This is a genomic window from Pseudomonas profundi, from assembly GCF_008638305.1.
Lineage (GTDB): Bacteria > Pseudomonadota > Gammaproteobacteria > Pseudomonadales > Pseudomonadaceae > Halopseudomonas > Halopseudomonas profundi.
Window position 1 is genome coordinate 171,724 of sequence record NZ_VTPZ01000006.1, and the last position, 57,671, is coordinate 229,394.

The following is a 57,671-nucleotide window of genomic DNA, read 5'->3' on the forward strand; positions in this document are numbered from 1 at the left end:
CCGAACAAGTTTCTGGCAAAGATCGCCAGCGACTGGAACAAGCCTGACGGGCTGAAGGTGATTTTGCCGGACGAGATAGACTCATTTATCCAGACATTGCCGGTGGAACGTCTGCATGGCGTGGGGAAAGTTACCGCCGCGCGTCTGCGCAAGCTCGGCATCGACTTGTGCGGCGAGCTGTTGCCCTGGCGCAAGCAGGATCTGGTCAAGGAGTTTGGCAGTTTCGGGGAGCGACTCTGGCAACTGGCGCGGGGTATTGATGACCGTCCCGTGATCGTTGAGAGCACGCGCCAGTCGGTCAGCGTCGAAAATACCTATGATCAGGATTTACCGGACCTGAACGCCTGCTTCGAAGCGCTTGGGCCCTTGCTGGAAAAGCTTGCCCAGCGTGTCGGGCGTTTGCAGGACGGCTACCGGGCGAGCAAGCCCTTCGTCAAACTCAAGTTCAATGACTTCACCCAGACGACATTGGAGCAGGCTGGCGCGCCCATCACCCCGGAAGGCTACCGGGACCTGACCGCGCAGGCGTATGCGCGTGGCCTCAAGCCGGTGCGCCTGATAGGTGTTGGCGTGCGCCTGGATAATGCGAGCACTCTGTTAGGCGAGCAGCTGAGCCTGTTTTAAGGGGCCTTGCGTGCGCACGACGGACACAGGTGGTTCTCGCCACGCGGCTTCCAGCCCAGTTCGCCGATACGTTCGACGGCCTTGGCGGTTCGTTGATCGAGTCCATCCTTGTCGTTGATCAGAAACTCAAAGGCCTGATCCTTACCGCACTCGTCGCAGGTCACCGACCAGCCCAGCACGGATTTGCCGCGCAGGTCCGGACCTCTTGCCGTTGCTGTCCATTGGCCGGGTGGGCTGAGCAGATAGCGCACCTTGTCGGCAATCAGCGGCAGCGGCAGATCGCGGCTACCCTTGACGGTGCAAATCAGTTTATCGCCACTTTGTATGCCGCCACCCTGTCCGGTGACCTGATACAGCCCGCTGGCAAGTGTGCGGCACTCGATCAGCGTGTGGGAGGGGTTAAGCGCGGTGCGCCGGAAGTCATGTTCAGCCATGGGAGTCCTGTCGTTATCTAGGCGACGATGATAACACCGGTGCAGGGTGGCATATCACCGAGCTCACTGATAGTCGGTGTCGCTTGCCGGGGCGTATATGCTGAAACGCTTCCTACAACGCATACAAGAGGACTCGCCATGAAAGTAATGGAACTGTTTGATCTGACCGGTAAGGTTGCCTTGATAACCGGTGGCACCAAGGGGCTCGGCCTGCAGATGGCAGAAGCACTGGGTGAGCAGGGCGCAAAAATTTTCCTCAACGCGCGTAATGCCAGCGAAGTAGAAGAAGTGGTGGCGCAGCTGAATGCGCGTGGTATTGAGGCAGGCGGGATCGCCTGCGATCTTGGCAAGCTGGATACCGATCCGGTCAAAACACTGGTGGACGCCGCCGAAGCACGCTTTGGCACTGTCGATATCCTGATCAACAACGCCGGCACCAGCTGGGGACAGCCAGCCGCGGAGCATAGCTACGAAGGTTGGCAGAAGGTCATGGGGCTGAACGTCGATGTGTGCTTTCTAATGGCTCAGGAAGTGGGGCGCCGGTTTATGATTCCGCGCCAGTCGGGCAAGATCATCAACATCGCATCCATCGCCGGCTTCAAGGGCAATCGCCCGAATACCGGGATATTCACCGTGGCCTACAACACCAGCAAGGCTGCGGCGATCAACCTGACTCGTGCTCTTGCCGGAGAGTGGGGCCCGCACAACATCAACGTCAATGCGATCTGCCCCGGTTATTTTCCGACCAAAATGGCCAAGGGTCTGGAGCGCGTGACTGAGGTAATCAAGCAGGGTACGCCTCTGGGTCGCGTAGGCGGCGAAGATGATATCAAGGGTCTTGCACTGTTCTTCGCCAGTGAAGCGTCCCGTCATGTCACCGGCCAGGCGGTTGCGGTTGATGGTGGTAATTCTGTGGTCTGATTACGACTGATCAGGACTGTGAGGGCGCGACACCCGTGCTGAGTTGTCCGGCTGCGCGCTCCACCTCTTCCTTGTGCTCCTGTTCCAGTGCCTGCATCTGTTGTTCATGTTGCTGGCGCTCGGTGCGCGGCAGGTCCTTCCATTGCTGGTGCGTCGGGATATGCGCGGTGGCATCGTAGATGACCTCGAACACGCCGACGTCCAGATCAGTGCGGCGCGGGCCGCTGTAGTTGTCCAGCAGAACCTTGATGCGAATGGAGCCTTCTACAAGCGGCAATTGACCGTTGAGCAGGCTCTGCGCGAGGAACTGGATATCCTGCGCGAGCCGTTCGTTGCGCCCACGCTCCTGTTCGGCTTTTGCTTGCCTGGCGTCCCATACCTTGCGCCAGAGCACATAGGCGTAGAGTGCCAGGGCGGTAATGATGATCAGGCCGGCGATTGCCAGCCAGTTAGTCGCACTCATAAATCAGAATCTCATGTCGGACGGGTCCAGAGTCCCGTGTTCTTGCAAGGTCAGTTTGGGGGACCAGAACATACCGGTGCTGATATGTCCTTCGATCCGATAGCTGACCGGTTGTTGGCGTTCTACCAGCTTGATCAGATCGCCAAGATGCCGCCACAGGTTCGAGCGCACATCCAGTTCGAAGTATTCCGAGCCATAGGCCGGGACGTCGAAGGGCTGATTGGTCACGCCGGTGGCTAGCTTTGAGTCATTGAGATAGACGCGATAATGCATGCCCCGGACGGGGAGGTTGCGGTCATTCGGATTATCGACCCGCAAGCGCAGACGGAAGGACTGTTCCCACAAGTTACTCTGCAGCATTTCCAGATTCGCCAGATGGATTTCCGGTTTGCTATAGCCCTGACTGAACACCGCGCAGCCAGATAGCCACAGTATGCTCGCCAACAAGCTCATCCTGCCGCAAATACGCATGTACATTGTCGACTCCTCCAGGTGAATCTCGAGCCGTCAGCGGTGTTGTCTGGCGGCCCGCGCCTGTCCATACTAACCGCTAATCGCTGCCAGGGAGTGACAATATGCCGCTATTCGAAATTGTGTTTCAGGGACAGATCAAGGCAGGTGTAGCGCCAGAACAGGCGCGGCAGAGGCTCGGTCAGCTGTTTCAGGCGGGAGACCAGCAGCTGGATATCCTGTTTTCGGGCCGCCGGATCGTGATCAAGCAGGGGCTTGATCAGGCATCGGCTGACAAGTACCGGCAGGCCATCGAACGGGCGGGTGCGATATGCCTGGTAGAGCCTATGGGTGGACACCCAGCCGCCGCCGGGCCTTCCAGCCAACCCGCGCCGGCCGCTCAGTCCGCTGCTAACAAGGTGGTTCCGCGGGACGGGTACATGGCAGCGTTCAGTGACGTGGAAGCGCCCGATTTCGGTATCGCTCCGCTTGGCGCCGATATGCAGGATGAATACCGCGACTTCACGCCGTTGCCGCTTGATCTGTCAGCACTGAGCCTCGCGCCGCCGGGTGCTGATCTGGACGAAATCAAGCGCAACGAGCCGACAGTGGTACCCAACATCGATCATCTCAAGATGGTGGACTAGCCGGGGGCCGGCTAACGTCCGCAGCACTGTTTGTACTTCTTCCCGGACGCGCAGGGGCAGGGCTCGTTGCGTCCGGTTTTCACCCTGATGGACGGATCGACGAAGTACCAGCGTTCATCGATATGAGTAAAGTCCGAGCATTCGCGATGGCTGTGTCGATGCCCCTGTTCATCGGCCCATAGCGCAGTGAAAGTGACCTGCGCCTGATTGCTGGCGGCTTCTGTCGAGTGGATCTTCTCCACAGTCAGGCCGAGCCAGTTGCTCGACTGGCTCCAGTCGGTCATTGCAGCACGGTCCAGTTGCGCCTGTTGTGAAGGCAGGGTTGTCGCCACCAGATAGTCGATCAGGCCCAGGGTATAAGCGCTGTAGCGTGAGCGCATCAGCTGCTCCGCTGTGGCCGCGGGCTTGCCCTGATGCAAAGGGAGACAACAGTCTGCGTAGGATCTGCCATTGCCGCAGGGACAGTCGACGATATTTTCCATTCTTACCACCAGTATTTTCCGAAGAGTTCCGGATTGGCCCAGTATTTCGAGTTGAGCCAATCCGGCACGCTTTTGTATGAGGCCAGATCATAGGTGAAAAGCGTCAACGTCTGGCCGTCCCGTTCGAAGTACCCCTGACGCTGGAAAGCCAGCCCAAAGAAATCGTTCTGCTCCCAGGCCGGGGTTCGCTGCATATCCACCAGTACGGCCATTCTGCTCACCAGCAGGTTGCGCATACCGGCGAGCAATTCCATGCCCTGGCGCTTGTCCAGGCGCTCCAGTTGATCGGCCACCACTGCCAGGTCGTAGCGTCGACCCGCGAGATCGGCTGGCAAGGGTACCCTGTCCGTTTCAAAGTGGGTGCAATCGGGGTGTGTGGCGCAAAACGCCACGGCTGCGGGTATCGATTCCGGGCTGACACTCAGCAACCGCTGTGGTTGATAGTGCTCGAATATGCCCAGCAGGGCTGCGGTAGGGCTGTCGGACATAGGATCATCCTTGCATGAAGGTGTCGAGGCTCAATAGCTTCGACCCTGATGCGGTCAGCTTCAAGCGGAAATTGACGGGTCTGAGACCTTGCCAGCCATCGGTCGCCCGGTCGGGCGCGCTGCAAAATGGTATGATGCCGGCCTTCCCGGGAGCCCGCATGCTGAACGACGACCTGAAAGGCCAGATCCAGACGGCCTATCGCACTTTCCTCGAAAACAAATCCCTGAAGCCGCGCTACGGCCAGCGGGTGATGATTGCCGAAGTGGCCAAGGCCTTCGGTGGAGTCGAGCTGGACGAGGAAGGCCATCGCGGTGGCGAGCCAGCGGTGGCGGTCGTTGAGGCGGGCACAGGTACCGGCAAGACCGTGGCCTATTGTCTCGCCGCCATTCCGATTGCCAAGCATCTGGGCAAGCCCCTGGTCATTTCCACGGCTACTGTCGCCCTGCAGGAACAGATAGTGCTCAAGGATCTGCCCGACATCCAGCGCAATGCCGGGTTGAATTTCCAGTTCTCGCTGGCCAAGGGCCGGGGGCGGTATGTCTGTCTGTCCAAGCTGGATCAGCTGCTCAATGACAATCAGCAAGCGGCCAGCCGCCAGCAGGGCTTTGCCGACGAAGGGTTTCGCATCGACATCGACGAAGCCGGGCTCAAGCTCTACACCAGCATGGTCGAAGCGCTGGGCAGCAACAAGTGGGATGGTGAGCGTGATTCATGGCCGGCGGCACTGGAGGATCAGGACTGGTCGCGGCTGACCACCGATCATATCCAGTGCACCAACCGGCGCTGCGGACACTTCAATCAGTGCGTGTTCTACAAGGCGCGCGAGGGCGTGCAGAAGGTTGATGTCATCGTCACCAATCACGATCTGGTGCTCGCCGATCTGGCCCTGGGAGGCGGAGCCATCCTGCCTGACCCGCGCGACTGTCTGTATATCTTCGATGAAGGACATCACCTGCCGGACAAGGCCATCGCGCACTTCGCCCATCACACCCGCATGAACGCTACCGCCGAGTGGCTGGATCAGCTGGACAAGAATCTGTCCAAACTGCTGGCCCAGCATCCGCTTCCCGGGGATTTCGGTCGTTTGCTTGAACAGGTTCCGGCGCAGGCGCGGGACTTGCGTCCGCATCAGCAGTTCATGACCCAGGCACTGGCCGAAGCCGGCGATTTTGCCAATACCGAAGACCTCACCGGCAATATGCGCCCGCAGCACCGCTTCGAACATGGCGTGGTGCCAGAGCATTTACGTGATATGGGTACGGAGCTGAAGGGCGGTTTCGGACGCATCACCGACCTGCTGCAGCGCATGGTCGACATCCTCAAGGAGGCGATGGACGGCGAGGCGGTCGGCGTGCATCAGGTTCAGGCGGAGGAGTGGTATCCGCTATTCGGGGCGTTATTGGCGCGATCCGAGGGCAACTGGACGCTGTGGACCAAGTTCTGCCTGGAGAACCCCGAGGACAAGCCGCCTACGGCCCGCTGGCTGACGCTGACTGAGCAGAACGATATCGAAGTACACGTCAGCCCGATTCTGGCTGCCGACACACTGCGTCAGTTTCTCTGGTACAGCGCCTTTGCCTGTCTGGTGACCTCGGCGACGCTGACGGCTCTGGGGCGTTTCGATCGCTTCAGCCAGCGCGCCGGCCTGCCCAAGAGCGCGGTGTGCACACTGGCACCGAGCCCCTTCAAACATGCTGAGCGGGGCGTGCTGCGCATCCCGGATCTGGGGGCTGACCCCCGCGATAGCGCCGGGCATAGTGCGGCGATCATCGAGCGCATGCCGACCATGCTCGAGGACGCGGCGGGCAGCCTGGTGCTGTTCTCATCGCGCCGGCAAATGCTCGAGGTGTACGCAGGTTTGCCCAGCGCATTCCGCGAGCGTGTCCTGGTGCAGGGGGATCTATCCAAGCAGGAGCTCATCCGTCAGCACCGCGAACGGGTTGATAACACGCAGCAGAGCGTTATTTTCGGGCTGGCCAGTTTTGCCGAGGGTGTCGACTTGCCGGGCAAATACTGTGAGCACGTGGTGATTGCCAAGATTCCCTTTGCCGTGCCTGACGATCCAGTCGAGGCGGCGCTATCGGAGTGGATCGAGCGTAACGGCGGCAATCCGTTCATGGAGATTGCCGTGCCCGATGCCTGTTTGCGGCTGGTTCAGGCCTGTGGTCGGTTGCTGCGCAGCGAGCAGGACAGCGGCGTGATCACCTTGCTGGACCGGCGCCTGGTCACCCAGCGCTACGGAAAAGCCATCCTCAATGCGCTGCCGCCGTTCCGCCGCGAGATCGAATAGTCTCTGCCCTCGGGGTGTAGCGCGCCTGCGCTACGCCAAGCCCGCAAGCCACACCAACCCCGTCGGCGAGCAGGCGCTCACCAACCCCAGGGAACCCACCCCCGTCGGCGAGTCCGAACGCGGCCCGAGGCGAGCATACCTGGGGGTGTAGCGCGCCTGCGCTACGCCAAGCCGGCAAGCCACACCAAACCCGTCGGCGAGCAGGCGCTCACCAACCCCAGGGAGCCCACCCCCGTCGGCGAGCAGGCGCTCACCAACCCCAGGGAGCCCACCCCCGTCGGCGAGTCCGAGCGCGGCCCGCAATCCCAGGAAAGCCGTTTTCGATCCCGGAAACAGTATCGAGACAGCATCAACCATCAGCCCCATGCATAAACTTCTGATCGTCATGCTTATCGGCACTGCATTCTGTCGCTGGCTGCGCTTAAATGGCCGGACAACAACAGGCTGGCCAGGAGAATGGAATGAGCAAGGTTCAAGGGTACTTCGACCCCCGTTTTGAAAACGTACGTGAGATTTTTGCCGAGCAACTGGACGACGAACAGGCGCGCGGCGCTGCCCTGTGCGTCACGGTTGGTGGCGAAACCGTGCTGGATCTCTGGGGTGGGGTGGCCGACAAGGATGATCAGCAGGTCTGGAAACAGGACACACTGGTCAACGTGTTTTCCGCTACCAAACCGCTGGGCGCAGTAGCGATGCTGCAGCAGGTAGCGGCGGGTCGCATCGGGCTCGATACCCCGCTGGCGGATGTCTGGCCGGAGTTTGCCGCAGCGGGCAAAGAAGCCGTGACCCTGCGCCACGTGCTCAGCCATCGCTCCGGGTTGTCGGCAATCAGTCAGACGCTGCCGCCTGAAGCGCTATTCGACTGGCAAGCCATGTGCGAGGCGCTGGTGATGCAGTCCCCCTGGTGGACTCCCGGGGAGTCACACGGCTATGCCCCGCTGACCTACAGCTGGCTGCTGGGTGAGCCGCTACGTCGCTTGAGCGAGCAAAGCCCCGGCACCTACGTCCAGGAACATATCTGCCAGCCGCTCGGAATGGACTTCTTTGTCGGCGCGCCGGATGCGGAGCTGTCGCGCATCGCCCACGTTTCGCGCCTGCGCAACCAGTTCGGCGATGACTACGCCAAGGCCCTGTTTATGGCCATGGGCAAGCCTGAGGATCTGCCCTTCAAGGCCTTCGCCAACCCCTCCAGTCTGCTTACCAGCACCAACCGCGTCGAGTGGCAGCAGGCCGAACTACTAGCAGCCAACGGGAGTGGCAATGCCCGCTCACTGGCGCGTTTCTGGCAGGTCATGGCCCATGGCGGCCGTTTCGATGGCGTTACTCTGCTCGACGAAGAACTGGTCGCGTTGATGCAGCAGGAGCACAGCCAGGGTCTTGACCGTACCCTGCGTGCGCCCACCCGTTTTGGCCTGGGCGTCATGCTGGAGCAGGGCTACGAAGGTGGCTCCTTTGGTATGGGTGCCAGCGCCTATGGGCATCCTGGCGCGGGCGGTACGCTCGGGTTCTGCGATCCGGATGCGAAAGTCGGCTTCGGTTATGCGACCAATGCCATGGGCCCCTACGTGCTCATGGATCCACGTGCGACCGCGCTGAGCCGTGCGGTCTACACGGCGCTGCGCAATCTCGATTAGTTGTTCCAGCGCAAATGCAGCGAGGGGCACGGATGCTAGGATTAGCACACCAGTAGAGGAGTCCCTTGATGAAAGCCAGCATTGCCGATCTGCGCCGCAACTACACCCGCGATGGTTTGCTCGAAAGCCAGGCCCCAAATGGGCCCTACGGCCTGTTCGCGACCTGGTTCGAACAGGCCGTAGAGATCGAGACCACTGAAGCCAACGCAATGATGCTGGCCACGGTGGACGCCGCCGGCCAGCCGCATCTGCGCACCTTGCTGCTCAAGGGGGTGGATGAGCATGGCTTTGTGTTTTTCAGCAACTACCAGAGCGCCAAGGGCGAGCAGTTGCGTATCAATCCCCAGGCGGCGATGACCTTCTGGTGGCACGATCTGGAACGCCAGGTACGCATCGAGGGCGTCATCGAGCGCATCAGTGACGAGGAATCCGATGCCTACTATCACAGTCGGCCACTGGGCAGCCGGCTGGGCGCGTGGGCCTCTCCGCAGAGTCAGGTGATCGAAGGCCGGGAAGTGCTCGAGCGCAACCTGGCGGAGCTGGAGGCACAGTACGCCGAGCAATCGCCGCCGCGGCCGCCGCATTGGGGCGGATACCGATTGAGACCGCAGCTTGTGGAGTTCTGGCAGGGCCGACCGAGTCGCCTGCACGACCGGCTGCGCTACCGGCTGGAGAGCGGCGTATGGCAACGGGAACGGCTTGCCCCCTGAGCCCGCCGTCGGTTTCGCCCGGCGGCGACGCTCGTTCGCTGACATGACTTGCGTGCACTCGTGTTCTGTCCCAATCTGCATTGAGAAAGAAAACAGGGCGGAGAGCGCATATGTCCAAGGGACAGTTCTATCAGAAGGTTGTCGTCATCACCGGTGGCTGCGCCGGGATTGGCCGTGCCCTGGCGCTGCGTTTCGCCCATGCCGGCGCGCGTATCGCGATTCTTGATATCCAGGACGAGACACTGGTCGCCTTCCGTCAACAGTTGTCGGACAAGGTGAATGCCGAAGTGCTGGCGGTGCATTGTGATGTTGCCAATGAGCGCGACTGCGAAGAGGCGATCTGCCAGGTCATCGAGCATTTCGGTGGCATTGATGTGCTCATCAACAATGCCGGCATTACCCATCGCAGCCTGTTCCACGAAACTGATCTGGCGGTCTTCCGGCGTATCATGGACGTGAATTATTTTGGCGCTCTGCACTGCACACACCATGCATTGAGCAGCGTCATCGAGCGCCGTGGTCAGATCATCGTGCTCAGCTCATTGTCCGGTTTCGCGCCCATGCTCTACCGCAGCGCGTATAACGCCAGCAAACATGCCCTGCACGGACTCTTCGAAACATTGCGCATGGAAGTTCGTGAACACGGCGTGAACGTCATGCTGGTGACGCCCGGTTTTACCGCGACCGACATTCGCAAGAATGCGCTGGTAGGGGACGGCTCGATCAGCGGTCAGAATGCAGCGCCATCCTTCAAGGTTTCATCGCCCACTGATGTCGCGGATGACATCTACTGTGGTGCGTGCAAGCGCAAGCGATTGTTGATTCTGTCGAACGTGAACTGGCGTGCGCGACTGTTCGCCAGGCTGTTTCCGCGGGCATTCGAACGCTGGATGGTGCCCAGATTGTCCGGCGTCAAACCGGCCGATCGAGCCAGTTAAGAACACCAAGTGCCGCATGCCTGCCGCTGGCGAAACAGGCTGTGAGCAGGTAACCGCCCGTGGGCGCTTCCCAGTCCAGCATTTCACCGGCGCAGAACACGCCGGGGAGCTGGCGCAGCATCAATTGATCATTCAGTGCGCCGCGGCTTACGCCGCCTGCGCTACTGATCGCTTCGTCCAATGGTCTGGTGCCTGTCAGACGTACCGGCAGGTTCTTGATACCGTTCGCCAGCTTGGCGGGCTCGGCGATGGCTTCCCTGGAAAGGCACTCATGCAGCAAGGCGATTTTTACCGGATCCAGCCCGGCACGCTTGCGTAGCAGGGAAGAGAGCGTCTGACCCTTCCGGGGTTGCTGCAACGCAGCGGTCAATTCGGTGAGGTTGCGGTCTGGTGCCAGGTCCAGGGTTAACCAGGCTTCGCCCGTCGACAACTGCTCGCGTAGCTCGGCAGACAATGCATAAATCAGGCTGCCTTCCAGACCGTCCTGCGTAATTACGCACTCGCCACGCCGCTCAAGCATTCCCTCGTTCGGCAAGCTGACCCTGGCGATTACCTGCTTGAGCGGTGCGCCGGCAAAGCGCTCTTTCAGATGGGTGCTCCAGTCAGCAGTGAAGCCGCAATTGGCTGGCACCAGTGCGCGTATCGTCACGTCCCGTGCCTCGAGCAGGTCGGTCCAGGCACCATCCGAGCCCAGGCGGGCCCAGCTGCCGCCGCCCAAAGCCAGTACCACGGCGCTCGCTGGCACGGAAGCAGAGCCTTCAGGCGTGGCGAAAAGGAGCTGGTCGTGTTCATCCCAGCCAACCCAGCGGTGCCGGGTCTGGATGGTTACGCCGCTGTCGCGCAATCTTCGTAACCAGGCTCGCAGCAGCGGCGCAGCTTTCATCTCTACCGGAAATACCCGGCCTGAAGAGCCGACGAAGGTGTCGATATGGAGGCCGTGAATCCAGTCGCGCAGCCCGTCTGCATCAAAGGACGCCAACCATTCGGCGACCCAGGGACTGGCTTCGCGGTAGCGCTCGATGAACGCGGCTTTTGGTTCCGAGTGGGTGATATTCATCCCACCCACGCCCGCTAACAGGAATTTGCGCCCCACTGATGGCATCGCATCGTAGACAGTGACCGGCACGCCAGCGAGCGCCAGGGTCTCGGCAGCCATCAGGCCAGCGGGGCCGCCGCCAATAACGGCAACCGGAGAACGAGGGGTTGAGGGCTGGCTGCGCACAATAGGTTCTCTGTCTGGGGCGTGGCGCTGCAGTGTACCCCAGGGTCCGGCGTTGTTTCATTACGCGCCGCGTTGTGCCGCCACTGGCAGAAAGGCCTGCTGGCTGAAGTCATCTATGCTGATCAGGAACCCGGGAGATTTCGCCGCTTTTCGCCTCCGGATACATGGTAAGTGCGCTCATCAGGCGGTCAATGTAAACTCGCCTCCCCAAATTGCTGTGACACGGCGTCGCGGCAGCTATCTCAGTAGTTCAGGCTGCGGCCACATGTTGTCGAGGAAAGTATCGTATGACCCAATTGCTGGATGATCTGGTTCGCCTGTTGGCGCTGGAAAAAATCGAAGAGAACCTGTTCCGCGGCGCCAGCCAGGACCTGGGGTTTCGCCAGCTGTTTGGTGGCCAGGTGTTCGGTCAGTCGTTGTCGGCGGCAACCCAGACCGTCGATCCCGATCGCCATGTGCACTCGGCCCACGGCTATTTTCTGCGTCCCGGGGACCCGACATTCCCCATCGTCTATCACGTCGATCCGGTGCGTGACGGCGGCAGTTTCACGACGCGTCGAGTACAAGCGGTGCAGAAGGGCAGGCCGATCTTCACATTGATCTGCTCTTTCCAGGGCGAAGAGGAGGGTTACACCCACCAGACGACGATGCCTGACGTACCCGGTCCCGATGACCTCATGAATGAAACGGAGCTGACGCGCAAGTATCAGCACCTGATTCCCGAGTCCGTGCGTGCCAAGGTGTTGGTCGACAAGCCCATCGAGATCCGGCCGGTAGGGATTTTCAACCCGTTCGATCCAGAGCCCACAGAGCCGGTCCGTTACATGTGGTTCCGCGCGGACGGCAAGCTGCCCGACGATCCGCAACTGCATCGCTATCTGCTGGCCTACGCCTCGGATTTTCACCTGCTGGGTACAGCGATGCTGCCCCACGGTATTTCCAACTGGGCGGGCGATATGCAGGTGGCCAGTCTTGACCACGCGTTGTGGTACCACAATCCGTTGCGCATGAATGAGTGGCTGCTGTATGCCATGGACAGTCCGGTTGCCAGCGGTGCGCGCGGGCTTTCCCGTGGGCAGATATTCAGTCAGGACGGCGTGCTGGTAGCCTCGGTGACGCAGGAATCCCTGATGCGGAAGGTTCCCGCCAAGCAATGAGAACGTTGCGTGGGTGGGTTTTCGATCTGGACGGCACGCTTACCGTCGCCCAGCACGATTTTCCGGCGATTCGTCGGGAGCTCGGGATTCCGCCAGATGAAGACATCCTGGGGCACATAGCGCGGTTACCTGATACACACCGGCAGGATATGAGCGCGCAGCTTGATGCGATCGAACTGCGCCTTGCTGCGGGTGTACAGCCAGCGCCCGGTGCGGCGGATCTCATTCGCCACCTGCATGCCCAGGGTGTGCAGTTGGGCATCCTTACGCGCAATCTGCGCTCGGTGGCGATGGCCTCGCTGGAGGTGATCGGGGTGCTCGATTGCTTTCGTACGGGTGACATTCTTGGCCGTAACGAGGCACTGCCCAAGCCGGATCCGGACGGTATCCGCCAGCTGCTGCAAGCGTGGCGGCTGCAGGAGTCGCAGGTAGTCATGGTGGGAGACTTTCGTTTCGACGTCGAAACGGGTCGCGCCGCGGGCTGCCATACCTGTCTGGTGCACCCCCAGAACAGCTGGCCGGAGCTGACCGACTGGCATGTGCCTGATTGCCTAGCGCTACGGGCCAGGCTAGGGCCCAGCGAACCTGTCTGAACTGGCAGCTGAACGGCCTTGGGGGTTGAAGCGTGCTGAGCGGTGTTGTCAGCTCGCGGTTGCCTGTAGACAGTGAGCGGCTGTACAGTGCCGAGCGGTTCAGCCGGTACCATTGGCTGCCTGGCGGGCTGCTGGGTGATGGTTGACGCAACGGTGTTGCGCGCGGATTCGGTAGCCACTGAACGTTTTTACCTTGCCATGGGCGTCCTCGCCCGGTGTGAACAACGGCACACCTGACCTCGCGGGGTGTCGATAGTGATTTTTTAGGAGCCTCTATGGCCTGGTTGCATTCCCGGCGCCTGCATTATTTCGTGGGCGGAGTGGCGATTCTGTTTCTGCTGTTGGTGGCGTTGCGCGGAATTTTTCTGGTAGCGTTCTCTTCGGTTGATCCGGGCGTTGATCAGCCCTGGGGGCTGGTACTCGAGACGTTGGGAATTGGCGTCCGTTTTGATTTGCGCCTGGCCATCCTGCTGATGCTCCCTGCCATGTTTCTCGCCTGGCTGCCCTATTGGAACAGTCTGCGTTCGAAGGTGCTGCGCTGGGTGGGCCGAGCCTACCTGCTGTTGGCGCTGGCCGTCATTCTGCTGGTCTATATTCTTGATTTCGGACATTACGCCTACCTGGGCGTGCGCCTGAATGCGTCGGCCCTGAAGTTTATCGCTGATGTGCAGATCTCCCAGCAGATGGTCTGGGAAAGCTATCCGGTCGTGTGGATCACCCTGGGCTGGCTCGCCTTGGTACTGCCAGTGTTCTACGCGCTGTGGTCACTGGAAAAAGTCACTCTCAATCGGCAGGAGAAGCGAATCGGCCTGTGGTCGAGGGTGCTGGGCAGCGTGGCGATGGTGGTAGTGGTGTTCCTGGCGCTGCTCGGTCGTTACAGCAACCTGAACCTGGAAAACCCCGTACCGCTGCGCTGGAACGATGCGTTTTTCGCGGGTGACACGCAACTGGGTGCGCTGGGGCTGAACCCGGTGATCTTCTTCTACGATACCTTGCTGGTTCCGCAGGATCGCTATGATCTGGAGCAAGTGCGCGAACATTACGCCGAAGTCAGCCACTATCTCGGCGTGTCCGAGCCGGAAGCCGAAACGCTGACATTGTCACGTCAGATAGCGCCGCAACCGCACCAGCTCGGGGTTGCTCAGCCACCGAATGTGGTGTTCGTGATGCTGGAGTCCCTCGGCACCACTGCGGTCGGTGCCTATGGTAATCCGCTGAATCCGACCCCCAACCTGGACCGCATGGCCGGTGAGAGCTGGTTCTTTCGGCACTTCTATGTGCCTGTGACAGGCACTGCCAAGACCGTTTGGGCGAGTATTACCGGGGTTCCGGATGTATCGCGTCAGGAAACCGCGACGCGTAACCCGCTGATTACCAATCAGCACACCCTGATCAATGCGCTGAAGGATTATCAGAAGGTCTACACCATTGGTGGCAACTCCGGTTGGGCCAACATGAACGCCTTGATCCGCCAGAGCATAGACGGCATCAAACTCTACGAGGAAGGCGGCTGGCAGGCTCCGAACGTGGACGTCTGGGGTATATCGGACCTTGATCTGTTCAAGGAGACTGACCAGATTCTGCGCGATCTGCCCAGGGACAAACCGTTCTTCGCCTATATCCAGACCGCCGGGAATCATCGGCCTTATACGATTCCGCAGGAGAACGACGATTTCGAGGCGCTGGACAAGACCCTGGAGGACGTTCAGGCGGCCGGCTCGCGGAGTGTCGAGCAATACAACGCCGTGCGACTGCTGGATTACAACGTGGGCAGATTCATGGAAATGGCGAAGGCGGGCGGATACTTCGATAACACCATCTTCGTTCTGTTCGGCGATCACAATACGCGTATCGCCAACATCGACTACATGAAGCCGGCCTTCGACAAGCTGGGCCTGGAAAGCAATAACGTGCCGATGCTGATCTACGCCCCCGAGCTGTTGAAACCGCGCGAATTCGACGAGGCCGTGGGCCTGGCCGACCTGCTACCCACCGTGGCGGGGCTGCTCGGTCTGGAGTACGAGAACCGCACGCTCGGGCGTGACGTGCAGATGCCTGCGCCTGAAGGCGAGAGAGTAGTGCCGCTGGTGTTGCGCGAGGGCTCGTTTCCGCTGATCGGTGCTGTAAGCAAGGATTTTCTGTTGCAGATGAACTACGACGGCAGCGAGCCCAGCCTGCATGACCTGCATTCGGACACGCCGCTGGATAACGTCGCTGACCGCCATCCCGAGGAATATCAGCGCATGCTTCCCTTGACCCGGGGGCTGTACGAAACCTCGCGTTATATGCTGTACGAGAACGTGCGCGAGTGACAGAAGTGGCCGGCCCCTTGAGGGCCGAACCCTTGCGTTACATGCTCAGGCGCATTGACAGGTCAACGGCGCGCACGTGCTTGGTCATGCCGCCGATCGAGATGAAGTCCACGCCGGTTTCGGCAATGCTGCGCAGCGTTGCCTCGGTAATCCCGCCGGATGCCTCAAGCCTGGCTGTGCCCGCCGCCAGACCCACCGCCGTTCGCATATCCTCATGGCTCAGCTCGTCAAGCATGATGATATCTGCGCCACCCTTAAGGGCCTCTTCCAGTTCCTGCAGGTTTTCCACCTCGACTTCGATTGGCTTGTTCGGGGCGAGGCTACGTGCCTGGGTAATGGTCGCGTCAATACCGCCACAGGCGGCGATGTGGTTTTCCTTGATCAGGAATGCATCGAACAGCCCGATCCGGTGATTGTCGCAGCCACCACAGGTCACCGCATACTTCTGCGCCATGCGCAGCCCTGGCAGGGTTTTGCGCGTATCCAGCAGCCGCACGCCGGTGCCTTCCACCAGGTCAGCGTAGTAGCGGCTGCTGGTGGCGGTAGCCGAAAGCGTCTGGATGAAGTTCAGTGCGGTGCGTTCGCCGGTCAGCAGTCCGCGCGCCGGACCGTCGAGCTTGCAGAAAGTCTGGTTGGCTTCGATCCGGTCTCCGTCCTGCGCGAGCCATTCCACGCGGATAGCTGGATCAATCTGCCGAAACACTTCGTCCGCCCAGGCCGTACCGCAGAGCGTGGCTGACTCACGGGTGATGATCGTTGCGCTGGCTTGCCGGTCAACCGGTATCAGGGCGGCGGTAATGTCGCCGTCACCCACATCCTCGGCCAAGGCGCGGCGCACATCCTCGGGAATGATCGTGTGCAGGCTTTCGAGAGTCAGGTTGGGCATGGGGGGGCTCCGTCGCACGTAAGTAATGGCGGCGAGTATACCCGATTGACGAGAAAAGCCCGCCCCGGGCGGGGCGGACCTTGTGCTTCTTGTGCTTACTGCGTGTTGCTCACTGCATGCGGATTGTTGAAGTAGTCTTTGGTCAGACGGAATACCACCGGGCTGAGCAATAGCAGCGCCAGCAGGTTGGGAATCGCCATCATCGCGTTCAGCGTATCGGCCACCAGCCAGATGGTGCCCAGATCGATCATCGGCAGGGTGCCGAGCGGGATTGCAATAATCCAGAGTACGCGGAACGGCGTATTGGAGCGCTCGCCGAACAGGAACTGGGTGCACTTCTCGCTATAGAAGCTCCAGCCAATGATCGTGGTGAAGGCAAAAATCGCCAGGCCGATGCTCACGATGTATTGCCCCCAGCCGCCCGGAAGGCCCAGATTGAAGGCATGTGCGGAGAGCGATGCACCATTTTCGCCACTCTGCCAGGCACCGGTCACCATGATCACCAGGCCGGTAATCGAGCAGATGATGATGGTGTCGATGAAGGTGCCCAGCATTGCAACCGTGCCCTGGCGGATCGGGTTGTTGGTTTTTGCCGCAGCATGGGCGATGGGCGCGCTGCCCAGGCCGGCTTCGTTGGAGAACACGCCACGGGCAATACCGAAACGCATGGCTGCCCAGATGGTTGCCCCGGCGAAGCCGCCGGCTGCAGCGGCCGGATTGAATGCATGGTAGAAAATCAGGCCAATTGCATCAGGGATCTCGCTGGCATGGGTGATGAGAATGATCAGGCCGCCCCCGACATAGAACAGCGCCATGATAGGGACCAGCTTGCCGGCAACTTCGCCGATACGCTTGATGCCGCCGATCAGTACCAGCGCTACCAGCACGGCAATAACCACACCGGTAATCAGCGGTTGGACGCCGAAAGTGCTTTCCAGAGCGTCGGAGACTGAGTTGGACTGGATAGTGTTGCCGATGCCGAAACCGGCCAGCATGCCGAAAATGGCGAACAGCACGCCAAGCCATTTCCACTTCTGGCCCAGACCGTTGCGGATGTAGTACATCGGACCGCCGACGTGGTTACCCAGAGCGTCTTTTTCACGGTAATGCACCGCAAGCACCGCTTCACAGAATTTGGTCGCCATGCCGACGATCGCAATGAGCCACATCCAGAACAGTGCGCCGGGGCCGCCAAAGAACACTGCGGTCGCAACGCCAGCGATGTTGCCCGTGCCGACCGTCGCTGAGAGGGCTGTCATCAGCGCATTGAAGGGGCTGATGTCGCCTTCCTCGGCGGTCTTCTTCCGGCCCTGCCACAACATGCTGAAGCCGTAGAACAGCTTGCGCTGCGGCAGGAGCTTGAGGCCTAACGTCAGATACAAGCCGGTTCCCGCCAGCAAGGCCAGCATGGCCGGTCCCCAGACCACGCCGTTTATGGCGTTAATGATGGATATGAGTGATTCCATTTCTTGGACTCTCCAGAGAATTTTAGTTATTGGCTTTCATGGCACTGCCTGTTTCATTGATATTCCTGCCACCCATTTCAGAAACTGCAGAGAATGTGCCAGCAGACTGAGCATAAACCAGAAAAACGATAATCGCTGCAAACGCCGCGCCAGCGAGGGGAGGTTTCTACGTCTGGTTGCAGTCAGGCCAGGGAATATTCACTTTTGGTTAAGGGCATCGCGGTTCTGGAAAAAGGGCTTGAAGTTCGCTGAGAAGCGCATAGAATTAATTGACGCCAATTTAATGCCAATCGATTTTCACCAGCGTTGCGATGGTCGGTGCACGTCTTGCGTGGTTCTGGCGTCGGTCAGAGGCGTGCAACAGATTGGGCGGGACTAGGGCATCCCGGGTCGGCGTCATTCATAAAGCAATGCGGCTGCGACGAGTTTCCAACAATCTGGCCGCCAGGAGTTCTGAGATGTCCAAGGATCGCAACGTCATCCCGATTGGTACGGATTCCCGGCGAGTCACACGGCCAGTTGCGCGTCCCTCTCAGCTTCCTGCGTTATTGCAAAGCATTCGTGATCAAGCTGTCGTCTTCTATAAGTCGGCGCTCGCTGAGCTATACGATAAGGCCGACGACAGCCTGTTCGAGTTGGCTGACAAAGCGGTCAGCAACGCTGAGCAGGGCATGTTTTTCGAGGTCATGCGCACGTTACGCCTCAAACGGGGCGAGCTGATCAGCAGCTGCGCTGACGGCTTGATGGAAAAATTCGATGATCTCGCTCGAATCACGCCCGCGTCAGAAGATGCGCCACGACCCTTCGCCGTAGACAGCCTGAGCCTGGTTCAACCTGACGAGCTTGAGCAGTCGGTCGCGCTGGATGGGATGGTGGGGCGATGTAATGAACGCAACCGCCTTGCATTGCAGCATCTGGCCCTGCGGATCAACAGTCTTTCCAAACTGCATGTTGACGCGCACAGCAATCCCTTGAGTCCTTCAATTCTGGCGGAGCTGTTCGTAGATAGCTTCGCTGCGCTTGATCTGGACATCAAAGTGCGACTGATCCTCCTCAAGCTGTTTGAACGTTATCTCTGTAACCGTCTGGATGATCTCTACGGCGAGGCGAACAGCCTGCTGATCCAGGCGGGTATCCTTCCCGACCTGAAACTCGGCAGCGTGCCGCAGGCGCGATCAGCCGCGCCCAGAAGCGAGCATGCCGGCTCCCGGGGGGAAGGTGACGCTGCGCATGGCATGTCAGGTCCGGAGGCGTTTTCTGGTGGCATAAGCGCGCGCGACCAGGAAGTGCTCTCGGTGTTCAGCCAGTTGATTGGCAGCTGGCGGCATGCAAGCGGTGATACGGCATTGTCCAATCCGGGCGTGATCGGCGCTGAACCGATGCAGAGTGATGAGCTGCTCGAGTTGCTTGCACATCTGCCCGCTGGGCAGACTCAAGCCGCTACACGGGATCTGCGCAAGAACGTTTATCAGCAACTGGATAATCGCCGGCAGGCCACCGGCAAGGTGCAGAGTCTGGATCGCGTCGATGACGATGTGATCAGCCTGGTGTCGATGTTGTTCGAGTTCATTCTCGATGATGAACATCTGCCCACCACGGTCAAGGCGCTGGTGGCGAGGCTTCAGCTTCCGGTACTGCGCGTGGCGATAGCGGACAAGGAATTTTTCAGCCTGTCGCGTCATCCCGCACGCCGTTTGCTCAACGAGCTGGCGCGCGCGACAGTAGGTTGGAATGATCAGGACGACTTGCGCCGGGATCAACTGTACATCCTCCTGGAAAACATGGTCGGGCGCCTGCTGATCGAGCCCAGCCCTTCAGCCGAACTGTTCGATGACCTGCACGCGGAGCTATCCAGTTTCGTCAAGATCGAACAGCGCCGGTCTGGTCGCCTTGAGCAACGCACGCGCGATGCGGAGGAGGGCAAGGCGAAGGTGGAAGCGGCACGCGCCCAGGTCGCAGACAGCCTTAATGCGTTGTTGCTCGGTCGAACTGTACCCGTACGGCTGGTTGCCACCTTGCGTGATACCTGGAGTCAGGTGATGCAGATGACCTGGCTGCGCCAGGGCGCTGATTCCGAGGCCTGGCGAGGCGTTGTCGATACCGCTGAACGACTGGTTACCAGTATGCAAGCCCCGGCGGAAGGCCAGACGCTTGCGGAGTTGACTGTCGCCAATCAAAAGCTACTGAGCGAGGTCGCTGACGGACTGCAGCTGATCGGGCAGGATGAACAACAGAGCGCACCCTTGCTGGCCACCCTGGCCGCTTTGCAGAACGCTGCAAGTGAAGCGTTGGTTCCGACTACCGGGCCCATCGCTCGATCGCAAGAAGTGCCAGGCCGTCCCGAAACGGCGCTGCGCTCCGCCGCCAGACATTCGCTGGGCATGCAGGAACCGCTTGCGGTACCGCCAGCAGTAGCAGTGCCAGCAGACATTGAAGCGGTACGCATCGCTGATCAGGTTATCGAATCAGTCACAGCTGAAGAGAACGTAGAACTGGTCACTGACCTGCCCAGCGCAGAGTCGATCAGTTGGGTCGAGCGGTTGCATGCAGGGAGCTGGTTCGAGCTGGCACCCAGCGAGGGCCAGCCAGCCCAGCGATGCAAGTTGGCTGCAGTCATCAGCTTCAGTGGCAACCATATCTTCGTCAACCGCAGCGGGGTGAAGGTGGCGGAGTTCAGGACGCAGGCGCTGCAGCGACACTTCGACCATGGTCTGATCCAGTTGATCGACGACAACCAGTTGTTCGATCGGGCTCTCGAATCGGTTATCGGTAATCTGCGGCAGCTGCAATCCGGCAGACCCTAGGGTCCGTTCCCATTTCATTGCGAGCCGCGTTGCTGTGTCAAATAACGCCAGGCAAGGCGCGGGACGCAGGTAATGGTTGTTCCCTTGCCAAGTCCCGCAACGCCGCATGGCGTTATTTGCCACGCAACCCGCAGGGACGGGGCCCGTTTGGCGCAGCACTGCGTTACTAATCGCTCATTTGGGACAACCACAAAAACACCTGGAGCGTTTTTGCGCGTAAGCCCCGAAGGGGTGAAACACATGGATGTGTTGAACAAATTACACTCCTCGCGCCTTGTCCTGCACCAAACGGGCCTCCGTCGCGGCCGCGATGAAACGGGAACGGACCCTAGTGCTTTAGCCGACATGCCTGCTAGCATGGTCTTTTTTGCCGGTAGGACAGCATGTTCAAGGTTGCGCAGGATGGATGGCTGACGGACGCGCGCGCATGCCCGTCTCCGCATTTCAATGCGAGGCCGGCGGACGAAGATATTTCGTTGCTGGTCATCCACAACATCAGCCTCCCGCCAGGGCAGTTTGGCGGTGGCTTTGTGCAGCAGTTCTTTGCCGGCCAGCTTGATCCGGATAGGCATCCCTATTTCGCGCTCATCGCCTCCATGCGCGTGTCAGCGCATTTCCTGATTGAGCGGGACGGATCGCTTTTCCAGTTTGTGTCCTGCCTGGACCGAGCCTGGCATGCGGGTGCGTCGCGTTTCGGCGATCGCCCCGATTGCAATGATTATTCAATCGGCGTGGAGCTGGAAGGGACTGACACCGAAGCCTATACGGCCGCGCAATACCTGACCTTGACCGAGTTGACCAGAGCCCTGCAGGCTGCCTATCCAGCCATCACGCCCTACCGTATTACCGGCCATGAATTCATCGCGCCCCGACGCAAGAGCGACCCGGGGCCTGCATTCGACTGGCAGCATTATCTTCGTGTGCTGACCGGTCATAGGGATATTTCAGATCGTGCCTCGCCTGATCAACGGAGCTCTGCATGAATTTTTTGGTCCTGCTGCTTGTCGCCGTCATCCTGCGCTTCACGCCCTGGCGCGGCGGCTTCCCGATCGATGTCCTGGGCTATTGGTCTGATTGGGTTGCGCGCGTTACCCGGGGGCGTTCGAGCTGGTTGTTCCTGATTCTGCTCATGTTGCCGTTACCGCTATTGGGAGCGGTTCTCTGGCTGGTCACCGGCGTAGCCTATGGCGCGCTGACGCTGATTATCCACACGCTGCTGGTGCTCTTGTGTGTTGGCCGTTCCGATCCGCTTGGCGCCATGACCAGCGCCGTAGGCGAGGCCTGGGAACGTGGCGATCAGGAGGCGGCGAGCGTGCTGGCAGAGCGCGACTTCGGCGTGGTGGCTGATGATGCTGCGGCCTTGCTACAGGGTCTGCGCGGCCGGGTGGCAGCGGAAGCCTGTCATGGTTATTTCGTCCCGGCGTTCTGGTATGTGCTCCTGGGGCCGGTCGTGGCGGTGGGGTATCGCCTTGCCTGGCTTGCCAGCCAGCGTAGCGATACTGGAAGTAATGCCTTTGCGGGCGCCCTGGCGCATGCGCTGGAGTGGCTGCCAGTGCGTCTGATGGGCCTCAGTTTTGCGCTGGTAGGGCATTTCGATGCGACTTTGCATGTGCTCCGCAGGGTGCTGTTGCAATGGGAGCCGCAGACAGTACAGCTGGCGCAGTGGTTCACCGCCGCGGCCTTGACCGAAGATCCCGCTGCAGCTGTCACGCGGCCGCTGGACGTGATGCGCACTTTCCTGTTGCGTGCAGTGTTGGTGTGGGCAGTCGTCATCGCATTTATCTCCCTGATGGGCTAAAGAGTTTCAGCGCAAGGCCGATAGAACTGGTTAATTCGCGGCTTCGGTTGTGACGACATTCTGTCTGCGTGCCTTGGTCCGCCCGACATCAACACTACCTGCCCCCCAGGGAGAAATCACTGTGAATACCCTCTTGGCCCCAGCCATAGCGCTTATGAACAGACTCCGCTACGGCATGAAGTTCTGCTTGATCAGTCTTCTGTGTTTTGTTCCCCTCGGCGCTATGGTCGGCTTCCTGGGGTTTCAGCAGTATGAGCGGGTGCAAGTGACGCAGCGTGGGCTCGATTCGATCGGGCTGATGCGGCAGATGGTGGTGGTTCTGCAGAACGCCGAAATGCTGCACGACCTGGACGAGGTGCACTTCCAGTTTGGCCCGGGAGACCAGGCGCAGGCGCTGGATCAGCGCACCCAGATACTCCGTGGCAAGATCATCGACGGGCTTACGGGGCTGCAGATAGACAATGCTGACCCGCTCGCAGAAGACCTTGTCAGCGCACGCGACAGGTTGCTCGATCTCTATGGCCGCATCGCGGACGCCTCATCACGCAATCGCGCTGATATGTCGACCCAGGCCTATGGTAATGCGCGCTCGCTTTTTTCAATGATCGCTGGCTATGCAGGCTTGTCGCAGGACTTCGATCCAGCGGTCCGTCATATGACCGCCGTATTGGTCGATGAGGTGCCGGAGATTACCGGTACTCTGGCCGAAGGGCGCAGGCTGGGCTCGGTCGCGCTGGGTCAGGGTTACCTGAGCTCCGATGGCAGCCGTGCAATGGATGGCCTGCTGGACGAAATCGACCGTCTGACCACCGATTACAAGCAGTCTCTCGGGATGATCGACCAGCAGGTGCTCACCGAACTCGGCACGAACGTTGAAACCAGCGTAACGAGCATTGCCGACAGCGTCTTGTTGTTCGAAGACAGCATCATTTTTGCCAGTGATCTGTCAGGCGACTGGAACCTGTATTTCGAGCAAGTCAGTGGCGAAATCGACAAGTCCTACGCGCTGGGTGACGCCATGATCACGGTGCTGCACGACAAGCTTGAACAGCGTCTGGGCAGTAACTGGCAGACCATGTTGTTGCTGATCGGAATCATGCTGGCGTTGTTCGTACTGATCACGTACCTGTATGCGGGCTTTTATATTTCCACGCGGCAGACCATCGGACGCTTGTCTGAATTGATGACCCGGGTGGCTGGCGGTGACATGACGGTCAGCACGGCAGTCGACGGTCGCGATGAGCTGGGCGCGCTGACGCGGGACTTCAATGAAACGATCGCGCGTATTCGCGGGCTGATCCAGCGCGTCAGCGCCACCTCGGGACTGGTGAATGAACAGTCGCAGCAGGTCGAAACCATCTCTGCCAAGAGTAGCCAGGCGGCGATGGAGCAACGTAGCCAGATAGAGCAGGTAGCCACCGCGATGAACGAAATGGCCGCCACCTCGCAAGAGGTGGCGCGCAGTGCAGCCTCTGCAGTGGTGAATGCCGAACAGGTGAATACCGAGACGCTTAGCGGTCGTCGCCTGGTTGAAAGCTCCGTGGACGGGATCGAGAGCCTGGCCGGGGAAATCGAGAAATCGGTTGCGGTCATCAATCGCCTGGCTGAAGACAGCGTCTCCATCAGCCGCGTCCTGGATGTTATCAAGGGCGTTGCCGAGCAGACCAACCTGCTGGCGTTGAATGCTGCTATTGAAGCGGCGCGTGCCGGCGAGCAGGGCCGCGGGTTCGCCGTTGTTGCGGACGAAGTGCGCACCCTGGCGCAGCGTACGCACCAGTCGACTGAAGAGATCGAGCAGATGATCGGTCGCTTGCAGAGTGGCGTCTCGGCAGCGGTCACCGCGATGGATGCCAGTCATAGCAAGACTGCTACGGCGGTGGATGCTTCGCTTCAAGTGCAGGCGGCACTGGATAATATTGCGCGGGCAGTAACCCAGATCGTCGACCAGAGCCAGCAGATCGCCGCTGCAGCGGAGGAGCAGACTGCGGTCAGCCACGATATTGATCAGAATATTGTGCAGATCAATCAGACCGGCGAGCGCACAGCGGAGGGTGCGACGCGTACCGAGGAATCCAGCAAGCGCATGGGTGGTCTGGTCAAGGAGCTGCAGGACATGCTTGGTGCGTTCCGCGTCTGACATTCTGTGACCAGACGCGTTGACGTTGCTACAGCTCAGCAGCGTCTGGTTACTGTGGCTTCGGTTTGGGTTCCCAGAGCACTTCCGATGTGTTTTCGAGCTTGCCGATCGTCCTGGCAACCACGAATAACAGATCTGAAAGGCGGTTTAGATAGATCAGCGCCTGCTCATTGATGGTTTCTTCGGCCGCCAGGGTGATATTGCGGCGCTCGGCCCGACGGCAGACACTGCGAGTCTGGTGCGCCTGGGCTATGGCGCGGGAGCCACCGGGCAGGATGAAGTTGGTCAAGGGATCAAGTGTTTCGTTGAATCCGTCGATCAGCTCCTCGAGCCGGAGGACATCGGCTGCGTCAATGATATTGCAGCCGGGCACGGCAAGCTCTCCTCCGAGATCAAACAAGCGATGCTGGATGGGGGCAAGCGTGTTGCGCAGTTCAACCAGCCCTGCGCTTTCCAGGTCTGCCAGTAAAAGTCCCAGCTGGCTGTTCAGTTCATCAACGCAGCCGATCGCCTCGATCCGTGGGTGATCTTTTTCCACGCGACGGCCGTCAGCCAGTCCGGTTTTTCCGGCATCGCCGGTTCGTGTATAGAGTTTGCTCAGGCGAAAGCCCATTTTCGATTGCCTCTGATAAAGCGCTGCGCCAGCGGAAGAGCGGCGCCGGAGTATTCAGCCTAGCGCGATTCACGTCGTGGCAAAACCCTGGGATCTTGTCAGCAGGCTCGGATCAATCCGGCGGCAAGCCGAGCGCAACCAGTCGACTGCGCAAATCCGTGTAGAGCCGTTCAAGGGTGGGTAGCTGCAGATCTGCACTGCGCGCCTGGCGCACAGCGTAGCCGAGGATGAAATCGATCTCGGTTCGCCGGTTGTTATGAACGTCCTGTCGCATGGATGAGCTGTTGGCTGCAGTGCTATTGATCACCTGGCGAATAGTGGCGTCCAGATGTTCGAGGTCAATCCGGGCGCCGTAGCAGGCCAGCAGCTGATGCAATTCGGGGATGAGTTGGTCCAACAGGACGCCGGCGTGCAGCGGAACCTCACCGTTGGGGCAGTCGTACAGCACTGTGAAGGGGTTGATCGCGCAATTGATCGCGAGTTTCTGCCAGAGGACTTGCTCGATGTCAGTCACCCACTGCGACGCGATTGTCGCGGCGTTCAGATTCTCCAGCCAGCTCGGCGCTTCGCCGCCGAAGGGATCGCCAATACGGTTAATACCCTTGCCGGCCCAGACAACCTGAGCGGGGCTGGCGACCCAGGCTCCATCGGTAACGCTTGCATACAGGACACGTTGTGCTGGATAGGTCTGGCTGGCGGCCTGCTGGCTACCGAGTCCATTCTGCAGCATCAGAATCTGTGCGCCGGACTTGAGACGCGGGGCAACACTGGCCAGCGCTGCCTGTGCGGAATAGGCCTTGGTCGCAACGATGAGAAAGGCTATCGGCTCGCCAGTCGAGGCCACTTCGGCGGGCACTTCAATATCGAAGTGCCGGGTTCCCTCGGTGAGGCCAACCAGTTGGTGTCGGTTCTGCCACGCATTCAGCGCAGCAGTATCGCGCAAAATCAGACGGCAGGGCATGCCGGCCCGGGCCAGGCGGGCAGCCCATAACAGGCCGAGACCTCCAGCACCTATCAGGTGAATCATGACAAGCGCCTAGATCGGCGTAGTACGTCTGACTTCCGTGATCAGGTTGGTGGCGTAGGCATCTTCCAGATGCTGCTCGACAGTTTCGAAAAGCTTTTCCGGTTCGGGCATGGCCTGGTCTGCTACTACCGATCCCAGGGCCATGCCGGCGCGCACGCTCAGATAGCCTTCAGCTGTTTTGAACGCCTTGAGGTTGAGCCCGTCGTGCAGGCGTCTGAAGCTGTTGGGTTTGCATTCGCCCTGATCGTCGACCAGGGTAACCACGGCGAACGTATTCTCACCTACCCGTGCTATAACGTCTGCTGGTCGGACCAGTTGCTGCAACCGTCTGGCGATGCCCTTGAGCAGCTCGTGCTTGACGGTTTCGCCGTGCTGTTTGTGCATCTCTTCGAGATTCTGCACGCCAAGAATGACCAGGCAGCAGGCGCCGCCCCGCGAATCGACGTTGCGGATGGCGTCGGTCAGACGGCGCAGCAGATAGCGACGGTTACCCAGCGCAGTCTGGGAATCGATAAGGTTATGTGCTTCGAGTTGGGCGTTGTTGTCTGCCATCAGCCGATTTTCTTCGAGCAGTCGATTGATCAACTGCGAGATACGGTCAGCGGCGTAGATGCGCGGCAGAAGTTGCTCGTTCATCGCGGATTTGCTGATGAAATCATCAACGCCCCGATCAAAGGCCTGTCCCAGGACGTTGTCGCCTTCACGGGCGGTGAGCAATATCACGTAGGTGTAGTGGCTGGTCTGTTCGTCTACCTGGCGGATACGGGTGGTCAGCTCCAGCCCGTCCATCTGTGGCATCAACCAATCCGCAATCATCACGCTTGCAGGGGTTTGTTCATGCATTGCCAGCGCGTCCATTGCTGAATTGGCGTAGCGAATATCGACATACCCGGCCTGGGTGAGGGCGTGGCCTATGACGGCACTGCTGAACTTGGTATCGTCCACCACCATAATGCTGAGTTGCGGATTGGGCATGGCTGGTTGTGCTCCCTGCAGCTGACTACGTCTCGTTATAATGCCATGAGAGCATATCCGTTGTTCGGCCCGTTATGTCATAAAAATCACATTTATTCGAGGTAAAAATGCCGTCTTTTGATGTCGTGTCCGAATTGGACAAGCATGAGGTCACTAATGCTATAGACAACGCCATGAAAGAGCTGGACCGCCGCTACGACCTGCGAGGCAAAGGGGATTTCGAGTTTCGCGAGAAGGACCTGACGGTCAATATCACCGCCGATGCGGAGTTCCAGCTGGAGCAGATGCTGGAGATCCTCAAGATGAACCTGACCAAGCGCAAGATCGATATCAAGTGCATGGAAATCAAACCGCATTTCGCGTCAGGGAAGCAGGTCAAGCAGGACGTTATCCTGCGAGAGGGCATCGATAAGGAAATGGCGAAAAAAATCGTTGCATTGGTGAAAGAGTCCAAAATCAAGGTCCAGGCTGCCATTCAGGGTGAGCAAGTGCGTATTACCGGGAAGAAACGGGACGACTTGCAGCAAACCATGGCCCTGCTCAAGGGAACCACGCTGGACCTCCCGTTGCAGTTCAATAATTTCCGCGATTGATCAATACCTAACCCTAAGGATTCGTTTTGATGGACGACATGATTATCCAGTTCGAAGAGCTTCAGGACGCCTGGCTCCCGCTGGTTGTGCAATATGGCAGTCAGGTGCTGCTGGCGTTGATCACGCTACTCGTCGGCTGGTGGATTATCGGACGCGTGACTGCCGGCATCCAGGCGCTGATGGAAAAACGAAAAATCGATCGGACGCTACATGGCTTCATCGGTGCGCTGGTTGGGATTGGCTTGAAGGTTCTGTTGCTGATCAGCGTCGCAGGCATGATCGGTATCGAAACGACATCTTTCATTGCGCTGATTGGTGCGGCAGGTCTGGCGGTGGGTCTGGCCTTGCAGGGCAGCCTGGCCAATTTTGCCGGCGGCATGCTGATTATCATATTGAGGCCGTTTCGCGCAGGTGAATTCATCGAGGCCCAGGGCGTAATGGGTACGGTGGACAGCATTCAGATCTTTCATACTGTGCTCAAAACGGCTGACAACAAAACGATAATCGTACCGAACGGCAGTCTTTCCAACGGCAACATCGTTAACTATTCCCGCCAGCCGACACGCCGCGTTGACCTGAATATTGGCATTGGTTATGACGACGACGTGAAACAGGCCAGGAAGATCCTGCTGGACCTGGCTTCTGCCGACGAACGGGTACTGAAGGAGCCTGAGGCGGCGGTCTGGTTAGTCTCTCTGGGCGAGAGCTCGGTCAACCTTTCGCTGCGTATGTGGACGAAAAATGCCGACTACTGGGGCGTGTTCTGGGACATCCAGGAGCTCGCCAAGGAGCATTTCGATCGCGAAGGCATCACTATTCCATTCCCCCAGCGCACCTTGCACGTGATGACGCCGACTGCAGCGCCCGCTGAAGCAGCAGACTGATCGTCATCCGGCTTGTAGTTTATGGGGTAACACCGGCCCGGCTTGTCCGGGCTTTTGTTTGTCTCGAAGTCGGCCGTTTTGTGAACTGTGGTCGTGCGCTGAGTCAGTTCCGAGGTCGTCTTTCTTCATACTTCACCTGAGGAGTGATGGCTAACCCGATGACCAACCGTGCCAATCCTCAAAAAAATATGAACAGGTCGCTGGTCTGCTTGTCAGTTAATACACGCAGTGGATTTCGCTGCGAAATTCAACATTACTGAACATAGGGCAGAGACATGAAAAAACTCTTCAAAACCTCAATGCTTCTTGCTGCGATGGTGCCGGCAGTTGCGCTCGCCCAGCCGTCGGCCGGGGATCAGGAAATGACCTTGAGCGGCGCAGGCAGCAGTGATAAGGATTTCGACGCCTCCATCCTGTCCGTGCAGGGTAGCTGGGGTCAGTACCTCAGCGAGTCCTCCCTGTGGGGTATACGGCAGACTGTAAACGCCAGCGACTCCGAAGGCGAAAGCGTTCAGTTTGATGGTTCCACCCGGGTATTCTATGACTACCATTTCGGCAGCGGTAACGGTCGGCCCTTTGTCGGCGTCAGTCTGGGCGGCATTTACGGCGAGAATGTTGACGAAACCTTTATGGGCGGCCCGGAAGTGGGTTACAAGCACTGGCTGAACGAAAACACTTTTGTAACAGGTATGGTCGAGTATCAGTTCCTGTTTGAAAGCGCCAGCGATGTGGATGACCGTTATGATGACGGTGCGCTCTTCTACAGCGTTGGTCTCGGTTACAACTTCTGATGTACCCCTAAAGCGGCGCCTGTCCAGGCGCCGCTTGTTTTTGTTAGTGACCTGTCGCTTTTCCCTTTTCTGATTCCCCTCTGCTTGCTTCAATCGATTCCCGGTCGTCGTAATGTGTCTGGATGTGCCTTTCTGATCAGTAGTGCGGCCAGAATAATCGCCGGTACGCCTGTGAACGCAGTCAGTACGAAGAAGCTCACCCAGCCGACGTTTGCCGCCAGCAATCCGGTGAAGCCTGCAGCAAACTGGCCGGGCAGCGTCATCAGCGAGCTGAACAATGCGTATTGCGTCGCGGTGTAGGCGGTATTGGTCAGGCTGGACAGATAGGCGATGAACACCGATACGGCCAGCCCGCCGGTAATGTTGTCGGCAACGATGGCCAGCACCAGCCCATAGGTTTCCGGTCCGATAAATGCCAGCCAGGCGAAAGTCAGGTTGGTCGCAGGCGCCATGAAAGCCGTCAGCAGCATAATCGGGGCGATGCCATAGCGAGCGACCAGCAAACCGCCCAGGGCTGCTCCTAACAGGGTCATCCCCAAGCCAAAGGCAGCGGCAATATTGGCTATTTCCGCCTTGCTGAATCCCAGATCCAGATAGAAGGGATTCGCCATGACGCCCATGAATATATCGCTGATACGAAAGGTGGCGATGAAGGCCAGTATCAGCAACGCGACCTTGCCGTAGCGTTGAAAGAATTCAGCGAAAGGGCAGACCATCGCACCTATGAACCAGGCCGTCATATCGCGTCGCCAGCCCTGGTGCACGGTGTTGGCGAGGTAGTCCTGGACGCGTTGTTCCAATGCATAAGTGCTTTGCGTGACCTCGACCTCCGGCTCGGAAATGATCAGGGTGGTGATCACCCCGACACCCATCAGCAAGGCCATGCCGCCATAGGCGAGTGTCCAGCTATCCATATTGGCCAGATGCAAGGCCCCGGCGCCGGCTATCAACAGTGCGACGCGATACCCGGTCACGTAGGTCGCCGCCATTGCTGCCTGGCGATGTTTGGCTTCGGCCTCAACGCGGTAGGCATCGATGGCCACGTCCTGAGTAGCCGAGCCGAAGGCCACCAGTACGGCGCAAAACGCGACGAACTGCAGATTATCGCGTGGGTCGGTAACTGCCATGCCGAACAGTCCGGCCGCGATAATGCACTGCGCCAGTAACATCCAGGCGCGGCGTCGCCCGAACCAACTCGTCAATAAGGGTAGCGCAGCGCGGTCGATAAAGGGTGCCCACAGTACCTTGATGGAATGGGCCATGCCGACCCAGCTCAGAAAGCCGATGGCGGCCAGTTCCACACCGATGTCTTTCAACCAGGCGCTGAACGTGCCACCGACCAGCAACAGTGGCAAACCTGCAGAGAAGCCAAGAAACAGCATGCCAAGTACGCGGGGCTTGAGGTAGACGCGCAAGCCTTCGCGGGGGGGCTCGGCGCGCTCGGCCGGAAAGTTACTCATGTAAATCCTGTGGTTGTTCAGGTGATTCAGGCCAGCCGAAGCGTGCCATGTTGACCCGGTGGTTGATGATTGGCACACCTTCGCTTTGCAGGCGGTGCCGTTGCTCCACTCCGGCTGGAGAGCAGGGCGATAGTGACAGCTGCCCCCGACTGTTGACTACCCTGTGCCAGGGCAGACTGCTGCCTTCCGGCAGTTGTGCCAGCCAGCGCGCTACCAGGCGGGCACCTCGGCCCAGGCCTGCAAGCTGAGCCAGCCGGCCGTAGCTAGTGACGCGGCCGGGTGGGATCGTGGCGAGTATCTGCCAGAAATTTTGCTGGGCTGTGAGGAACTCCTCAGCCGAATTTCCGTTGATCGAGTTCGCTGGCAATCGATTCTCATTCATGGATAATGACGCCTTTTTACGCCCTATTTTAAGGCTATTGTGATGTTATTCTGCCGCTATACCGCTGCTTTTCTGTTGTGTTTTCCAATGGTTTCGATCGCTGACACTGTCTGGCTGGATAACGGCGACAGGCTGACCGGAAAGATCGAACTGCTGGATCGGGGCCGTCTCGTTATTAGAACCGAATTCGCAGGTGAGGTAACGGTCAAGGTCGGCCGCATCCGTACGATGGAAACCACAACGCCAATGCTGGTCAAGACAGAGGACCAGGCTGAGCGGGCCCTTGCGATCAAAACGTCTGAAACGGATGGCAATGTGCTGGTTTTCAACGGCCTGCCTGAACCGATCGACATGCCATTGGCTGACATCAGCCAGCTCATGGAGCCGCAACCGTTTATTCAGGATTGGCTGCTTGAGGGCAACGCTGACCTTTCCTTCGACATGAAAGATGCCTCGCAGGAAGAGGAAGATCTGGCGTTCCGCTTCAATACCCGTGCGCGACACGGCGATTGGCGTCACGATCTGGCCGCCAACTTCGAACGCGACTACCGGGACGACGTACGCAGCCGGCACATATTACAGACCGAGTATGACCTGAGCTGGTTCTTTGGTGAGCAGTGGTTCTGGCAGACCAGTCTTGACTACGAGCGGGACCATATCGGCGATATCGCCCGCCGGGCTCAAATCGGTACCGGTCCGGGTTATGAGTGGTGGAATACAACGCTGTCGCGCTTCGAAACCTCAGCTCGCCTCGATCATCTGCGCTTGAAGGAACGCAGCGGAGCGGAGAGTGAGTTTGAAGCTCTGGGTCTGGAATACGACTACCGCAGGTTCATGTTCGGCAAGCGGGTAGAGGTGTTTCATAACACCGAAACCCAGGTCCCGGATGATCCGGACGTTAAATATATTGTCGATACCGAATTGGGTATCCGCTATATGGTCAACAGCTGGGCGTCGCTGAGCTTGCTGAGCGAGTGGGATTATATCGAGAGTGACAATGCCGAGCAGGCGTTGAACGAAAAGCGCTACAGGGTGGGATTTGGCGTTAGCTGGTAAGGCCGGCGTTGCCGGCCCGACGGTGGAACAGCCTGTTAGAGACGCAGTCCGCCGTCCAGCTCAAGAATACGACCGGTAAAGTAGTCGTTCTCAAACAGATAAGCGGCGGAGTGAGCGATTTCCTCTGGCCGTCCCATGCGCTTTAGCGGGATGCCTGCTGTCATCTTTTCCAGTGCTTCGGGTTTCATGCCGGCGGTCATCTCGGTTTCGATGAAGCCCGGCGCGATCCCTGCTACGCGGATGCCGTAGCGGGCCAGTTCTTTCGCCCAGCTAACGGTCATTGCAGCCACACCGGCCTTGGCTGCAGAGTAGTTGGTCTGGCCGACATTGCCCGCCCGCGAGATGGACGAGATATTGATGATCAGGCCTTTGCTGCCGAGTTCGATCATCTTGGCCGCGACCTCGCGCGTGCTCAGGAATACGCCGGTCAGGTTGACGTCGATAACCGATTGCCACTGAGCCAGGCTCATTTTCTGAATCTCGCCGTCCTTCTGCTTAAGCAGGAGACCGTCACGCAGAATGCCCGCGTTGTTGATCAAGCCGTTGATGGCGCCAAAGTCGGTTGCGACCTGGTTCACCATGGCGCTGACCTGGTCTTCGTTGGCGACATTGCAGACATATCCGCGGGCGTCACCCCCCGCAGTTTTGCAAGCAGCGACTGCTTCGTCCAGCCGCTCCTGACCGAGATCGACCAGAGCCAGCCGCGCGCCCTGTGAAGCCAGGTATTCGGCCATTGCCCGACCGAGCCCCTGGCCGCCGCCGGTGACGATAATAACGCTGTCTTTCAGTTGCATTCCGTATATCCCCTGTTGGTGTGTTTGAAGCGAGCGGTTCACTCGCGTCGCCGCTCGGTCGGACGTCGATCATATCGCCGGATTCGCTCAAGCAGGCGGTCCGGGCAGTCCTATCTTGCCCCTCCTGATGCGCAGTGTTCGGCTGGTCGTCCTGTCTAGCCCGCGAAGAATGCACCATTTTTCTACCAGAGTGAACGATGGATATCCCGAGCCTGACTTCGGTACGGGATAGCCTTTGTGTCGTGGGACTTTCGTCTATCTGTTTAAAAGTGGGCCGGATATTTACCATGTGCCGCCCTGCGAACTGCTCGGACCGGTAGGTAAAAGGCCTGAGTTGCTTTGTAAAATTCATTTTTATGCTTGTTGATCATCTCCGTATTAACTATATTCAGCGCGGAAACATATACTGCAAGATGAAACAATAATATCTTGTAGTTCTGCACAGCGAAACTATCAACCGGTTCTATCGGTAGGGTCGTCATCAACAATCACAATGAGGTCGCAATGAAAACAACAAAGACGTTGTTCGCCCCCAAGCCATTGGCCAGGGCTATCGCCTGCCTGAGTCTTCCAGCGCTGTTGCTGGGAGCTGCTCCAGCCCTGGCGCAGAATTCCGAAATCGAGGAACTGCGTCGCCAATTGAAGGCCCTGGAAGCCCGGATTGAAGAAAGCACCGCGCGTGCCGAAGCTGACGCCGCCCAGGCTCGCGAAGACGCCTCTCAGGCGCGTGCAGAGGCGCGTGAAGCCCGTGCACAGCTGGCATCGACCCGTGATGATCCGCGCAATGAGACGCTCAAGGCAGACACCGAGTACCTCGTGCGCGATGGCAAGGGTGTCAAGATAGGCAATACAACAGTCACCGTTGGCGGCTTCATCAAGGCGGATGCGGTGGTTGCCTCAGGTGGCGACGGCAGCGCGAATAACCGTACGCTCGGGCAGGCAGCCAATTTCGCCAGCTATGCAGCCTCGGAAAACGCAGATGAATGGCGGTTTGGCTCCAGTATCCGCGAGAGCCGTATTGGTCTCGGTACACGCACTGCAGACGTTAACGGCCACGACCTGATTACCTATATCGAGATGGACTTCCACGGCTCTGAAGACGGCGCCAACGAGTTCGTTTCCAACAGCTACAACCCGCGGGTGCGTCTGGCTTATGCGCAATGGGCGGACTGGACCGTGGGTCAGGATGTCACCACCTTCAGTGAGCTGGCTGCCGTGCCGGAGATTCTGAACCAGGGCAAGATGGCTTCCTTTATCTATGCGCGTCAGCCGCTGCTGCGCTATGGCATGGATGTCCCCGGTGGCCGTCTGTTTGCCGCAATCGAAAACCCTGAAGATGGCGGTAACGATCAGGCGTATCCTGACGTAGTGCTGCGCTATCAGGTCAAGAATGATTACGGTGTGTTTGCTCTCGCCGGGATGGCGCGCACACTGGAGAAAGACTCCGTAGATGACCGTTCCTTACAAGGGGCTTTCTCTCTTTCTGCGCGCATTCCGACCGTCGGCAAGGACAATCTGAAGCTCCAGTACAGCTACGGTGCCTTGGGCCGTTACGCTGGGCTGAGAACCTTTGCGGATATCTTGTCGACTGACGTTCAGATTCGTGACGCTGAAGGCGAAGTGATTAGCACCGACTATGGTCAGTTGACTCCTGCGGTTTCTTACGGTGCAACAGTTGCTTATCAGAGACACTGGTCACCCAAGTGGCGCTCGAACCTGAGTCTGTCGCAGCTGGAAATGGTAACCGATACAGATTCAGCAGAACTGGGGCGTTACTTTGATCGTTCTTCGTCAGCGCATCTCAACCTGCTGTACGCGGCGACTGACACCATCACTCTTGGTCTGGAATATGCCTATTGGGACTTCGGCATAATCAATGATTCTGGCTCCAACCAATATGAGCAAGTCATGGCGTCTGCCAAGTTCGACTACTGATAGTTCGAACTTCGTAGCTTAGCTACGACAAGGTATTAGTTGCTCTTCAGCTCGCGATCAATGGGGAGAGCAAGTCCAGGACCTGAGCCCGGTATATACCGGGCTCAGTTTTTTTTTGTCCGCGTGTGGACTAATTCCGAGGCGGTCACCCGCCGGCTGGCAGGGATTGCGCAAGACGCCGTGAATCCGTCCTTGGAGGCTTGGTGAAAACATCCCTGTTTTCAACACTTGCTTCACCCTGTCAGCCGGCGGGCTTGAATAAACATCTGCGTGAGGTGGAGNTCAGCCGGCGGGCTTGAATAAACATCTGCGTGAGGTGGAGATCAGAACCGCTCTCTGTCTTCCTATCAGGCAGCTCCAATGTTCGTGCGAAGCGAGGCAACAGGTCTGAGCCGACCGTCCGATGACAGGGATGTCATCGACGAGCTTACAGGGACGTACTTGCAGCGTGTCGGCGCAGCCCTGTCGCCTCGCGGCAGCTGGCACTGGACCAGACAGACCTGCGCTCGAGACGTGTTGATGCGGATGGCAGGCGCTATTGAGAGGCAGTGATAAGCGGGAGGGGAGATGTATAAGGAAAGCTGCCTGCGACCCGGATATCGGGGCGCAGGCGGGCATTAACCCTAGAACCAGAGATCCGGCAGGAAGGTCACGATCTCGGGGAAGATCATCAGGATGATCAGGCCCACTATCTGCACCAGCACGAAGGGGATAACCGAGGCGTAGATATCCTTCATGGTGATACCCGGCGGCACAATGCCCTTGAGGTAGAACAGATTGAAGCCGAAGGGCGGCGTCATGTAGCCGATTTCCATGTTGATCACGAACAGGATGCCGAACCAGATCGGGTCGAACCCGAGCGAGTCGACAATCGGCAGGAACACCGGCAGGGTGATCAGCATGATGCCGACAGGATCAAGCACCATCCCCAGCAGGAACACGATCACCATCATGGCGATGATGATGCCCCAGGGGCCGCCTGGAATCATGTGCATGAAGCTTTCTATAAGCTGATGCGCACCCATGCTCTGATAGGCCGAACTGAATGCGTGGGCCGCAAACAGAATCCACACGATCATGCCGGTCAGCTTGAAAGTACGGATCGAGGCCTCCCGGATCAGGTTCATGTTCAGCTGCCGATAAACGGCAGCTGAAATCAGCGCGCCCAGTACGCCCATCGCCGCGGCTTCGGTCGGGGTAGTCAGGCCGCCGATGATCGAGCCCATGACCATCACCACAACGAATACCGGCAAGACTACCGAGCGCACGGCTTTGAACTTGTCCGGCCAGCTTCCACGCTCGGACTCAGGCAGGGCAGGCGCCAGGTGCGGTTGCATATAACAGCGGATCAGAACGTAAAGCACAGTGACGGTGATCAGTACCAGGCCGGGCAGGATGCCGGCCGCGAACATCTTGCCCACCGAGACGCCGGAGATCAGTGCGTAGAGGATCATCATGATGCTCGGTGGGATCAATACACCCCAGCCGCCACCGGTGTTGATCACCCCCAGTACCATACGCTTGTCATAGCCGCGTTCGAGCATGGAAGGCAGGGCAATGGTGCCCATGGCAACAACCGCGGCACCGCTGATGCCGACCATGGCGGCGAAGACCGCGCAGATGCCCAGCGTACCGATCGCCAGGCCGCCGCGCATGCCACCGCACCACAGGTGCATCATGCGGTAAAGGTCCCGGGCAACGCCGGTTCGTTCGAGAATCATTGCCATGAAGACAAACAAGGGAATTGCAACCAGCGTGAAGCTGCCCATGGTGCCGTAGATCTGCGACGCCACCATGTAAAAGGAATCAATCCCCCAGGTGAAATACAGAAAGACAACGGAGACGCCGCCCAGCACGAATACCAGCGGAATGCCCATGAAAATACCGAGCAGCAGCGCACCGAAGAACAATAGAGTCAGGGCTTCAATACTCACAACTCATCTCCCGTTTCGCCTTGTTCAGGCTTGTAATAATCCAGGTTCAGTGCGATAGCGATGTCCTGCAGCAGTTTGACGATGCCCTGTAACAGAAGCAGTGTCGCGCCGACCGGAATGGCCACCTTGATTGGCCAGATGGGAGGGTTCCATGCGGAGTAGGACGTTTCCCAGCTGCTGACGGATTCCTGCGCCATTTCGTAACCGAAATACAGCAGCGCCAGGACAAAAATGAAAAAGATGATGGAGCCAATAATGTCCACAACTGCCCGTGCTCTGGGTTTGAGCTGTGAGTGAAACAGGTCGACGTTCACGTGGCCGCGGTGTGCGAGAAGATAACCGCCTGAAAGCACCGCATAGGCACCGAACAGCATCTGCGTCAGTTCATTGGTCCATACGGTGGGCGAATTGAACAGGTAGCGCAGAAAAACTTCGAGAATCAGAAACGCAAAAATCGGCAGCACCAGATAGGCAACCATTCGGCCGATTACGTCATTCAGTCTGGTAACGCCATTCATGAATGCAGTGATTGCACGCATCACACCCTCCGGGCATACCGCTATGGCTCAATTGGAAGACCCGGAGCCAGAACGGCTCCGGGCGGTATCGCTGGAAATTTACAGGTAGCCGAGTTCGCCGAGGAATTCCTTGAGCATGCTCAGGGCTTTCTTGGTGTTATCGCTACGCTCACCTTCCTTGTCCCATTGCTTCATGGCAGCCTGGGTCAGGTGGTTCTGTACTTCTTCAGGCAGAGTGTTGACCTGCACGCCCTTGTTCGCAATGGCGTTGGCCAGGGTTACGCGTTCCTGGTACTGGTATTCGTTGGTACGGAACCAGAACTGCTCTTCAAGTGCCTGTTTAACGATCTGTTGCAGGTCCTCCGGCAACTTGTCGAGTGACCGCTGGCTGACAACGAACACATCAGTGCCGGCGATATTCAGGGCAGGCTTGACGTGATGCTTGGCGACTTCATAGAGAGCCATGCTGTCCGCGCCCTGTGAAGCGCCCCAATGCGCACCATCGACAATCCCCGCGTCCAGTGCGGAGTAGAGTTCGCTGCCTGGAATATAGGATGCAGCCGCGCCTGCGTCCGTGAGGAAGGTCTGCAGCGAGCCGGAGGAGCGGATCTTCAGGCCCTTGAAATCTTCCATGCTGTTGACCGGGCGCTTGAGAACCATCTCGGTGGGATACACCTTGTCCGTGGCCCAGTACACGTTGTGCTCTGCTGCTTCGGCCCGCAGCATCTCTTCAAAGCCCAGGGCCTGGTGGAAATAGGCTGCCTCCCAGACGTTGCGGAAAGCAAAAGGCAGGCCCGAGGCGATGCCGGCCAGGCTGATTTTGTTCTGTGCGTAAGAGGGCGAGATAGTACCCATGTCGACAATGCCGCGGCTGACCGCGTTGAAGGTCTCCTGGGCGCTGAACAATGCGCCAGCTTCGAAAAGCTGCAGCTTCAGCCTGCCATCAGAGCGTTCTTCAAGAACATCTTTCAGCCGGACCAGACTGTCTTGGTAAGACGTGCTCGCGCCCGGCCAGTGAGACTGCACACGCCAGGTCGTGGATTCTGCCGCAGAGGCGACGGAGGGGGATAGAGTGGCTGAGGTGGCCAGGGCGACAGCTGCCGCAATGGTGCCCAGTTTCTTTCGCAGGTTCGTTAACATCTCGTGCCTCATTGTTGTTCTGTTATACATTTCGCTGTGCAGAACTGTAGTCTGCACAATGAGTTCGGTTTTTAAATTTAACACACGAAAGGGCGATTGCAATACTCATTGCTCACCGGATCGAGACAGCTCGATTGCGCTTCTCTGGAGGGGCATGATCGAGTATAGATCATCCTGGATTTCATGCAGGTAGCGCGCCGCCACGTTATTTGTCGTGGTAGTGAAAATAATCCATGCAGGCGGGGACCGGCTCCCGAGACCGGTAGACGAGCGAAAAAGGGCGTTCTCATACACAAATCGAAAATGACGCGACTGTTTTAGTATGCGGTACTGACTTTCGTAGCGTTGACTTCGAAACTGATCAGTTGTCCAATTGGATCCCCCGAGCGCTTGGCTGCTGAATTATCCGTTTCAATGCCCGAGTCCGAGCCTTGGTTGGCATGGCGCTTCCGCGAAAGTGACGGAAGCGCCTGCATCGCATCGTGACTATCGCTGTGCAGCCCCGGGCTGTTCGGTTTACCGTTTATCAGGACGAGAATAATATGTTTACGAGACATTATGGCGTTTGGCCGAAAAGCTTGCCCAAAACCATGACGCTGCCCCAGACCAGCCTCTTTACCAACCTCGAAATTTCCGTCCAGCGGTATCCAGACCATCCCGCGATTATCTTTTACGACACCTCAATCACCTACACCGAGCTACACCGGGATGTCGAAGCGCTGGCCGGCTGGTTGCAGGAGCGAGGCGTAAAGAAGGGTGATCGGGTGCTGCTGTACATGCAGAATTCGCCGCAGTACGTCATCAGTTACTACGCTATCTTGCGTGCCGACGCGGTGGTGATCCCGGTCAATCCGATGAATCGCCACGCCGAACTCGAACATTATATTGCCGATACCGGCGCTCAGATCTGCCTGGCCGGGCAGGAGCTGGCAGAGCATATATTGCCCCTGGTTGAACATACCGACCTTCGGCACGTAGTGGTGTCTGCCTATGGCAGCTTCCTCAAGAAGCCCACTGACCTTGAGCTACCAGCCGAAGTGACCTTGCCCGAAACACCGCTGCCCGAAGGCGGAACGCGCTGGGAAGAAGCACTCGCCGCCGGGCTCAAGCCGGGTCCGCACACTGCCGGGCCGGACGATCTTGCGTTGATTCCCTATAGCTCCGGCACCACGGGTGCCCCCAAGGGCTGCATGCACGTCCATCGTGCGGTCATGGCCACCGCAGTCCATCGCTCGTTCTGGAATCTTGCTACGGCTGACAGCGTACAGTTGTCCACTTTGCCGTTCTTTCATGTCACCGGCATGCAGGCTTCCATGAACAGCCCGATCTACACCGGTTCCACCTGCGTGATCATGACCCGCTGGAACCGCACGGTGGCGGCCAAACTGATTGAGCGTTACCGGGTAACGGGTTGGGCCAACATCGTCACCATGGCGGTGGATTTCCTTTCCAATCCCGAACTCGACCAATATGACATCTCCAGTCTGCAGAATATCGGGGGCGGCGGGGCAGCCATGCCGGAAGCCATTGCCCAGAAGCTGCATCGTCTTACCGGTCTGTCCTATATAGAAGGTTATGGTCTGTCCGAGACCATGGCGGCTACGCACATCAATCCACCTGATCATCCAAAGGCGCAGTGTCTGGGGATTCCGGTGTTTGATGTCGACTCGCGGATCATTGATCCGGATACGCTTGAAGAGAAAGGGCCCGGCGAAACCGGTGAAATCGTCAGCCACGGTCCGCAGATTACTGTTGGCTACTGGAACCGCCCTGAGGAAACCGCTGCGGCCTTTATCGAGCTGGGTGGCAAGCGATTCTTCCGCACTGGCGATCTGGCGCGTTACGACGAAGAGGGCTACTTCTTCATGGTCGACAGGATCAAGCGGATGATCAATGCTTCCGGGTTCAAGGTGTGGCCGAGCGAAGTCGAAAGCATGATGTACCAGAACCCGCTGGTGCGTGAGGTATGCATCATTTCCTCGCCACACCCCAAGCGTGGTGAAACGGTCAAGGCCTGTATCGTACTGAGCCCTGAAGCCAACCGGGCAACAGCGGAACAGGAGATTCTGGACTGGTGCAAGGCAGAGATGGCGACCTATAAGGTCCCGGAGATCATCGAGTTCATGAGCGAACTGCCCAAATCGCCTTCTGGAAAACTGATGTGGCGTGAGCTCCAGGAACAGGAGTGGCGCAAGCAGGCGTCCTGATGACTATGGGAGCCTGTCGTCGCAAGCAGGCTCCGGGACCGGAACCATCAGGCGGTCGTCAACTGGCCAGCGACTGAATATCGCTGGCCAGAATCACCAGCTGATGCGCGATCGAGTCACGAATCCTTTCCAGTGGTACGAGGTAGGAGGGCGCTGCGCACGTCAGGGCCATGGTGCTGCCGTCTGCGAGGGTGATCGGCACCCCGGCGGTATTGACGTTGCGATCCCAGTCGCCCAGTGACAGGCAGAAACCAAACTGTTGATACTCCGCAACCGCTCGTTCCAGTCCTGCACGTTTCTCGGGCCATTGCGCTTCGCCATAGCGTTCGGCTAATGCGTCCAGCAGCACTTTTCGCGGTTCATCTTCCAATGACGCGCAATAGGCACGTCCGGCTGCCGTTGTGGCCATTGGCAGCTTCAACCCGATCTCCATGCGCAGCAAGGACGACTCCGGCGGCAACCGGTTCTCCACGTAGATCATATGGAAACGGTCGCGGCAGGTAAGCCCTACGGAGGTATTGTTCAATCGGGCAAATTCGTCCATGTAGGGTTGGGCCAGTTGGCGCACGCGCAGGTTAGACACGTATGCATGGCCCAGCGCCAGAACCCCCGAGCTGAGCTGATACTTTTCCAGACGCGCGTTGTAACTCAGGTAGCCCAGGCTAGTCAGGGTAAAGGTCATGCGCGATACCGTCGCCTTGGGCAAGCCTGTAATACGCGCAATTTCCTGATTGCCGAGGGTAACTGATCCCTCATTGAACGCCCTCAACACATTCAGGCCGCGCGAAAGTGACTCTACGAAGCGACGATCTTTCGTAACGTCACTGGGGAACATCTGTTTGGACACGTCCTTATCTCCACTGTGATCTGGTCCGGCCATCAATGGCCAAGAGCCTACCCGAGAGCTTCGCGGCGTACGCCGCATTAGTCAATCAATGGAGACTTACATCACATTTATTATTGGATGCCATAGCCGGGGAGGGCTTCAGCTTGGTGAGGCAGCTCAGGGCCGGGGTGCAACCCTGAGCGGTACGAGGCGGTGGCGCTCAATGCACTCTGAACTGGGATACCAGTTGTCTGAGGTTTTCACCCAGTCGCGCGAGCTCGTTGCTGGCGTCGGACGTCTGGCTCACTCCCGTTGAGCTTTGTGCTGCGGCGTTAACGATGCTGACCACGTTGCGATTGATGTCCTCGGCGACATGGCTCTGTTGTTCGGATGCGGCGGCGACCTGAATTATCTGACCGCGAATCATCCCGACCGACTCTTCGATAGTCTGTAGCGAGCCCGCTGCTTCGTTGATCGCACTGACCGTGTGTTCGGACTGCGCCTGGGCGCTCTTCATGTGATCGGCGGCTTTCTTTGATTCATCCACGTAGCTTTCGATCATGGCGCGGATCTGCGTTGCCGACTCGCCGCTGCGGCTGGCGAGCTGTCGCACCTCGTCCGCCACCACGGCAAAACCGCGCCCCATCTCTCCGGCACGTGCCGCCTCGATTGCCGCATTGAGCGCCAGCAGGTTGGTCTGCTCGGTCACTTCACGGATAACGTTCACGACCGATTGGATTTCATCACTCTTGTCCGCCAGTGCTTCGATCATTCGGGCGCTTTCCTGCAACGTGGCAAACAGCTGCCGGACCGAATCCTGGGATGACAGGACAGTGTTGCGACCCAGACGCGATTGCTCGTCTGCAACGGACGCAGCGCTTTCGACCTCCGTGGCGTTACCGGCGATTTGAAGGACAGTCGCAGCCATCTCGTTGATTGCCGAGGCGATCTGATCGGTCTCGCTTCCCTGGAGCTCGACGGAGGCCTGGGTCTCTGTCGCGATGTGGCTCAGTTCTTCCGCAGCGGATGCCAGCTGGTCAGTGGTCTCGCCGACTTGCGTGATGGCCCGTTGAATTTTTGCGACGAAGGCGTTGAATTGACGTCCCAGCTCGCTCAGCTCGTCGTTGCCATGCGCAGGCAGACGTTGAGTCAGGTCGCCATCACCTTCGGCGATTTCCTGCATCATGCGCGTAGCACTGGCGAGCGGGCGGGTGACGGTGCGACCGATGAAGATCCCAAGCAGGATTGCAACGCCAACAATAAATAGCGTTATCCACAGGATGCGGCTGAGCGCCGCCGCGATGTTCGCTTCTATTTCCTGCTGTGCCGCGCTGACCGCCTTGTCGACGTCGGTGACGTAAATACCCGCTCCGATTACCCATTCCCATTCCGGCAGGTCGATTGAATAGGAGATCTTCGGCTCCGGCTGGTTGGTGGCCGGATTGGGCCAGACGTACTCATGGAAACCTTGTCCGCTGCGTCCGCTTGAGATCAGATTGCGCAGTAACTCCTTGCGTGCTGGCGTCGAGTCGCGCGACGGGCCTTCTGCGCTGGGCTTCGGGCGAAAGGCAAGATTGTAGGAATCGTATGTCCACGCATATATATAGTTATTCTCACCGAAACCCATGGACCGGATGATATCCCGCGCGGCCGTTTGAGCCACGCTCTTTTCCAGGTAGGGATCGGTATAGACCTCTTCGATAGCGGTTCGCGCTGCATCAACGACTTGTTTGAGCCCGGTCTTGTGGGCCGAGATGAGTTGGGTACGTAGACGCTCCACTTCGGCCGTTCCCTGCTGCTGGATCTGATTGAACGTGAGCCAGGCGCTAACCCCCGCGGTCAGCAGTACGGGGAGAAGAATTCCTATCAGCAGCCGGGAGCGTATGCTGAGATTTGAAACAAGGTCCATGAAATATCCTTACAAGACTTCGGGCGGAACGGTAGATTTGATGATGACCTGCGAGTTATCGGCAGGCTGATCCTGTTCTGAAGGCTCTATTTCAAGCGTCTTGAAGGGTTCTTCCCCTTTGCGCGTAATCTGGGTTGATGTGACCTGATGAAAGACGCTGGATTGGTCTTTGATGCAGGTTGAAGTCGTGGCTATTGAGCCCCATATAGCTTGTTTGCCATTTCATGCGAGGCTGTCATGCCGCTGATTCGAATTTTGTTGTTGCTCATTCCACTGATCGAGCTGGCCGGACTGATTTTGCTGGGTCAGGCGATCGGGGTCGGGTTTACCTTGCTCTGGGTATTGGTAAGCGGGCTACTCGGGGTTGCAGTCATTCAGCGCCAGGGTTGGGGGATGCTCCAGCGTCTGCAGATACAGATGGCCGAGAACCGCGCGCCTTTCTCCATTCTCAAGTCTGGAATGTGGGGCGTGCTGGCGGGTGTGCTGCTGGTTATCCCCGGGGTAGTGACTGATGTCCTGGCGGTGCCTGCAATAATACTCGCGCTGCGTAATCGGAACCGGCCTGGCCCGGGCGAGCCAGGCGGCCCGACGGTCTGGAAACGCGGCGAGCACCACGTCATTGAAGGTGAGTGGGAGGCCGGACGCAAGGAGCCGTCCGATCCGGATCAACGCATCGATCGCGAGTGATCCCGGACAGAAATTTTTTGCTGTCGGGGGCTTGAAAACGTTTTGCAGGGCCCCATTAAGGATTCACCAGTTTTGGCAGGCTCCCTTCATCGGGTGCATGCCCTGAACAAAGACATGCTCAGGCATGTTTGTCAGGCTGAAAAGCCTGTTTTTCTTGGGACGCCGGCATGCCGGCTTTTAAAAGCTAATTGGAGACTAAACACGATGAAAATTCGTCCGTTACACGATCGCGTCGTCGTTCGTCGCAGCGAAGAAGAAACTAAAACCGCTGGCGGTATCGTTCTGCCTGGCTCGGCCGCAGAAAAGCCAAATACCGGCGTGGTAGTCGCTGTAGGTACCGGGCGTCTGCTGGACAACGGTGAAGTGCGCGCACTGGCCGTCAAGGAAGGTGACAAGGTTGTCTTTGGTCCCTATTCCGGCAGCAGCACCATCAAGATCGACGGCGAAGACCTGCTGATCATGAGCGAATCCGAAATTTATGGTGTGCTGGACTGATCTGCGAACTGCTGACGTCCTGCATTTCTCCAACGAATATATGAAGGAAAGCGAAAATGGCTGCTAAAGAAGTTAAATTCGGAATCTCCGGCCGCAACAAGATGCTGGCCGGTGTCAACATTCTGGCTGATGCCGTCAAGGCAACTCTGGGGCCGAAGGGTCGTAACGTGCTGATCGAGCGCAGCTTCGGCGCGCCTATGATCACCAAGGACGGCGTTTCCGTCGCCAAGGAAATCGAACTGAAAGACAAGTTCGAAAACATGGGCGCCCAGCTGGTCAAGGACGTAGCGTCCCGTGCCAATGATGATGCTGGTGACGGTACTACCACTGCTACCGTGCTGGCCCAGGCTATCGTTACTGAAGGCCTGAAATCCGTCGCTGCCGGCATGAACCCGATGGACCTTAAGCGTGGTATCGACAAGGCTACCGTTGCCATCGTTGCCGAGCTGAAGAACCTGGCCAAGCCCTGTGCTGATTCCAGAGCCATCGCCCAGGTTGGTACCATCTCCGCCAACTCTGACGAGTCCATCGGCAAAATCATTGCCGATGCGATGGAAAAAGTAGGCAAGGAAGGCGTTATCACCGTTGAAGAGGGCTCCGGCCTGGACAACGAGCTGTCTGTCGTAGAAGGCATGCAGTTTGATCGCGGTTACCTGTCTCCTTACTTCGTCAACAAGCCCGAGACCATGGCTGCCGAGCTGGACAATCCGTACATCCTGCTGGTCGACAAGAAGATCTCCAACATTCGTGAAATGTTGCCGGTCCTCGAAGCTGTCGCCAAGGCTGGCCGTCCGCTGATGATCGTTGCTGAAGACGTTGAAGGTGAAGCGCTGGCTACACTGGTCGTCAACAACATGCGCGGCATCGTCAAGGTTGCTGCGGTCAAGGCACCTGGCTTCGGCGATCGTCGCAAGGCAATGCTGCAGGATATCGCTATCCTCACTGGCGGTACCGTGATCAGCGAAGAAGTTGGCCTGAACCTCGAGAACACGACTCTCGAGCATCTTGGCCAGGCCAAGCGCGTTCAGATCAACAAGGACAACTCCACCGTTATCGACGGTGCAGGCACTCAGATCGACATCGAAGCGCGTGTTTCGCAGATCCGCAAGCAGATCGACGACACCACTTCCGATTACGACCGTGAGAAGCTGCAAGAGCGTCTGGCCAAACTGGCTGGCGGTGTTGCAGTCATCAAGGTCGGTGCTGCTACCGAAGTCGAGATGAAAGAGAAGAAGCACCGCGTTGAAGACGCTCTGCACGCAACCCGTGCGGCCGTCGAAGAAGGCGTGGTACCTGGCGGTGGTGTAGCGCTGGTTCGTGCGCTGCAAGCCATTGAAGGCATGGTCGGCGCGAATGACGACCAGACTGTCGGCGTTAATCTGCTGCGTCGCGCCGTCGAAGCGCCTTTCCGTCAGATCGTCACCAATGCTGGCGACGAAGCGTCTGTCGTGCTGGACAAGGTCAAGGCCGGCTCCGGTAACTATGGTTACAACGCTGCCTCCGGTGAGTACGGCGACATGATCGAGATGGGTATCCTCGATCCGGCCAAGGTCACTCGCGCTGCGCTGCAGGCTGCTGCCTCGGTTGCCAGCCTGATGATCACTACCGAAGCCATGATTGCCGAGTTGCCGGAAGACGACAAGCCGGCAATGCCTGACATGGGTGGCATGGGCGGTATGGGTGGCATGGGCGGCATGATGTAAATCTGCTTTCCTGCTCCACAGAAACCCGGTCTGAAAAGACCGGGTTTTTTTGTATATACCGCTTCGGTTGGAAGATAATTTGTAAGTGATTACCTACGCAGCGTGTAAGCGATGATTGCCAGTTGTTGTCAGCGGGACAGTTTATCGGTTGTGTGATATTCTCTAAGATATTGATCTATAAGGATATTATTAATGGCGGGGTCAGGCGAGACCCTGTCATGACGGCTTGATTCCGTATGGTTTGGACGTATTATGTATCCATGTGTGACGGATCACGCACCCCGACAGGACGTTGGGGAAGGGATTTCCAGGAAGGTAAAGTCAGGACGACTTGGACACGGATTGCATAAATGGAATGAAGAGTGGGCGGGTTAATCCCCGCCCCTTTTTTTGCCTGCGATTTGTACTCCGGCCTGGTGAGGTGCTTCTGGATTCAGCTACTCCACACCGTGCAGGCACAAAAAAGGCCGGCGCGAGGCCAGCCTTTTCCAATCCGTACGCTTAGCGCTCCAGATACTGCAATTTGTCAGGCACGCCGTCCCACTCTTCTGCATCGGGCAGGCCGTCTTTCTTCTCGGTGATGTTCGGCCAGATTTCCGCCAGCTCTGCGTTCAGCTCGGTGTACTCCTGCTGATCGGCGGGCACTTCGTCTTCGGAGAAGATGGCGTTGGCCGGGCATTCAGGCTCGCACAGTGCACAATCGATGCACTCGTCCGGATGAATGACCAGAAAGTTCGGGCCTTCGTAAAAACAATCGACAGGGCAGACCTCAACGCAATCTGTGTATTTGCATTTGATGCAGTTGTCGGTAACAACGAAAGTCATTGTGGGTCTCCATCGAGATCGGCGAGTACGAAAGTGGCGCGTAGTTTAGCAGTTTTTTTCTGTGGGTACAGGGAGTTAGCCAACCTGTACCCATTATGCGCCGTTATCGACACGTTTAATGACAATCACTCTCATTTGGCGGCCATTCAATGCATCTGCTCTTTCCAACGGTATAGCAGCTCGAGGGCCTGGCGCGGTGTTAGCTCGTCCGGTTTTACGCTCTGCATCTGCTCTATCAGCGGATGCGGAGCGCTGGCGAACAGATCGCTCTGCATCGGCTGGTTGCCAGCATTCAAGGTATTCGCCTGCTGGTTCAGGCTCTGCCGTTCGAGATGCGCAAGATGCTGTTTGGCCCGTTCCACCACTTCCCGCGGAACGCCCGCCAGCTGCGCTACCTGCAAACCGTAGCTCTGGCTCGCGGGCCCCTCCAGCACGGTGTGCAGGAACACAATCCGCTCGTTATGCTCGGTGGCATTGAGGTGCACGTTGGCTACGCCCGGGTCAGTGTCGGCCAGGCCGGTAAGCTCGAAGTAATGCGTGGCAAACAATGTAAAGGCGCGAATCTGTGCCAGATATTCGGCCGCTGACCAGGCCAGTGACAAGCCGTCAAAGGTACTGGTCCCGCGGCCTACCTCATCCATCAACACCAGGCTGGCCTGCGTCGCATTGTGCAGAATATTGGCGGTTTCGCTCATCTCCACCATGAAGGTGGAACGGCCCCCGGCCAGGTCATCGCTGGACCCGATACGGGTGAAGATGCGGTCGACACAGGACAGCTCGACCTGCGCCGCCGGTACGTAGCTGCCGATATGGGCGAGCAGCACGATCAGAGCGGTCTGCCGCATATAGGTCGATTTACCGCCCATGTTGGGACCGGTGATCACCAGCATGCGGACGTCGTCGTTCAGGCATAACCCGTTCGCCACGAAGGGCGTTTCCAGTACCTGCTCGACCACCGGGTGGCGGCCTTGCCTGATGATCAGCTGACTTTCCTCGACAAAGCGCGGCTGGCAGAAATCCAGCGTGCCGGCGCGTTCGGCGAGATTCGCCAGAACATCGAGTTCCGCGAGGCTGGCGGCGCTGTCCTGCAAGGCGGCCAGATCCTCGTTCAGACGGTCGAGCAGCTCGTCGTAGAGTTGCTTTTCTCTTGCCAGGGCACGGCTTCGAGCTGATAACGCCTTGTCTTCAAAGGTTTTCAGTTCAGGGGTGATGAATCGCTCCGCACCTTTCAGCGTCTGGCGGCGGATGTAATCGACCGGCGCCTTATCCGATTGCCCGCGGGACAGTTCGATAAAGTAGCCATGCACGCGGTTGTAGCCGACCTTCAGGCTGGAAAGACCGGTGCGCTCGCGTTCGCGGGTTTCCAGATCGAGCAGGAATTGGCCCGCGTTTTCGCTGATGTTCTGTAAGTCGTCAAGCTCGGCATCGAAACCTGTCTTGATCACGCCGCCGTCACGAATCACCGCCGGAGGGTTATCGATGATTGCGCGTTCCAGCAGGTCCGCCAGCTCAGGGTAGGTGCGGACCTGCTCGGCCAGATGACGCACATGCGGCGTTTCGGTAGACCCGAGCGCCTCCTGCAATTGTGGTAGTACCGCCAGGGCATCGCGCAGGCGCGCCAGATCGCGGGGACGGGCTGAACGCAGGGCGACTCGCGCGAGAATGCGCTCGATATCGCCGATGCCCTTGAGTATCGGTTTAATGTCTTCGTGGAAATGCTGGTCGAGGAAGGTGGCGATACTGCTTTGCCGGGCTTCCAGTACAGCCATGTCGCGCAGGGGCCGATTCAGCCAGCGCGCCAGAAGTCTGCTGCCCATCGCGGTAGCGGTCTGGTCGAGTACATCAAGCAGGGTGTTGTCACGTCCCCCGGACAGGTTGCTGTCGATCTCGAGGTTGCGCCGGCTGGCGCTGTCGATGATCACGCTGTCTTCGAAGCGCTCACGCAGGATGCCGCGAATGTGCGGCAGGGCGGTGCGCTGGGTCTCCTTGGCGTAGCACATCAACGCACCGGCCGCACCGAGCCCGAGGGTCAGGCCGCTACAGCCGAAGCCGGCAAGGTCTTTGGTGCCGAACTGCTGCGTCAGAGACTTGAATGCGCTGTCCTGATCAAAGTCCCAGGGAGCGCGCCGGCGAACCGCGCGGCGCCGCTCTATCGGCGTATTGCTTTCCCAGTCATCCGGAATCAACAACTCGGCTGGCGCCAGACGCTCGAGCTCCCCGAGCAGCGTTTCCCAACCACGTAGCTCCATGGCGGTAAAGCGGCCGCTGTTAATGTCCAGCGTGGCCAGACCAAAGCCGCGCTCGCTGCCGACCAGTGCCGCAAGCAGGTTGTCACGACGCTCGTCCAGCAGCGCTTCGTCACTCACCGTTCCGGGCGTGAGAATACGCACTACCTGGCGTTCAACCGGACCCTTGGACGTGGCCGGGTCGCCGATCTGCTCGCAGATCACTACCGATTCACCCAGCTTGACCAGCTTGGCCAGGTAGCCTTCAGCCGCATGGAAGGGGATGCCGGCCATGGGAATCGGTTGACCGCCCGACTGGCCGCGCGCGGTCAGCGTGATATCCAGCAACCGTGCGGCTTTTTTCGCGTCGTCGTAGAACAGCTCGTAAAAATCGCCCATCCGATAGAACAGCAACTGGTCTGGATGGTGCTGCTTGATGCCGAAATACTGCGTCATCATGGGCGTGTGGCTGGCGGATTTTTCGGCGCGACTCATGCAGATCCCTGGGGTCGGTGGCGTTTGAAGGGTACGTTGGCCGGGCATAGTCTACGCAAAGCGGTCGCGGCTTTTAAGCGCAAAGTGAAGCGCTGATCCAGTTTCGGCAAGACGATGCGCCAGCCTCCATTCGGTAACAGCCGCCTGCAATGTTGCCCACGCATTATGAGTAGGCGGGTTTGCTCGGTCGGTTACTGCAAAGTTCCGTTATTCGTTTTGTGAATCATCCGATTTCAACGCTTCGATATGGTCGGTCGGCTCGCTTGACACAGATCTGGCCTCAATCGTAGCTTGATACTGACAGTTGTCAGGGAGGGACGACAGGACCGTTTCTGACCCTAAAATAATTCCAGGAAGCTGCACGTGAACAATAATAAAGCGCCGATGATGCTCGGCTGCCTGAGCTGCGGGGTATTGCCATGATCCTGACCGACTTGCCCGACCATAACCTTGAACGCTTTGGCGAATATCCCTTTCTGTATTTCAATGATCGGCCCCTGAGCAACCGTCAGCTCCTGGAAATGACCAACCGCCTGGCAGCCGGGCTCCAGGCGCAAGGCATCAAGCCGGGCGACCGCGTGATGGTGTGTATGGCGAACGCGCCCGAAGTGTTTGTCGCCTACCAGGCGATCATGCGTGCCGGCGCCATCGTGTTGCCGGTGATGCATGTACTCCATCCAAAGGAGATCGGCTTTATCGCGGAGGTGTCCGGGGCGAGCGCCATCATCACCCAGCACTCGATTCTTCCCGTTATCCAGCAAGCCGTGGCAGGTCTGGATCTCCCGCCGCTGCTCCTGGTCTCGGGGTTGGGTGAGCCAACTACCGACGCTGCTGTGCGCATGCTGGATCTGCATTCGTTGATACAGAACGGTACAGGCGCGCTTGAGCAGCCTCAGCTGCAGCCGGACGATACCGCAGTCATTCTGTTTACCTCCGGCACAACGGGGCAGCCCAAGGGCGTCATGCTCACCCACCGTAATCTCTACAGCAATGCGGCGGCTGCCGCTGCCCTCGCCGATATGGAGGATGATCCACCCGGCGTGACGTTGGGTGTACTGCCACTTGCTCATATTTATGGATTTACCTCTGCCAACACCTTGTTCCTGCGAGGGGGCGCGATGGTGATACTGCCGAAGTTTGGCGTGGCGGAGGTTTGCCAGGCCATTCAGGAACACAAGGTCCGTCGCTTCAGTGCAGTGCCTGCCATGATCCATGCGCTGGTAGCGGATCCGGTTACGGCTCAATACGATCTGTCCAGCCTGGAAATTGTGGGATCGGGCTCGGCACCCTTGCCGGTCTCACTGGTTTCAGCATTCAAGGCGCGTTTCGGTGCAGATATCTACGAGGGGTACGGTCTGTCCGAGGCGGCACCAACTGTGTCTGCGCACCGGGTCGGTGAAGTGCTTAAGCCCGGCTCGGTGGGCCGGGCTTTCCCCGGCGTTGAGTTGCGCATCATTGATGACGCGGGCCGACCGGTGCCAACCGGCGAAATTGGCGAACTGCTGGTGCGTGGCGAGAACATCACACCCGGCTATTACCGCAACGAGGCGGCAACCAGCGCGGCTATCCGGGATGGCTGGCTCCATACTGGCGATGTCGCACGTCTCGATGAAGACGGTTACCTGTACATCGTTGATCGTCAGAAAGACCTGATTCTGCGCGGCGGTTTCAACATTTATCCCCGGGATCTCGAAGAACTGATCTCCACGCATCCGGCCGTTGCGGAGGTGGCCGTGGTGGGCGTTCCCTCCGAACGCATGGGGGAGGAGGTGATTGCCGTGGTGGTTCAGGCTCCACACGCCTCGGCAAGCGAATCCGAACTGTTGACCTATTGCCAGGAGCATCTGGCGAAGTACAAGACGCCGCGCGCTGTCATTTTTCTCAGCGCGCTGCCACGTAATGGTGTTGGGAAGGTCCTCAAGAAAACCCTGCGCGAGCAGGTTGCAGGATTGGTCGCTGGGCAGGCCTTGGTCTAAGCCAGGCTCTCGACAGCGTTGCACCAAACAATAACAAAAACTGGAGAAGTGCCCATGAGAATCAAGTTGCCGAAAAAAGTACTGAGTGCCAGCGTGTCCCTTGCGGCCCTGCTTGCGTTGGGTAGCGCCACCCTGGCGCATGCCGATGAATACAAGATGCCACGCCTGCTGGCTATCGGTACATCGGGTACTTCCAGCGGCAGTTTTGCTTCCACTAACGGTTGGGGCCCGGTTTTCCAGAAGGAAACGGGTTCTAACGTCCGTATCGTCCCGGTGGACAATGAATCCCAGCGCTATCAGAGACTGACTGATCGCAGGGACCTGCGTATCAGTTCGGTCTCGTCCGCCGAAATGCGGTTTCAGATCGAAGGCATCGGTAGCTATGCCGGTAGCAAGCCAGTGGCCCAGCGCGTGATCTGGCACCATAACGACACCCCCTGGGGTTTTGTGGTCGCCGGTAACTCTGATCTGCAAACCATGGAAGATCTGAAGAAGAGAAAGATCACCGTGTCGCAGGGGGAATTCTCGCCTCCCATGGTCGTCGCCGTGACGAAAGCCCTTCCCGCCTATCTGGGCATGACCGAACAGGAAACATCCGAGAATTTCTCCTTTGTTTCTGCAAGCAGTTACGCGCAAAGCTGCCGCGCGGTGGTGGAGGGCAGGGCTGACGTTGCTTATTGCGCGCCCACGAGCTCGATCCTCTCGGAAATGGAGGGCGCACCAGGCGGCATTCGCTGGTTGAACATGGACCTCGATAACAAGGAAGCCTGGGACCGGTTTCTGGCGCACCGCACGATGGTTGTGCCCACGGAGATTGATCTCGGGGTATCGACGGCAAAAGGCGTTGATGGCCTGGCTTCCAACTTCCTGTATGCCGTACCAGCGGATGCGGATGAAGCGTTCGCCTATAACATGGCCAAGTGGTTCCACCAGTCGTTCGGTAAATACAAGGGCACTCACCCGCTGTCCGCACGTATGGATCTGAGCATTTTCCGGGAATACCTGAACCGCTCACCCTTGCCCGTTCATGAAGGGACGGTTCGTTACCTGAAGGAAGTAGGTGCCTGGACGACTGAAGATGACACCTGGAACCAGGCCGCTATCGAGAAGATGGACCGCTGGACCGAGGCGCGGCAGGCGGCACTGGACGAGGCACGAAAGGGGCGCATTCAAGCTAGCCATAACAACGAAGAATTCACTGCGATCCTGAAAAAACATACCGAAGGGCTCGAGCCTTTCCGCACCCGGCTATAAGCAATAGCCGTTGACCGGGTCTGTTGCCGTTCTGTTGCGCCCCGCTTCTCCGGGTTGCGTGGCAAGCGGTAGCAGACCCTGACCATGCCTCGCCACCGTTTTTTAATTGGAAGACAGTTCCATGAAAGCTGATGCCGCTCCTGTTGAAAGTGTTGAGCACAAATCTGAAGTGACCCGACTCGGCGACGCCACTTCCTGGCAAAGCATCCTGTTTGTCGTGCTTTGTGTAAGCGGGTTGCTGGCAGGTATTGCCTATATTTTTGGATTTACCTTTGCCGGGCACCGGCTACTTGAAGGTGAGTACTACTGGATCTTCATTGGTCTTTTCGGAGCGGCCGCATTCATTGCGCTGCCTGCAAAAGCCAACCAGTTCAAAGTACCCGTTTATGACCTGGCTGCTGGCGCTCTGGTGCTGGGGGTGGGGATCTATTTCGCGATCAACGCCTGGGATATGGCGCAGGCCGGGTGGAGCAATCTGTACTGGGGGATAGTGGTCTGGTTGCTGATGATGGAGCTGGCCCGGCGTAGTGGGGGCACGCCTTTTCTTCTGGTCGTCGTAGTCATCGGGTTGTATCCGCTGATTGCCGATTATCTCCCCGGCTTGTTGATGGGGATTCCCTACCAGTTTGATCACATGATCGAAGCCCACGTTTTCCGAACCGAAGGGATGATGGGGATCACCACCAAAATCGTTGCGGAGATCATCCTCGGCTTCCTGGTTTTCGCCGGTATCCTGCTGGCAACGGGCGCGGGCGACTTCTTCATCGACCTGGCCAACGCCAGCTTCGGTCGCTATCGCGGCGGTCCCGCCAAAGTGGCGGTGGTTGCCAGTGCCTTCATGGGCAGCCTGTCCGGTTCGGTTTTTTCCAATATTGCCGGAACGGGTTCGATCACCATTCCGACCATGAAAAAGGCGGGTTACCCGGCACATTATGCTGGTGCCATCGAGGCGTGCGCTTCGACCGGAGGCGTCGTGATGCCGCCCGTAATGGGGGCCATTGCTTTCGTTATGGCTATCACCATCGGCGTTGATTACGCAGTCATCATGATTGCTGCGATTCTTCCGTCGCTGCTCTTCTACTTCGGTCTGATCCTGCAGGTGGACGCCTACGCTGCACGCACCGGCATGAAGGGTATGCCGGTGGAAACCCTTCCTTCCACGCGTAAGGTCCTGATGCGCGGCTGGCCCTTCCTTCTGGTTCTGGTGTTCCTGATCTGGGGCTTGCTGTACATGCGTTGGGAGTACTACACCCCGTGGTACGCCTGCATCCTGATGATCGGCCTGTCGTTCTTCAACAAAGAAACACGTATGACGCCAAAGCGGCTGTATAGCGCAGTGCGGCAGATTGGTGTGCTGATCACGCAGACCGCGGCGATTATCCTGCCCATTGCCTTCGTCGTCAGCGCCCTGACCATCACGGGGGTGACAGGGTCCCTGACCTCGGGTCTGATAGGCCTGGGTGGCGACAATGTGTTCATGGTGATCTTCTTCGGTATCGTCGCCTGCTTTGTGATGGGGATGGCGGGGCTGGCGATCGTGGCTTATATCTTCCTGGCGGTCACGCTGGCGCCTGCGATCATTGAAGTCGGTGGGTTGAACACCATCGCGGTGCACTTCTTCATCGTCTACTACGCCATGCTCTCGGTGATCACACCGCCGGTAGGGGCTGCTGCGTTCCTGGCGGGCACCATGGCCGGGGCCAAGCCGATGAAGACGTCATTCACAGCCATGCGTCTGGGCATCGTGATCTACTTCATCCCGCTGTTCTTCCTGTTCCAGCCGGCGTTGGTATTGCAGGGCGATCTGACACCGCTGTTATACGTGCTGCCATCAATCATTATCGGCATCATGCTGATCTCGGGCGGTCTGGAGGGTTATCTGCTGGGCGCCGGGCATGTGAAACCCTGGCAGCGTATACCGCTGTTCGTCGCCGGTTTTGCCTTCAGTTTCCCGGGCCTGATGACGACCATCATCGGTGGTCTGGCATCAGCGGTACTGATAGCGCTCGTATGGAGTCAGAACCGGATGAAGCCAAGCCTGGCCTAAGGGCCAGCGACTGCACCGGTAGAAGGAAAAAAGCCCGGAACCAGTAATGGTCCCCGGGCTTTGTCTTGTCAGGCGAGCAGAGTGCGCAGTCAGCTGGGCTGTGCCTCCGGCCGCTCTATAGAGTGCGCGAGTGTCTCTACCATTGCGGTAACGCCCGCAGCTACTGTCCTGACGATTAGTTCGTCGTCGATGTCCTGATGCAGCCAGTCGCGTAGCGGACCGAAGCCTGCAAGATAGATGATCAGATTGGAAATGATCTCGGCCCTTGGATCATCCTCGGCAAGGCCCGCTCGATCCCGGAATTTCTCGGCCATCTGCTGGATCACCAGCTGATCGCGCGATCTCATGGCGTCGCGGTCGTCCTTCTGCAGATGCGGCACCGTGCGGTAGGCCAATAATGTACCTTTTCGCTTCTTGGTCCAGGATTCGCTCAGGTACAACCTGACGCAGTCTTCAAGCGAGCCCTGCGGGTGCTCTTCCATCAGTTCATGCAGATTGGGCACGCCCGAGCGAAACCAGAGCTTGTTCAATAATCGCCTGAGGATGTCGTTCTTGTTGGCGATATAGTCGTAGATACTCGCCTGGTTGACCCCGGAGAGCGCGCAGATATCGCGCACCGTGGTCGAGGCGAAGCCTTTCTTGAGGAAGAGTTCGAGCGCCGCGTCGCATATCTGATCCCGGCGCTGCTCGGCGAGAGAAGTGTCCTGAATGCCTTCGAGCTTGGCTTCGAACAATTGGTCGGGCACATGTCCCGTAAATCCGGAACCTTTTTTATTCTCGTGCATCGCTTTGTCCATTACAGGAAAACTTTTATTTCATACGGAAATCACGCTGTACTGACAGGAAATACAGCCGCTCCGATGCCGAAAGTCTACCATGCCGACGGCGCATCAACATGGCTCTGGCAGCGCGATGAGAACCTGTTATAGGTGGCTTTATTCGCTTCGCGAAAACCGGCTGGCAGTGTGGGAGAATGGTTTCAATCGGTTCCAAGGCCTGACGGTTTGCCGCGCATTTCGTGTGTGTTTCTGGGGTCTGCGGCGTTGGGATGATAGGGTGGCCGGACACGCTGAAGTGAAGCAGTCGCGGTTTTTCAAGCGCAAATGAAGAGGTGTGCACGATGTCTCAATACGACCCCTTGATCGATTCCGTAGCGGCCCGCCTGGGTAACGGGTTGCGGCGTCTGGGGCTGCAGGTCACCACCGCCGAATCCTGTACCGGCGGTGGTATCGCCGAAGCCATTACCCGAGTCAGCGGCAGCTCCGCCTGGTTTGAAACCGGCTTTGTTACCTACGCCAATCGCAGCAAAGCCCACTGGCTAGGTGTGCCCGAAGACATACTGGAAACGCATGGCGCGGTGAGCGAACCGGTGGTGCGGGCCATGGCGCAAGGCGCATTGCAGGCGGCAGACGCGGATCTGGCGGTTGCGGTGAGCGGCGTTGCCGGGCCGGATGGCGGTACACCGGAAAAGCCCGTCGGAACGGTATGGTTCGCCTGGGCAATCCGGGGTAAAGGGGTGGTCAGTCATTGCAAACGCATGCAGGGTAACCGTCGCGAAGTGCGCGCGCATACAGTACTAAAGGCCCTTGAAGGGCTGGTTATCGAGGTCGAGCGTCTCGCTGCGAACCGGTCATCATCCTGAGCCAAAAGGGGGGTAGGCGAGCTTCAGCAACTGTGGAATAATACTGACCAAATATACAGTAGTTATTCAGTAGTCCGGGCGCTACCGCTCCCGCCACTCCAAGAGGATGCACAATGGACGACAACAAGAAGAAGGCGCTTTCGGCGGCTTTGAGTCAGATTGAACGTCAGTTTGGCAAGGGCGCGGTGATGCGCATGGGCGATCAGGAACGCCAGGCCATTCCGTCGATTTCCACCGGTTCGCTCGGGCTGGATATTGCCCTGGGTCTCGGCGGCTTGCCCAAGGGGCGGATCGTTGAAATCTATGGTCCTGAATCCTCCGGTAAAACCACACTGACCCTGTCGGTCATCGCTCAGGCACAGAAGCAAGGAGCCACCTGCGCCTTCGTCGATGCCGAGCACGCGCTGGATCCGCAGTATGCCGAGAAACTGGGCGTCAAGGTTGATGACCTGCTGGTATCCCAGCCCGACACCGGCGAGCAGGCTCTGGAAATCACCGACATGCTGGTACGCTCCAATGCGGTTGACGTGATCGTGGTCGACTCCGTTGCTGCACTGGTGCCTAAGGCAGAAATCGAAGGCGAAATGGGCGACCACCACGTTGGTGTCCAGGCGCGTCTGATGTCGCAGGCGTTGCGCAAGATCACCGGTAACATCAAGAACGCCAACTGTCTGGTCATTTTTATCAACCAGATCCGTATGAAGATCGGTGTGATGTTCGGTAACCCAGAGACCACTACCGGTGGGAACGCGCTTAAATTCTATTCCTCTGTGCGTCTGGATATTCGCCGCACTGGTGCGGTGAAGGAAGGCGACGAAGTG

Annotated in this window: 49 protein-coding genes and 3 pseudogenes (2 of these 52 only partly in view); 29 read left to right on the top strand and 23 right to left on the bottom strand. The window is 58.5% G+C overall.

Annotated features, from left to right (window positions below):
• Positions 1-624, top strand: the 3' portion of a protein-coding gene (gene dinB / locus FZE95_RS10200; protein ID WP_150300775.1) for a DNA polymerase IV. It extends 429 nt beyond the left edge of the window; the window shows 624 of its 1,053 coding nt (coding positions 430-1,053); its start codon lies off the left edge, out of view; the stop codon is at positions 622-624.
• Here the strand turns inward: dinB and FZE95_RS10205 are convergent.
• On the bottom strand, positions 621-1,058 hold the full coding sequence (locus FZE95_RS10205) for a hypothetical protein (protein WP_150300776.1): 438 nt from the start codon (positions 1,056-1,058) through the stop codon (positions 621-623). The genes dinB and FZE95_RS10205 overlap by 4 nt on opposite strands.
• A gap of 138 nt (positions 1,059-1,196) precedes the next feature.
• On the opposite strand from FZE95_RS10205, the gene FZE95_RS10210 reads away from it, so the two are divergent.
• The gene (locus tag FZE95_RS10210) at positions 1,197-1,979 is read left to right on the top strand and encodes an SDR family oxidoreductase (protein ID WP_150300777.1); all 783 of its coding nucleotides are present in this window, start codon (positions 1,197-1,199) and stop codon (positions 1,977-1,979) included.
• A 10-nt stretch (positions 1,980-1,989) separates the two neighbouring features.
• Here the strand turns inward: FZE95_RS10210 and FZE95_RS10215 are convergent, their stop codons facing one another.
• Entirely contained in the window at positions 1,990-2,442 is a 453-nt protein-coding gene (locus FZE95_RS10215) for a DUF2489 domain-containing protein (protein WP_150300778.1), read from the bottom strand.
• A 3-nt stretch (positions 2,443-2,445) separates the two neighbouring features.
• Entirely contained in the window at positions 2,446-2,919 is a 474-nt protein-coding gene (locus FZE95_RS10220; RefSeq protein ID WP_150300779.1) for an LEA type 2 family protein, read from the bottom strand.
• 98 nt (positions 2,920-3,017) lie between these two features.
• Between FZE95_RS10220 and FZE95_RS10225 the strand changes: the two genes are divergently transcribed.
• The gene (locus tag FZE95_RS10225) at positions 3,018-3,539 is read left to right on the top strand and encodes a hypothetical protein (protein WP_150300780.1); all 522 of its coding nucleotides are present in this window, start codon (positions 3,018-3,020) and stop codon (positions 3,537-3,539) included.
• Positions 3,540-3,550: 11 nt separating this feature from the next.
• Here FZE95_RS10225 and FZE95_RS10230 read toward each other — a convergent pair whose 3' ends face one another.
• Together FZE95_RS10230 and FZE95_RS10235 are read right to left on the bottom strand one after the other, a co-directional pair.
• Positions 3,551-4,021, bottom strand: coding sequence for a YchJ family protein (locus FZE95_RS10230; RefSeq protein WP_150300781.1), 471 nt, complete (start codon positions 4,019-4,021; stop codon positions 3,551-3,553).
• 2 nt (positions 4,022-4,023) lie between these two features.
• Positions 4,024-4,509: a DUF6231 family protein gene (locus tag FZE95_RS10235; protein ID WP_150300782.1), complete on the bottom strand. Its 486-nt coding sequence runs from the start codon at positions 4,507-4,509 to the stop codon at positions 4,024-4,026.
• 158 nt (positions 4,510-4,667) lie between these two features.
• Between FZE95_RS10235 and dinG the strand changes: the two genes are divergently transcribed.
• The 4 genes from dinG to FZE95_RS10260 all read left to right on the top strand — a co-directional run bounded on the left by dinG (position 4,668) and on the right by FZE95_RS10260 (position 10,082).
• Entirely contained in the window at positions 4,668-6,800 is a 2,133-nt protein-coding gene (dinG, locus tag FZE95_RS10240; protein WP_150300783.1) for an ATP-dependent DNA helicase DinG, read from the top strand.
• A 461-nt stretch (positions 6,801-7,261) separates the two neighbouring features.
• Positions 7,262-8,434, top strand: coding sequence for a serine hydrolase domain-containing protein (locus FZE95_RS10250; protein ID WP_150300784.1), 1,173 nt, complete (start codon positions 7,262-7,264; stop codon positions 8,432-8,434).
• A gap of 68 nt (positions 8,435-8,502) precedes the next feature.
• Positions 8,503-9,144 (top strand): pyridoxamine 5'-phosphate oxidase, encoded by a 642-nt coding sequence (pdxH, locus tag FZE95_RS10255; protein ID WP_150300785.1) that lies wholly within the window; start codon positions 8,503-8,505, stop codon positions 9,142-9,144.
• Positions 9,145-9,254: 110 nt separating this feature from the next.
• Entirely contained in the window at positions 9,255-10,082 is an 828-nt protein-coding gene (locus tag FZE95_RS10260) for an SDR family oxidoreductase (protein ID WP_150300786.1), read from the top strand.
• Here FZE95_RS10260 and FZE95_RS10265 read toward each other — a convergent pair.
• The gene (locus tag FZE95_RS10265; RefSeq protein WP_223825030.1) at positions 10,057-11,307 is read right to left on the bottom strand and encodes a TIGR03862 family flavoprotein; all 1,251 of its coding nucleotides are present in this window, start codon (positions 11,305-11,307) and stop codon (positions 10,057-10,059) included. The two genes, FZE95_RS10260 and FZE95_RS10265, sit on opposite strands and share 26 nt — an antisense overlap.
• A 284-nt stretch (positions 11,308-11,591) precedes the next feature.
• On the opposite strand from FZE95_RS10265, the gene tesB reads away from it, so the two are divergent.
• The 3 genes from tesB (at position 11,592) to FZE95_RS10280 (ending at position 15,366) form a co-directional block, all read left to right on the top strand.
• Positions 11,592-12,461, top strand: a complete 870-nt coding sequence (gene tesB / locus FZE95_RS10270; protein ID WP_150300787.1) for an acyl-CoA thioesterase II — start codon at positions 11,592-11,594, stop codon at positions 12,459-12,461.
• Positions 12,458-13,054, top strand: a complete 597-nt coding sequence (locus FZE95_RS10275) for an HAD family hydrolase (protein WP_150300788.1) — start codon at positions 12,458-12,460, stop codon at positions 13,052-13,054. The genes tesB and FZE95_RS10275 overlap by 4 nt, the downstream gene beginning before the upstream one ends.
• A gap of 275 nt (positions 13,055-13,329) precedes the next feature.
• A complete protein-coding gene (locus tag FZE95_RS10280) occupies positions 13,330-15,366 on the top strand; it encodes an LTA synthase family protein (protein WP_150300789.1) in 2,037 nt (678 codons plus the stop codon).
• Positions 15,367-15,403: 37 nt separating this feature from the next.
• Here the strand turns inward: FZE95_RS10280 and nadC are convergent, their stop codons facing one another.
• A complete protein-coding gene (gene nadC / locus FZE95_RS10285) occupies positions 15,404-16,252 on the bottom strand; it encodes a carboxylating nicotinate-nucleotide diphosphorylase (protein WP_150300790.1) in 849 nt (282 codons plus the stop codon).
• A gap of 95 nt (positions 16,253-16,347) precedes the next feature.
• A complete protein-coding gene (locus FZE95_RS10290; protein WP_150300791.1) occupies positions 16,348-17,718 on the bottom strand; it encodes an alanine/glycine:cation symporter family protein in 1,371 nt (456 codons plus the stop codon).
• Positions 17,719-18,176: 458 nt separating this feature from the next.
• Between FZE95_RS10290 and FZE95_RS10295 the strand changes: the two genes are divergently transcribed.
• The 5 genes and pseudogenes from FZE95_RS10295 to FZE95_RS20070 all read left to right on the top strand — a co-directional run bounded on the left by FZE95_RS10295 (position 18,177) and on the right by FZE95_RS20070 (position 24,457).
• A complete protein-coding gene (locus FZE95_RS10295; RefSeq protein WP_190324547.1) occupies positions 18,177-20,522 on the top strand; it encodes a DUF1631 domain-containing protein in 2,346 nt (781 codons plus the stop codon).
• Positions 20,523-20,905: 383 nt separating this feature from the next.
• A complete protein-coding gene (gene ampD / locus FZE95_RS10300; RefSeq protein WP_150300793.1) occupies positions 20,906-21,505 on the top strand; it encodes a 1,6-anhydro-N-acetylmuramyl-L-alanine amidase AmpD in 600 nt (199 codons plus the stop codon).
• Positions 21,502-22,320 carry a regulatory signaling modulator protein AmpE gene (ampE, locus tag FZE95_RS10305; protein ID WP_150300794.1) on the top strand — a complete coding sequence of 273 codons (819 nt, stop codon included), beginning with the start codon at positions 21,502-21,504 and terminating at the stop codon, positions 22,318-22,320. The genes ampD and ampE overlap by 4 nt, the downstream gene beginning before the upstream one ends.
• A gap of 1,096 nt (positions 22,321-23,416) precedes the next feature.
• A pseudogene (locus FZE95_RS20065) lies at positions 23,417-23,599 on the top strand (HAMP domain-containing protein); the annotation flags it as partial.
• A 153-nt stretch (positions 23,600-23,752) separates the two neighbouring features.
• Positions 23,753-24,457: a methyl-accepting chemotaxis protein gene (locus tag FZE95_RS20070; RefSeq protein ID WP_371923580.1), complete on the top strand. Its 705-nt coding sequence runs from the start codon at positions 23,753-23,755 to the stop codon at positions 24,455-24,457.
• 49 nt (positions 24,458-24,506) lie between these two features.
• On the opposite strand, the gene FZE95_RS10315 is transcribed toward FZE95_RS20070, so the two are convergent.
• The 3 genes from FZE95_RS10315 to FZE95_RS10325 form a co-directional block, all read right to left on the bottom strand.
• Positions 24,507-25,070 carry a cob(I)yrinic acid a,c-diamide adenosyltransferase gene (locus FZE95_RS10315; RefSeq protein ID WP_150300796.1) on the bottom strand — a complete coding sequence of 188 codons (564 nt, stop codon included), beginning with the start codon at positions 25,068-25,070 and terminating at the stop codon, positions 24,507-24,509.
• Between the two features lie 112 nt (positions 25,071-25,182).
• Positions 25,183-26,097: a 2-dehydropantoate 2-reductase gene (locus FZE95_RS10320; RefSeq protein WP_150300797.1), complete on the bottom strand. Its 915-nt coding sequence runs from the start codon at positions 26,095-26,097 to the stop codon at positions 25,183-25,185.
• Positions 26,098-26,106: 9 nt separating this feature from the next.
• Complete coding sequence (locus tag FZE95_RS10325) at positions 26,107-27,072, bottom strand: GGDEF domain-containing response regulator (protein WP_150300798.1); 966 nt, start codon at positions 27,070-27,072, stop codon at positions 26,107-26,109.
• Positions 27,073-27,179: 107 nt separating this feature from the next.
• Between FZE95_RS10325 and FZE95_RS10330 the strand changes: the two genes are divergently transcribed.
• The 3 genes from FZE95_RS10330 (at position 27,180) to FZE95_RS10340 (ending at position 29,340) form a co-directional block, all read left to right on the top strand.
• Positions 27,180-27,665 carry a YajQ family cyclic di-GMP-binding protein gene (locus FZE95_RS10330; protein ID WP_150300799.1) on the top strand — a complete coding sequence of 162 codons (486 nt, stop codon included), beginning with the start codon at positions 27,180-27,182 and terminating at the stop codon, positions 27,663-27,665.
• A 29-nt stretch (positions 27,666-27,694) separates the two neighbouring features.
• Complete coding sequence (locus FZE95_RS10335) at positions 27,695-28,549, top strand: mechanosensitive ion channel family protein (protein ID WP_150300800.1); 855 nt, start codon at positions 27,695-27,697, stop codon at positions 28,547-28,549.
• A 275-nt stretch (positions 28,550-28,824) separates the two neighbouring features.
• A complete protein-coding gene (locus tag FZE95_RS10340; protein WP_178100963.1) occupies positions 28,825-29,340 on the top strand; it encodes a hypothetical protein in 516 nt (171 codons plus the stop codon).
• Between the two features lie 89 nt (positions 29,341-29,429).
• On the opposite strand, the gene FZE95_RS10345 is transcribed toward FZE95_RS10340, so the two are convergent.
• Positions 29,430-30,800: an AmpG family muropeptide MFS transporter gene (locus tag FZE95_RS10345; RefSeq protein WP_150300801.1), complete on the bottom strand. Its 1,371-nt coding sequence runs from the start codon at positions 30,798-30,800 to the stop codon at positions 29,430-29,432.
• Positions 30,793-31,182 (bottom strand): MGMT family protein, encoded by a 390-nt coding sequence (locus tag FZE95_RS10350; protein ID WP_150300802.1) that lies wholly within the window; start codon positions 31,180-31,182, stop codon positions 30,793-30,795. Before FZE95_RS10350 ends, FZE95_RS10345 begins: the two co-directional genes overlap by 8 nt.
• Before the next feature lie 87 nt (positions 31,183-31,269).
• Between FZE95_RS10350 and FZE95_RS10355 the strand changes: the two genes are divergently transcribed.
• On the top strand, positions 31,270-32,238 hold the full coding sequence (locus FZE95_RS10355) for a DUF481 domain-containing protein (RefSeq protein ID WP_163982836.1): 969 nt from the start codon (positions 31,270-31,272) through the stop codon (positions 32,236-32,238).
• Positions 32,239-32,273: 35 nt separating this feature from the next.
• Here FZE95_RS10355 and FZE95_RS10360 read toward each other — a convergent pair whose 3' ends face one another.
• The gene (locus tag FZE95_RS10360; RefSeq protein ID WP_150300804.1) at positions 32,274-33,032 is read right to left on the bottom strand and encodes an SDR family oxidoreductase; all 759 of its coding nucleotides are present in this window, start codon (positions 33,030-33,032) and stop codon (positions 32,274-32,276) included.
• A gap of 504 nt (positions 33,033-33,536) precedes the next feature.
• Between FZE95_RS10360 and FZE95_RS10365 the strand changes: the two genes are divergently transcribed.
• A complete protein-coding gene (locus tag FZE95_RS10365) occupies positions 33,537-34,967 on the top strand; it encodes a DcaP family trimeric outer membrane transporter (protein ID WP_150300805.1) in 1,431 nt (476 codons plus the stop codon).
• A 623-nt stretch (positions 34,968-35,590) separates the two neighbouring features.
• Here the strand turns inward: FZE95_RS10365 and FZE95_RS10370 are convergent.
• The 3 genes from FZE95_RS10370 to dctP all read right to left on the bottom strand — a co-directional run bounded on the left by FZE95_RS10370 (position 35,591) and on the right by dctP (position 38,559).
• Entirely contained in the window at positions 35,591-36,901 is a 1,311-nt protein-coding gene (locus FZE95_RS10370; protein WP_150300806.1) for a TRAP transporter large permease, read from the bottom strand.
• Positions 36,898-37,440: a TRAP transporter small permease subunit gene (locus tag FZE95_RS10375; protein WP_150300807.1), complete on the bottom strand. Its 543-nt coding sequence runs from the start codon at positions 37,438-37,440 to the stop codon at positions 36,898-36,900. Before FZE95_RS10375 ends, FZE95_RS10370 begins: the two co-directional genes overlap by 4 nt.
• Positions 37,441-37,518: 78 nt before the next feature.
• Positions 37,519-38,559, bottom strand: a complete 1,041-nt coding sequence (gene dctP, locus FZE95_RS10380) for a TRAP transporter substrate-binding protein DctP (RefSeq protein WP_150300808.1) — start codon at positions 38,557-38,559, stop codon at positions 37,519-37,521.
• Between the two features lie 542 nt (positions 38,560-39,101).
• Here dctP and FZE95_RS10385 point away from each other — a divergent pair.
• A complete protein-coding gene (locus FZE95_RS10385; RefSeq protein WP_150300809.1) occupies positions 39,102-40,766 on the top strand; it encodes a long-chain fatty acid--CoA ligase in 1,665 nt (554 codons plus the stop codon).
• Positions 40,767-40,824: 58 nt separating this feature from the next.
• On the opposite strand, the gene FZE95_RS10390 is transcribed toward FZE95_RS10385, so the two are convergent.
• The 3 genes and pseudogenes from FZE95_RS10390 to FZE95_RS20185 all read right to left on the bottom strand — a co-directional run.
• Positions 40,825-41,613, bottom strand: coding sequence for an IclR family transcriptional regulator (locus FZE95_RS10390; RefSeq protein ID WP_397387126.1), 789 nt, complete (start codon positions 41,611-41,613; stop codon positions 40,825-40,827).
• A 199-nt stretch (positions 41,614-41,812) separates the two neighbouring features.
• Positions 41,813-42,331, bottom strand: a pseudogene (locus FZE95_RS20180) (methyl-accepting chemotaxis protein); the annotation flags it as partial.
• A 342-nt stretch (positions 42,332-42,673) separates the two neighbouring features.
• A pseudogene (locus FZE95_RS20185) lies at positions 42,674-43,501 on the bottom strand (cache domain-containing protein); the annotation flags it as partial.
• A gap of 237 nt (positions 43,502-43,738) precedes the next feature.
• Between FZE95_RS20185 and FZE95_RS10400 the strand changes: the two are divergent.
• The 3 genes from FZE95_RS10400 (at position 43,739) to groL (ending at position 46,386) form a co-directional block, all read left to right on the top strand.
• Positions 43,739-44,188 (top strand): FxsA family protein, encoded by a 450-nt coding sequence (locus FZE95_RS10400; protein WP_150300812.1) that lies wholly within the window; start codon positions 43,739-43,741, stop codon positions 44,186-44,188.
• 204 nt (positions 44,189-44,392) lie between these two features.
• Positions 44,393-44,683: a co-chaperone GroES gene (locus tag FZE95_RS10405; protein WP_150300813.1), complete on the top strand. Its 291-nt coding sequence runs from the start codon at positions 44,393-44,395 to the stop codon at positions 44,681-44,683.
• A gap of 56 nt (positions 44,684-44,739) precedes the next feature.
• Positions 44,740-46,386, top strand: a complete 1,647-nt coding sequence (groL, locus tag FZE95_RS10410; RefSeq protein ID WP_150300814.1) for a chaperonin GroEL — start codon at positions 44,740-44,742, stop codon at positions 46,384-46,386.
• Positions 46,387-46,887: 501 nt separating this feature from the next.
• Here groL and fdxA read toward each other — a convergent pair.
• The gene (fdxA, locus tag FZE95_RS10415; RefSeq protein WP_150300815.1) at positions 46,888-47,211 is read right to left on the bottom strand and encodes a ferredoxin FdxA; all 324 of its coding nucleotides are present in this window, start codon (positions 47,209-47,211) and stop codon (positions 46,888-46,890) included.
• A gap of 146 nt (positions 47,212-47,357) precedes the next feature.
• Positions 47,358-49,931 carry a DNA mismatch repair protein MutS gene (gene mutS / locus FZE95_RS10420; RefSeq protein WP_150300816.1) on the bottom strand — a complete coding sequence of 858 codons (2,574 nt, stop codon included), beginning with the start codon at positions 49,929-49,931 and terminating at the stop codon, positions 47,358-47,360.
• Between the two features lie 419 nt (positions 49,932-50,350).
• On the opposite strand from mutS, the gene FZE95_RS10425 reads away from it, so the two are divergent.
• From FZE95_RS10425 to FZE95_RS10435, 3 genes are all read left to right on the top strand, one after another.
• The gene (locus FZE95_RS10425; RefSeq protein ID WP_150300817.1) at positions 50,351-51,907 is read left to right on the top strand and encodes a class I adenylate-forming enzyme family protein; all 1,557 of its coding nucleotides are present in this window, start codon (positions 50,351-50,353) and stop codon (positions 51,905-51,907) included.
• A gap of 54 nt (positions 51,908-51,961) precedes the next feature.
• Positions 51,962-53,161 carry a TAXI family TRAP transporter solute-binding subunit gene (locus FZE95_RS10430; RefSeq protein WP_150300818.1) on the top strand — a complete coding sequence of 400 codons (1,200 nt, stop codon included), beginning with the start codon at positions 51,962-51,964 and terminating at the stop codon, positions 53,159-53,161.
• Positions 53,162-53,282: 121 nt separating this feature from the next.
• Positions 53,283-55,208, top strand: a complete 1,926-nt coding sequence (locus FZE95_RS10435; RefSeq protein WP_150300819.1) for a TRAP transporter permease — start codon at positions 53,283-53,285, stop codon at positions 55,206-55,208.
• 89 nt (positions 55,209-55,297) lie between these two features.
• Here the strand turns inward: FZE95_RS10435 and FZE95_RS10440 are convergent, their stop codons facing one another.
• Positions 55,298-55,993: a TetR/AcrR family transcriptional regulator gene (locus FZE95_RS10440; protein ID WP_150300820.1), complete on the bottom strand. Its 696-nt coding sequence runs from the start codon at positions 55,991-55,993 to the stop codon at positions 55,298-55,300.
• Positions 55,994-56,328: 335 nt separating this feature from the next.
• On the opposite strand from FZE95_RS10440, the gene FZE95_RS10445 reads away from it, so the two are divergent.
• Both FZE95_RS10445 and recA read left to right on the top strand, forming a co-directional pair.
• Complete coding sequence (locus tag FZE95_RS10445) at positions 56,329-56,850, top strand: CinA family protein (protein ID WP_150300821.1); 522 nt, start codon at positions 56,329-56,331, stop codon at positions 56,848-56,850.
• A 113-nt stretch (positions 56,851-56,963) separates the two neighbouring features.
• A protein-coding gene (recA, locus tag FZE95_RS10450) for a recombinase RecA (protein ID WP_150300822.1) crosses the window boundary here: on the top strand, positions 56,964-57,671 show its 5' portion. Its footprint extends 330 nt past the window's final position; 708 of the gene's 1,038 nt are visible here — the first part of the coding sequence; the start codon lies at positions 56,964-56,966; its stop codon lies beyond the right edge, outside the window.

Coding starts and splice junctions, on each gene's coding strand:
- FZE95_RS10205 (WP_150300776.1), bottom strand. CDS start 1,058: ATGGCTGAACATGACTTCCGGCGCACCGCGCTTAACCCCTCCCACACG.
- FZE95_RS10210 (WP_150300777.1), top strand. CDS start 1,197: ATGAAAGTAATGGAACTGTTTGATCTGACCGGTAAGGTTGCCTTGATA.
- FZE95_RS10215 (WP_150300778.1), bottom strand. CDS start 2,442: ATGAGTGCGACTAACTGGCTGGCAATCGCCGGCCTGATCATCATTACC.
- FZE95_RS10220 (WP_150300779.1), bottom strand. CDS start 2,919: ATGTACATGCGTATTTGCGGCAGGATGAGCTTGTTGGCGAGCATACTG.
- FZE95_RS10225 (WP_150300780.1), top strand. CDS start 3,018: ATGCCGCTATTCGAAATTGTGTTTCAGGGACAGATCAAGGCAGGTGTA.
- FZE95_RS10230 (WP_150300781.1), bottom strand. CDS start 4,021: ATGGAAAATATCGTCGACTGTCCCTGCGGCAATGGCAGATCCTACGCA.
- FZE95_RS10235 (WP_150300782.1), bottom strand. CDS start 4,509: ATGTCCGACAGCCCTACCGCAGCCCTGCTGGGCATATTCGAGCACTAT.
- dinG (WP_150300783.1), top strand. CDS start 4,668: ATGCTGAACGACGACCTGAAAGGCCAGATCCAGACGGCCTATCGCACT.
- FZE95_RS10250 (WP_150300784.1), top strand. CDS start 7,262: ATGAGCAAGGTTCAAGGGTACTTCGACCCCCGTTTTGAAAACGTACGT.
- pdxH (WP_150300785.1), top strand. CDS start 8,503: ATGAAAGCCAGCATTGCCGATCTGCGCCGCAACTACACCCGCGATGGT.
- FZE95_RS10260 (WP_150300786.1), top strand. CDS start 9,255: ATGTCCAAGGGACAGTTCTATCAGAAGGTTGTCGTCATCACCGGTGGC.
- tesB (WP_150300787.1), top strand. CDS start 11,592: ATGACCCAATTGCTGGATGATCTGGTTCGCCTGTTGGCGCTGGAAAAA.
- FZE95_RS10275 (WP_150300788.1), top strand. CDS start 12,458: ATGAGAACGTTGCGTGGGTGGGTTTTCGATCTGGACGGCACGCTTACC.
- FZE95_RS10280 (WP_150300789.1), top strand. CDS start 13,330: ATGGCCTGGTTGCATTCCCGGCGCCTGCATTATTTCGTGGGCGGAGTG.
- nadC (WP_150300790.1), bottom strand. CDS start 16,252: ATGCCCAACCTGACTCTCGAAAGCCTGCACACGATCATTCCCGAGGAT.
- FZE95_RS10290 (WP_150300791.1), bottom strand. CDS start 17,718: ATGGAATCACTCATATCCATCATTAACGCCATAAACGGCGTGGTCTGG.
- FZE95_RS10295 (WP_190324547.1), top strand. CDS start 18,177: ATGTCCAAGGATCGCAACGTCATCCCGATTGGTACGGATTCCCGGCGA.
- ampD (WP_150300793.1), top strand. CDS start 20,906: ATGTTCAAGGTTGCGCAGGATGGATGGCTGACGGACGCGCGCGCATGC.
- ampE (WP_150300794.1), top strand. CDS start 21,502: ATGAATTTTTTGGTCCTGCTGCTTGTCGCCGTCATCCTGCGCTTCACG.
- FZE95_RS20070 (WP_371923580.1), top strand. CDS start 23,753: ATGGCCGCCACCTCGCAAGAGGTGGCGCGCAGTGCAGCCTCTGCAGTG.
- FZE95_RS10315 (WP_150300796.1), bottom strand. CDS start 25,070: ATGGGCTTTCGCCTGAGCAAACTCTATACACGAACCGGCGATGCCGGA.
- FZE95_RS10320 (WP_150300797.1), bottom strand. CDS start 26,097: ATGATTCACCTGATAGGTGCTGGAGGTCTCGGCCTGTTATGGGCTGCC.
- FZE95_RS10325 (WP_150300798.1), bottom strand. CDS start 27,072: ATGCCCAATCCGCAACTCAGCATTATGGTGGTGGACGATACCAAGTTC.
- FZE95_RS10330 (WP_150300799.1), top strand. CDS start 27,180: ATGCCGTCTTTTGATGTCGTGTCCGAATTGGACAAGCATGAGGTCACT.
- FZE95_RS10335 (WP_150300800.1), top strand. CDS start 27,695: ATGGACGACATGATTATCCAGTTCGAAGAGCTTCAGGACGCCTGGCTC.
- FZE95_RS10340 (WP_178100963.1), top strand. CDS start 28,825: ATGAAAAAACTCTTCAAAACCTCAATGCTTCTTGCTGCGATGGTGCCG.
- FZE95_RS10345 (WP_150300801.1), bottom strand. CDS start 30,800: ATGAGTAACTTTCCGGCCGAGCGCGCCGAGCCCCCCCGCGAAGGCTTG.
- FZE95_RS10350 (WP_150300802.1), bottom strand. CDS start 31,182: ATGAATGAGAATCGATTGCCAGCGAACTCGATCAACGGAAATTCGGCT.
- FZE95_RS10355 (WP_163982836.1), top strand. CDS start 31,270: ATGGTTTCGATCGCTGACACTGTCTGGCTGGATAACGGCGACAGGCTG.
- FZE95_RS10360 (WP_150300804.1), bottom strand. CDS start 33,032: ATGCAACTGAAAGACAGCGTTATTATCGTCACCGGCGGCGGCCAGGGG.
- FZE95_RS10365 (WP_150300805.1), top strand. CDS start 33,537: ATGAAAACAACAAAGACGTTGTTCGCCCCCAAGCCATTGGCCAGGGCT.
- FZE95_RS10375 (WP_150300807.1), bottom strand. CDS start 37,440: ATGCGTGCAATCACTGCATTCATGAATGGCGTTACCAGACTGAATGAC.
- dctP (WP_150300808.1), bottom strand. CDS start 38,559: ATGTTAACGAACCTGCGAAAGAAACTGGGCACCATTGCGGCAGCTGTC.
- FZE95_RS10385 (WP_150300809.1), top strand. CDS start 39,102: ATGTTTACGAGACATTATGGCGTTTGGCCGAAAAGCTTGCCCAAAACC.
- FZE95_RS10400 (WP_150300812.1), top strand. CDS start 43,739: ATGCCGCTGATTCGAATTTTGTTGTTGCTCATTCCACTGATCGAGCTG.
- FZE95_RS10405 (WP_150300813.1), top strand. CDS start 44,393: ATGAAAATTCGTCCGTTACACGATCGCGTCGTCGTTCGTCGCAGCGAA.
- groL (WP_150300814.1), top strand. CDS start 44,740: ATGGCTGCTAAAGAAGTTAAATTCGGAATCTCCGGCCGCAACAAGATG.
- fdxA (WP_150300815.1), bottom strand. CDS start 47,211: ATGACTTTCGTTGTTACCGACAACTGCATCAAATGCAAATACACAGAT.
- mutS (WP_150300816.1), bottom strand. CDS start 49,931: ATGAGTCGCGCCGAAAAATCCGCCAGCCACACGCCCATGATGACGCAG.
- FZE95_RS10425 (WP_150300817.1), top strand. CDS start 50,351: ATGATCCTGACCGACTTGCCCGACCATAACCTTGAACGCTTTGGCGAA.
- FZE95_RS10430 (WP_150300818.1), top strand. CDS start 51,962: ATGAGAATCAAGTTGCCGAAAAAAGTACTGAGTGCCAGCGTGTCCCTT.
- FZE95_RS10435 (WP_150300819.1), top strand. CDS start 53,283: ATGAAAGCTGATGCCGCTCCTGTTGAAAGTGTTGAGCACAAATCTGAA.
- FZE95_RS10440 (WP_150300820.1), bottom strand. CDS start 55,993: ATGCACGAGAATAAAAAAGGTTCCGGATTTACGGGACATGTGCCCGAC.
- FZE95_RS10445 (WP_150300821.1), top strand. CDS start 56,329: ATGTCTCAATACGACCCCTTGATCGATTCCGTAGCGGCCCGCCTGGGT.